This is a genomic window from Streptomyces inusitatus, from assembly GCF_014651115.1.
GTDB classification, from domain to species: Bacteria; Actinomycetota; Actinomycetes; order Streptomycetales; family Streptomycetaceae; genus Streptomyces; species Streptomyces amakusaensis.
This window is the reverse complement of the sequence record NZ_BMWG01000023.1, coordinates 1-56,800: the sequence shown is the minus strand read 5'-3', so window position 1 is coordinate 56,800 and position 56,800 is coordinate 1. Positions and strand designations below refer to the sequence as shown.

Here is a 56,800-nt window from a genome sequence, read left to right as displayed (position 1 = left end):
CCGAAGTAGGTCACCCGGGCCTTGGTGCGCGAGGCCATGGCGCGTACGAGGGGGTCGTCGGCGTTGAGGACCGCGACGCCGTCCTCGGGCAGGGCCTCGACCATCTCGCCCTTGGCCTCGGCGATCCGCTCGCGGCTCCCGAACTCGCCGACGTGGGCGGTGCCGACATTGAGGACCAGGCCGATTCGCGGCGGTACCAGGCCGGTGAGATAGCGGATGTCGCCGACGTAGCGCGCGCCCATCTCCAGCACGAGGTGCTCGGTGCTCTCGTCGGCCCGCAGCGCGGTGAGCGGCAGTCCGATCTCGTTGTTGAGGTTGCCCGCCGGGTAGACGGTGGGGCCCTTGCGCTCCAGGAGCTGTGCGATCAGGTCCTTGGTGCTGGTCTTCCCGGCGGATCCGGTGAGGGCGACGGTGGTCGCACCGAGGCGTTCGACCACTTCGCGGGCGAGCGCCCCGAGGGCGGCGGTGACGTCGTCGACGACGATCGCGGGCACGCCGACGGGGCGGGTGGCCAGCACGGCGACCGCGCCGTCGGCGACCGCGCGCACGGCGAAGTCGTGGCCGTCGGCGCGTTCGCCCGCGAAGGCGGTGAAGAGCGCGCCCGGCCGGATCTCGCGGGAGTCGGTGACCACGGGGCCGGTGACGCGCACCGTGGGATCCGGTATGTCGTGGGGCTGCCCGCCGACGATTTCGGCGATCTCGGCGAGGGAGAGGGCGATCACTGGGTCATCCCTGGGGTTTCGGGTGAAGGGACGCGCGAATGGCTTCGCGCAGTACCTGGCGGTCGTCGAAGGGGCGGACCACCCCGGCGATGTCCTGGCCCTGCTCGTGCCCCTTTCCGGCGATGAGCACGGTGTCGCCGGGCTCGGCGCGGGCGACGGCGGCCCGGACGGCGGCGGCCCTGTCGGCCTCCACCAGTACGTCGCCGCGCTCGTGGACCGGGACCTCGGCGGCGCCCGCGAGCATGGCGGCGAGGATGGCGAGGGGGTCCTCCGAGCGCGGGTTGTCGGAGGTCAGCACGGCGGTGTCGGCGAGGCGGGCGGCCGCAGCGCCCATCGGGCCGCGCTTTGTGGTGTCGCGGTCGCCGCCGCAGCCGAGGACGATGTGCACCCGGCCCTTGGTGACCTTGCGCAGCGAGCGCAGCACCGATTCGACGGCGTCGGTCTTGTGGGCGTAGTCGACCACGGCGAGGTACGGCTGTCCCTCGTCCACCCGCTCCAGCCGGCCCGGGACGCCGGGGACCGCGGCGACGCCGTCGGCGGCGGTCTGCGGGGCGACTCCGGCGACGGCGAGGGTGACGACGGCGGCCAGGGTGTTGGCGACGTTGAAGGGGCCGGGCAGCGGGGCCCGGGCGCTCACCCGCTCGCCGGCGGGGCCGACGACGGTGAAGGCGGAGCCCTGGGAGCCCACTTCCACCTCCTCGGCGCGCCAGTCGGCGTCCGGGTGGCCCTCGGCGGAGAAGGTGACGACCGGTACGGAGGCCTCCGCGGCGAGCCTGCGGCCGTAGGCGTCGTCGAGGTTGACGACGCCGCGACGGCTGCGGGCGGGGGTGAAGAGCTGGGCCTTCGCCTGGAAGTAGTCCTCCATGCCGGAGTGGAACTCCATGTGCTCCGGGCTGAGGTTGTTGAAGACGGCGATGTCGAAGACGCAGCCGTCGACCCGGCCGAGGACCAGGGCGTGGCTGGAGACCTCCATGGCGACGGCCTCGACGCCCCGCTCGTTCATCACGGCGAAGAGGGCCTGGAGGTCGGTGGCCTCGGGGGTGGTGCGCTCCGACTTGAGGCTCTCCTCGCCGATCCGCGTCTCGACCGTGCCGATGAGGCCGGTGGTGCGGCCGGCCGCCCGGAGGCCGCCCTCCATGAGATAGGCGGTGGTGGTCTTGCCGGAGGTGCCGGTGATGCCGATCTGGAGCAGCCGCTCGCCGGGCCGCCCGTAGATCTCGGCGGCGAGTTCGCCCATGCGGCCGCGCGGGTCCTCGGTGACGAGGACCGGCAGCCCGGTCGCGGCGGCGCGCTCGGCGCCCGCGGGGTCGGTGAGGACGGCGGCGGCCCCGAGGCCGGCCGCCTGGGCCACGAAGTCGGCCCCGTGGAGGCGGGCGCCGGGGAGGGCCGCGTAGACGTCGCCCGGGCGTACCGCCCGCGAGTCGTGGGTGATGCCGGTGACCGTCGCCCCGTCCGCGGCGGGGTTCCTCACCCCCAGCCGGGCGGCCAGGTCCCCCAGCGGGGTCGGGTGGGGCCGGTCCGGACGAGGCGCTCCCTGCTGCTTCGCGGGGACGTCCTGCGGGGCGGTTCGGTACTGATCAGCGTGTGGCACGGCGGTGAGCGTACCGGGCGTACCCGGCCCGGAGCCAAAAGAGGGGGTGGTGTCCGGGGCGTGCTCCGCCGGGGCCGAAGGAGCCCTGTGGGAGGGTGCGGGCGGGGTGGGGCGGTGGTTCCCCGAATCGGGGGTGATCGTTGTCACTGGTGGTTCCTCGGGTCGTTCCCGGACGGGTCGTGCTCCGGCCGTCGGCCGCGCGCCCCGCCGGTCGCTCGATGTCGTGCGTGGGTGTGGTGTCGTGCGTTCGGGTCCGGCCCCTCATCCGCCGGGCTTGAACGTGACGGGGAGCCTGGCCGGGGCGTTGCCGGTCGGCGGGACCTGGAGGGACTTCAGCGCGAACCGCATGACCTGCTGGTATACGGGACCGCAGATCTGGCCGCCGAAGTAGCTGCCCTTGGTCGGGTTCTGGATGGCGCAGTAGACGGTGATCCGGGGTTCGTCGGAGGGGGCGAATCCGGCGAAGGAGGCGGTGTAGCCGCGGTAGCGGCCGAGTTCCGGGTCGACGCGGTTGGCGGTGCCGGTCTTGCCCGCGACGCGGTAGCCGGGGATCCGGGCCTTGGTGCCGGTGCCCTCCTCGCTGCCGACGACGGACTCCAGCATGGTGGAGAGCGTCGTGGCGGTCTCCTCGCTGACCACCCGGGTCCGCTGGGGCTCGGGGGCGGGGGTGAACTCCCCGTCGGGGCCCCTGGTGCCGCGGACCAGGGTGGGTTCCACGCGTACGCCGCCGTTGGCGATGGTCTGGTAGACGGAGGCGGCCTGCATGGCGTTGATGGAGAGCCCCTGGCCGAAGGGGATCGTGTACTGCTGCGAGGTGGACCACTTGTCGGGGCGGGCGAGGATGCCGGGGGTCTCTCCCGGGTAGCCGAGCCCGCTGGGGCTGCCGATGCCGAACTTCCGCAGATAGGAGTGGAGCACCTTGTTCGCCTCGGGCTGGGTCTTGCCGAGCTGTCCGGTGGCGAGGATGGTGCCGATGTTGCTGGACTTGGCGAGTACGCCGTTGAGCGTCAGGTACCAGGTGGGGTGGTCGATGTCGTCCTTGAACAGCCGGTCGCCCCGGTGCAGCCGGTTGGGGACGACGACATGGGTGCCGGGGTTGGCGGCCTTCTCCTCCAGGACGGCGGCCATCGACATCACCTTGGCGGTGGAGCCCGGCTCGAAGGCGTCCTGGAGCGCGGCGTTGCCCATGGCGGTCGCGTCGGCGCGGGAGATGTCGTTGGGGTCAAAGCCGGGCGCGTTGGCCATGGCGAGCACCTCGCCGGTGCGGGTGTCCTGGACTATCACATAGCCGCGGTCGGCCTTGGACTTGCCGACCTGCTCGCTGATCGCGCGCTGGGCGGCCCACTGGATGTCGCGGTCGATGGTCAGCTCGACGTCGGAGCCGGGCACGGCCGGGGTCTCGCGGGTGCCGTCGGCGGTGGGGACGCGGCGGCCGCCGGACTGGGCGTAGGTGATCTCGCCGTCCTTGCCCGCGAGCGTCTTGTCGAGCATGGACTCGACGCCGCCGCCGCCCCGGCCCTCGGCGTTGACATAACCCAGTATCCCGGCGGCGAGGTCGGCGTTCGGATAGACGCGCTTGCTGCTGGACTCGTTGAGCACGCCCGCGAGGACGTTCGCGCCGGGGCCGCCCCTGGCCCGGTCGGTCCTGGCCTTCTCGGCGAAGACGCCCTTGAGGTCCTTGATCTGCTTCCAGACCTGGGGGGTCTGGCGGCGGGCGAGCACGGTGTAGCGGGAGTTCGGGGTGGCGAGCTGCTCGGCGATGTCGCCCGCGTCCTTGCCGAGGATGGGCGCGAGGAGGGCGGCGGCCTGTTCGGGGGCGTTCGGGGACTTGCTCTCCTCGGGGGTGAAGAGCTTCGGGTCGGCCGTGATGTCGTACGCGTCGACGCTGGTGGCGAGCGCGGTGCCGGTCCGGTCGGTGATCTCGCCGCGCTCGGCGGCGAGCACCACGCTCATGTAGCGGTGCTTCTGCGCCTTGGCGGCGTAGGCGTCGGCGTCGACGGCCTGCACCTGGAGCAGTCGTACGACGAAGGCCAGCATCACCAGGGTCAGACCGAGGCTGACCAGGCGCAGCCGGGGGCGGGGGCTGCCCAGGCGCAGCGGCGGGGGCTTGGGTCCGCGGGCCCCGGGGCGGGCGGGCGGCCGGCGGGCGGGGCCGGGGACGCGGCCCCGGGGCGGGGCGGGACGTCCCGAGGGCCGCGCGGATCGTTCCTTGGGTGGCACTGGGTCACCTGCCGGTGGGCGTCGAGGACTGGTCGGGCGCGGGGGCGGGGCCCGGGATCCCGGTTCCCGTCGTCGGGGAGCCGGCGGTGCCGCTCGTACCGGAACCGGTGTTTCCGGTACCGGTCGTGCCGGTGCTGAGGGTGCCGGAGCCGGGGCCGGTGCTGAGGGTGCCCGTGCTGAGGGTGCCCGTGCCCGTCGCGGCGGTCGTGGGTTCCGCGGTCGCGGTGGGGGCGGGGGCGCCCGGCGAAGGGGCCGCGGCGGCGGGCGACGGCGAGGCCGTGCCCTCGCCCGGTTCGCCCTGTACGGTGCCGTCCGGATCCAGGAAGACGGGGTTCCCGCCGGGGACCATGCCCAGCTCACGGGCGCGGCGCTCCAGCGCGTCGGGGGCCAGTCCGCTGTCGACGTCGCGCTGGAGCGCCTGCTGTTCGTCGGTGAGTTCGGTGGTCTCGCGCTTCAGCTCGCTCAGTTCGAAGGAGCCCGCGTTGAGCGAGGAGTTCAGCAGCAGCAGTGTGATCAGCCCGCCGCCGAGCAGGACCACGACCAGCAGCACGAAGGGGGTGCGGGCGGCGGAGCTGGGCCCCGCCGGCATCAGCCGGGCGAGCCGGGCGGCCCGCCCCTTGAGCTGCTTGGCCGCGGGGCTCACCGCACGTCCTCCCGGATGCGCTGTGCTCCCCTCAGCCGGGCGGGGGCGGCCCTGCGGTTCTGGGCGACCTCTTCGTCGGTCGGGAGTTCCGCGCCCCTGGTCAGCAGTTTCAGCCGCGGCTGGTACTCCTCCGGCACCACGGGGAGCCCGGGCGGGGCGGTGACGGCCGCGCCCGCCGCGAAGACCTGCTTGACCAGCCGGTCCTCCAGCGACTGATAGGAGAGGACGGCGATCCGGCCGTCGACCGCGAGCGCCCCGACCGCCGCCGGGATCGCCTTCTCCAGCACGCTCAGCTCGCCGTTGACCTCGATGCGCAGCGCCTGGAAGGTGCGCTTGGCGGGGTTGCCGCCGGTGCGCTTGGCGGCCTGCGGCAGCGCGTCGCGGATCAGTTCCACCAGCCGGGCGCTGTTGGTGAAGGGTTCCTTCTCCCGTTCGCGCACGACGGCGGAGACGATCCGCTTGGCCTGCTTCTCCTCGCCGTACATCCGCAGGATCCGTACCAGCTCGCCCGGCGGGTAGGTGTTGAGGACCTCGGCCGCGCCGATGCCGGTGCTCTGGTCCATCCGCATGTCCAGGGGGGCGTCCTGGGCGTAGGCGAAGCCCCGGTCGGCCTCGTCCAGCTGCATCGAGGAGACGCCGAGGTCGAAGAGGACGCCCTGGACCCGGGGGACGCCGAGTCTGGCGAGGACGTCGGGGAGTTCGTCGTAGACCGCGTGGACCAGGGTGGCCCGGTCGCCGAAGGGGGCGAGCCGCTCGCCGGAGAGGCGCAGCGCCTCCTTGTCCCGGTCCAGGGCGATCAGCCGGGTGTCGGGGAACTGGGTGAGCAGCGCCTCGCTGTGTCCGCCGAGCCCGAGGGTGCAGTCGACGACGACCGACCCCGGGCTCCGCAGGGCGGGGGCCAAGAGGTCCAGGCACCGCTGGAGCATCACCGGGACGTGTCGGGTATTGCTCAAAGGGCCCTCTCAGGTCCGGCGCGCGGGCCCGGCCGCGCGGAGGCGGGACGGTGCCGTGCGTACGCCGCACACGCGGTGCGTACCGCCGCACACGCGGGGAAAACTTGGAAACGTGCAGGATGATTCAGTGAACTGCGCGTCACTTTAGTGCACCGGCCTTTCCGGTCAATCAACCGGCCGACGGCGTGGCGGGGCGGGGCGGACGCCGGTTGCTTCACTCGAACGGGCGTCATGACCGCACCCTTGTGGGTTACCTCACAACAAGCCGGGTTGATGTTCTTTGTGCCCTCTCACAGCAGGCCCGCCGGGGTCGGGCACATTAACGTCGTCTCCATGACGACTTCCGCGCATCACTCACCCGACGCCTCGGCGCTCGCGGGTGACACGGTCATCGATCGTCTCGTCGAGGCGAACCGGCGCTACGCGGCCGGGTTCCAGGACCCGGGGATGGACGCGCGTCCTGTTCTGCGGGTGGCCGTGGTCGCCTGCATGGACGCGCGGCTCGACCTCCATGACGCGCTCGGCCTGGAGCTGGGCGACTGTCACACCATCCGCAACGCGGGCGGTGTGGTCACCGACGATGTGATCCGCTCGCTCACCATCAGCCAGCGGGCGCTGGGCACCCGCAGCGTGATCCTCATCCATCACACCGGCTGCGGTCTGGAGTCGCTGACCGAGGACTTCCGGCATGAGCTGGAGGACGAGGTGGGACAGCGTCCGCCGTGGGCGGTGGAGGCTTTCCGGGACGTCGACCAGGACGTACGGCAGTCCATGCAGCGGGTGCGGACCTCGCCGTTCCTGCTCCACACCGACCATGTGCGCGGCTTTGTCTTCGATGTGAAGCAGGGGGCGCTGCGGGAGATCGACCCGACGGGCTGATCGGCGTCTCCGCCGATCGAACACCAGGAGAAATCCCCGCCAACCCGGCAAGTCCCCCTTGGTTATCCACAGGCGAGTGACACGGCACGGAACGCCAACAACAATGCGATGACACGGCACGGCTCCGGAACTGTCCGGGGCCGGTGCGCGTGATTCGGGGTGGGCCGGGCCGTTCGGAGACTCGGCCCGTGTGTGAAAGGGCCGAGGAGGGCCGGGTGACGACCTATGACAATCGAGCGAGCCTCACAGATCTGACCGCCACAGCGGATCGCGTCCGCAGGTCGGTGGAGAGTGTGATCGAGGGCAAGCCTGAGGTCGTACGGCTTTCGCTGACCGTGCTCCTCGCCGAGGGACATCTGCTCATCGAGGATGTCCCCGGCGTGGGGAAGACCATGCTGGCCAAGGCGCTGGCGAGATCCATCGACTGCTCGGTGCGGCGCATCCAGTTCACACCGGATCTGCTGCCGTCCGACATCACCGGTGTGTCGATCTTCGATCAGCAGCGGCGCGAGTTCGAGTTCAAGCCGGGCGCGATCTTCGCCCAGATCGTGATCGGCGACGAGATCAACCGCGCCTCGCCCAAGACCCAGTCGGCGCTGCTGGAGTCGATGGAGGAGCGCCAGGTCACCATGGACGGCACGACGCACGAGCTGCCGAGCCCGTTCATGGTGGTGGCGACGCAGAACCCGGTGGAGATGGAGGGCACCTATCCGCTGCCCGAGGCACAGCGCGACCGCTTCATGGCCCGGGTCTCCATCGGCTACCCGAGCGCGGAGGCCGAGCTTCAGATGCTCGATGTGCACGGCGGCGTCTCGCCGCTCGACGACCTCGAAGCGGTGGCGCACGCGGACGACATAGTGAAGCTGATCGACGCCGTGCGGCACGTCCATGTGTCCGAGCCCGTGCGGCGGTACGCGGTGGAGCTGGTGTCCGCCACCCGAAGCCACCCCGATCTCAGGCTGGGCGCCTCGCCGCGCGCCACCCTGCATCTGCTGCGCGCCGCGAAGGCGACCGCCGCGCTGTCCGGCCGGGACTACGCCCTGCCGGACGATGTCCAGTCGCTGGTGGTGCAGGTGCTGGCGCACCGGCTGCTGCCGACGGCGCAGGCCCAGCTCAACCGGCGGACGGCGGAGCAGATCGTGCAGGAGATCCTCCAGCGGACCCCGGTCCCGACCGCCGAGGGCTCGCAGGCCCCCTACGGGGCGGCCCGCGGAGCCCAGCAGGTCTACGGGCAGCGGCCCGGCGCACGGCGGCTGTGATGTCCGCCGGGGGGCGGCCGGCCGCGGCGGACGGCGAGAAGGGCGGAAAGGACGGGAAGAGCGGGAAGAGCGGCAGGGGCGGGAATCCGGCCGGGCTGCGGGCCGCCCTGGGCGGACTGACCACCCGGGGCCGTTCGTTCCTCGCCGCCGGAGCGGCGGCGGCGGTGTGCGCCTATGTGCTGGGGCAGAGCGATCTGCTGAGGGTGGGGCTGCTGCTGGCGGTGCTGCCGCTGATGAGCGTGATCGTGCTCTACCGCACCCGCTACCGGGTCGCCGGGAGCAGACGGCTCACTCCCGCGCGGGTGCCCGCCGGGTCCGAGGCGCGGGTGCATCTGCGGATGGACAATGTCTCGCGGATGCCCACCGGGCTGCTGATGCTCCAGGACCATGTGCCCTATGTGCTCGGGCCCCGGCCCCGGTTCGTGCTCGACCGGATGGAGGCGGGCGGGCGGCGCGAGGTGTCCTACCGGGTCCGTTCGGATCTGCGCGGGTGCTATCCGCTCGGGCCGCTCCAGCTGAGGCTGAGCGATCCGTTCGGCATGTGCGAGCTGACCCGTTCCTTCAGCGACTTCGACACCCTGACGGTGATACCCCGGACCGAGTCGCTGCCGCCCGTCCGGCTGACGGGCGACGCCTCGGGGTACGGGGACGGCCGCCGCCGCTCGCTGGCGCTGGCCGGGGACGACGACGTGATCCCGCGCGCCTACCGCTACGGCGACGATCTGCGCCGGGTGCACTGGCGCTCCACCGCGCGCCACGGCGAGCTGATGGTGCGGCGCGAGGAGCAGCCGCGCCGGGCCCGGTGCACGGTGCTGCTCGACACCCGGGCCGTCGCCTACCACGGGGTGGGCCCGGACTCGGCCTTCGAGTGGGCCGTCTCGGGTGCGGCGTCCACCCTGGTCCACATCGCCGAGCGGGGCTTCGCGGTCCGGCTGCTGACCGACACCGGAACCTCGGTGCCCGGCACCGGCGGGGAGGATTCCCCGGGCACGCCCCAGGACGCGGCGGACTCCGCCGGGCTGATGATGGACGCCCTCGCGATGGTGGACCACTCCGACGGATACGGCCTCACCCGCGCCCACGAAGTGCTGCGCACGGGTGAGGAGGGGCTGCTGATCGCCTTCTTCGGCGATCTGGACGAGAAGCAGGCGGCGCTGGTGGCGCGGATGCACCGGCGCAGCGGCGCGGCGGTGGCCTTTGTGATGGACAGCGAGACCTGGGCCGGCGGTGGGACCGGTCACGTCGAGGACCGGCTGAGAGTGCTGCGCGAGGCGGGCTGGACGGCGCTGGCCGTCCCCCCGGGGGCCTCGCTGCCCGCGCTGTGGCAGCAGGCCGACAGCCGGCGCGGCGAGCCCTCGGGCGGCGCGGCCGGCGGCGTCGGGAGAGCGGGTACGAACAGTGGGGGTGGATCATGAGTGGCCGGGTGCGGCTGGCCCTGTGCGCCTACGCCGCCACACTGATGGCGGCCTGCGCGATGCTGCCGCTGATCAGCGGCGTCGGCTGGCTGGTGCAGGCGGCGTTCCTGCTGGGGATCCAGAGCGGTGCGGGAGCCCTGGCCCGGCGGACGTCGCTCGCCGGGCCGCTGACGGTGCTGGTGCAGGCCCTTGTCACCCTGGCGCTGCTGACCTGGGTCTTCGCCCGGGAGTACGCGGTGCTCGGGCTGGTGCCGGGGCCCGAGGCGTTCCAGCGGTTCGCCGAGCTGCTGTCCGCGGGCGGCGAGGACATCGGGAAGTACGCCATTCCGGCCCCGCTGTCGGACGGCATCTCGCTGATGGTGGTCGGCGGGGTGCTGCTGATCGGGCTCATGGTGGACGGGATCGCGGTCACCTTCCGCAGTGCCGCGCCGGCGGGTCTGCCGCTGCTCGCGCTGTACTCGGTGGCGGCCGGTCTGGCGGGCGGCGAGGCGGACTGGTTCTGGTTCCTGGTGGCCGCGGGCGGCTATCTGCTGCTTCTGCTGGCGGAGGGCCGGGACCGGCTCTCCCGGTGGGGCAGGGTGTTCGGCTCGCCCTCGGCCCTGCCGCGCCCGGCGAACGCGCCCGGCGCGGGTCCGCGGGCCTCGCTCCGGTCGGGGCGGCGCATCGGGGTGCTGGCGCTGGGTGTGGCGCTCGCGGTGCCCGCCGCGCTGCCCGCGCTGGACGGCGGGCTGCTGAAGGGGGTGGGCGGCGCGTCGGGGGCCGGCTCGGGCGGCGGCGGGGGCACGATCTCCGCGGTGAATCCGCTGGTGTCCCTGCGGGACAGCCTGAATCAGCCCGACAGCCGTGAGGTGCTGCGCTACCGGACCGACGCGAAGGACACCGACGACTTCTATCTCCGGATAGTGGCGCTGGACAGATTCGACGGGACGACCTGGAAGTCGTCGGACCGTGATGTCACGGAGGTGCCGGACCGGCTCCCCCAGCCGGAGGGGCTGAGCACCGCGGTGGCCACCGAGCCGGTCAGGACGACCATCACGGCCGCCGACTACTACCGGCAGAGCTGGCTGCCGCTGCCCTACCCGGCGACCCAGGTGCGGATCGGCGGGCGCTGGCGGTTCGAGCCCGCCGGGCGGACCCTGGTCGGGTATCGGGGCGAGGACTCCCGGGGCGCGAAGTACAGCGTCTCCAGCCTCGCGGTGAAGCCGACGCCCGAGCAGCTGGCGAGCGCGCCGCCCGCGCCCGCCGATGTGCTGCGCGAGTACACCGAGCTGCCGGAGAGTCTTCCCTCCGTGGTCAAGCGGACGGCGGAGCGGGTCACCAAGGGCGCGAAGAACGACCACGAGCGGGCGGTGAGGCTCCAGAAGTGGTTCGCCGAGGACGGCGGCTTCGTCTACGACACCGAGGTCGATTCCGGTACGGGCGTCCACGCCATCTCGCGCTTCCTCCGGCAGAAGCAGGGCTTCTGCATCCACTTCTCCTTCTCGATGGCCGCGATGGCCCGGACACTGGGCATACCGGCGCGGGTCGCGGTGGGCTTCACCCCGGGCACCGCGCGGGGCGACGGCACCATGTCGGTGACCACGAAGGACGCGCACGCCTGGCCGGAGCTGTACTTCGAGGGCGTCGGCTGGACCCGCTTCGAGCCGACGCCGAGCCGGGGCACCCAGCCGGACCACACGCTGGAGGACGTCGTGGCGGGCGGCCCGAGCGACCCGGCGGAGCCCACCGAGACCGCATCCGACCAGCCGTCGGCGGCTCCGACCGCCTCGGACAGCTGCCCGCCCGAGCTGCGGCGGCTCAATGAGTGCGGCCCCGCGGTCCCGACCGAGGAGACCGCGGCCACGGGCTCGGACGGCTCGCTGGGGACAGTGCTGCTGATCGGTCTGGGCGCGGCGGCGGCCGTGCTGCTGTTCCTGCTGCCGCTGCTGTGGCGGCGGCGGGTGACCGCGCGCCGACTGGGCTCGTCGGGGCGTACGCCCGAGGACGTCAGGGCACGGGCGCTGGCGGCCTGGCGGGAGGTGCTGGACACGGCCTGGGACCACGGCATCGTGCCGGACGACTCGCTGACCCCGCGCCGGACCGCCGACCGGATCGTGGAGCTGGGCGAGCTGGACGGCGCGGCGTCCGCCGCCGCGCACCGGGTCGCCGGCGCGGTCGAGCAGGTGCTCTACGCGGCCCGGCCCGGGCCGATCGCCGGGCTCGCCGAGGACGCCAGGACGGTCCGGGGCGGTCTGCGGGCCGGAGCGGGCCGCAGGGCACGGCTGCGGGCACTGCTGCTGCCGCGTTCGGCCGTCCGGGTGATCTGGGCGGGATCCGCTTGGTGGGCGGCGTTCACCGACCGGTGGAGCCGCTGGAGCCGGGAGCGATGGGCGGCGCTGCGGCCCGGCACGGCAGGCCGGCAGGGCTGATCCGACACGAGAGCGGCTGTGGGGCCGACGCTCTGAGCATCGGCCCCACAGCCGTCTCGCGAGCACAGCCCGCCGCGGCATGAAACACGGAGCGCCGAACCCCTGTGGCCGGTGAGGCTCACGGTGTTCGGCGCGAGGGTGTTCCCTTCGGGAACGCCTTGATCGGCGGCAGTCGCAACGGCGTCACGGCATGGCCGCCTCTGGGGCGCTCCGGCGTGCGCTGGGCACGGCCGGAGGTGAGGGCATGACGCGGGCCGGTCGAAGGCGTACTGGAGGGTGTCCGGGATGCCGGGCCGGGCGACCGCGGTGTTTCAGTGGCCCTGTTCGTCGCGGCGGCGCTGCCACCGCTGCTCGATCCGGTTCATCATCGACTTGCGCTGACGGGGCTGTCGACGAGCTGCTGCGCCCGCCGTCTCCCCCAGGGTCTGCTGCTCACCCGGCTTGGGCGCTTTGCGCCATCCGGTGACTGCCAGGACCGCGCAGCCCAGCATGACGAGGAATCCCACCACACTGATCAAGATGATCTGCGCGACCATTCCGGCCATGAGGAGCGCGATACCCACCAGGAAGCCTGCAACCGCCTGGTAGACCCGTCGCCGGGTGTACGTACGCAGCCCGCTTCCCTCAAGCGCTGTAGCGAATTTGGGATCTTCGGCGTACAGCGCTCGCTCCATCTGCTCGAGCATTCGCTGCTCGTGCTCCGAGAGCGGCACGGAGTCCTCCTAGTCGTCGGCCGCGGGGGCGACCGTTTGCGGCCCTTTCAGGATAGGCAGGGAATCGCCCCCGTGAAACCCGCCCTCTAGCCACTTCGACAGTTTGGGCCGCCACGGCGACTTTGGCTGCTGAGGCCTAGATTCCCCAACCTCCGATCCGTCATGCCGGATGGTGTCCCTCGATCATACGGGGCGAAGGACACGATCGGGGGGTCTGTGGCGTACTCCATCTGCGGCTGCGCCGCTGATCAGCCGCGCTTCTCGCCCAGTACGTGCAGCTGGGTGGCGACCGAGTGGAAGGCGGGCAGCTCGGCGGCGGCGGCCTCCAGCTTGAGCAGGGCGTCCAGCGCGCCCGGCTCGGTGTCCACCAGGACGCCGGGAACGAGGTCGGCGAAGACGCGCACTCCGTGCACCGCGCCGACCTCCACTCCGGCCCGCTCGGCCAGTTCGGTGAGCTGTTCGGCGGTGAAGCGCCGGGGGATCGGGTCCGCGTCGCCCCAGCGGCCGGCCGGGTCGGTGAGCGCCTGGCGAGCCTCGGCGAAGTGCCCGGCGAGGGCCCTGGCGATGACCGCGCCGCCGAGCCCGGCGGCGAGCAGGCTGACCGCGCCGCCGGGCCGCAGCGCGGCCACGGCATTGCTGACGCCCTCGGCCGGGTCGTCCACGAACTCCAGGACCCCATGGCAGAGCACCGCGTCGTAGCCGCCGCGCTCCACCACGTCGAAGAGGCCGTGGACATCGCCCTGGACGCCCCGGACGCGGTCGGCGACCGATTCCTCGGCGGCCCTGCGCTCCAGCGCGAAGAGCGCGTTGGGGCTGGGGTCGACCACGGTGACCCGGTGGCCGAGCTGGGCGACGGGCACCGCGAAGGACCCGCTGCCGCCTCCGGTGTCGAGGACGTCCAGGGCGTCCCTCCCGGTGGCCTTGACCCTGCGGTCGAGTGCGTCCTTCAGGACCTCCCAGACCACGGAGGTGCGCAGGGAGGCGCGGGGCGGGCGCGGCGGGTTTGCCCCGCGGGCGGACGGGTCCGGCACGGCAGTTGACTCCTCGGGCGGTGGCGCCCCGGGCCGCTCGGAGGCGGGCGGGGCGGGCGTGGAACCGCGACCGGGGTCCGGGGACCGCAGGTCGGGGGCTTTCGCGGTGGACGGTGGGCTCTCGTCGAGCGCCTCCCGCGAGGGAGGCCCTCATGCGGCTGAGGACATCACCCACCCTATTGCCTCCCTCCGCGAGACCGCCGCCGCGTCCCGCCCCTCGGCCGCCCCGGGCCCTCGCCGGACCGGCGCTCATCCGGTCGCCGGGTCGGCCCGGGGCCGGGGCAGGGCGGGCCCGAGGGACAGCAGGCGCTCGGCCAGCCGGAGGAACATCCCCGCGTCCCTCAGCAGCTCGTCGGCCTCGCCGCCGCTGGCCGCGCCGCGTATGCCGGCCTCGGCGCGCGCCCGGCGCGGGGCGCCCGCCGCGAAGTGGGCGCTCCACTCGGCCAGTTCGGGAGCGGATTCGGGCAGCAGCTCCCAGGCGCTGCGGATGCCCGCCCGGCGGCCCCGGCGGGCGGGGGTGCCGCCGCCCCGGGCGGCGGCGGGCGGGCTGTCGGGATACCCCCGGGCGGCGAGCACGGCGGCGGCGGTGCGCAGGGCGGCCAGATGGGCGGTGGCGTACCGCTCGTTGGGCACGGTCAGGGCGGCGGCCTCGGCGAGACCGGCGCGGGCCTGGGCGAGGAGGTCGAGGGCGGCGGGCGGCGCCGAGGCACGCCGCGCGACGGGGTGCACATCGCTCGCGGGCCCGGTCGGTGAGGGGACAGGGCCGGTGGCACGGCGCCGGTGAGCGGCAGCCAAGTGGTCGCTGGCCATGACGAGCCTCCTGTCGTCGTGTGACGGCACTGTGGCCGTATGTGTCCATCGTGCGGGACCCCACTGACAATCCGCCCTGACCTGCGCTTTTGCTTCAACTGTCGATCCGGCGCTAACTTTTGCACTGACTGGTCAGTATAAAAATGGGGAGGGTACGTGGACAGCCCGCACGGGGCGGCCGTCTTCGCGGAGGGGTTCGGGCTCAAGGGCCCGCGCGGCTGGGCGTTCCGCTCGGTCGGCATCGACGCCGGGCCCGGTTCGCTCATCGCGATCGAAGGCCCCTCCGGCTCCGGCCGGACCTGTCTGCTGCTCGCGCTCACCGGCCGGATGCGTCCCTCCGAGGGCCGTGCCGAGGTCGGCGGGCTGCCGCTGCCGCGCAGGATGGCCGCCATCCGCCGGATCAGCGCGCTCGGCCCCGTCCCGTCGGTGAGCGAACTCGACCCCTCACTGACCGTCGACGAGCATCTGCGGGAGCGCGCCCTGCTCCAGCGCCGGTTCGACGGCTCCCTGCGCGCCCTGCTGCGCCCCCGCTCCGAGCGGGTCGCCGCGGCCCGGGGGCGGATCGAGGAGGCGCTGTCCGGGGCCGGTCTCGACCCGGCCTCCCTGGCCAGGGCGGGGCGTACGCCCGTACGCGAGCTGGAGCGGATGGAGGCGCTGCGGCTGTCGGTCGCGCTCGCGCTCATCGGCCGCCCCCGGCTGCTCGGCGTGGACGACGCCGATCTGAAGCTCTCCGACGCCGACCGGGTGGAGGCGTGGGACCTGCTGCGCTCGGTCGCGGCCTCGGGGACGACCGTGCTGACGGTGTGCAGTCAGGCCCCGGAGGGGGCCGTGGTCGTCCGGGCGGGCAACACCGAACCGGCCGGACCCGCCGAACCCGCCGAACCCGCCGACACCGACACCGCCGAGGTCATCGGCACCGCGACACACGAGGGGGAGGGGACGGCCGATGCGTTCGCCGAGACTGGCCGCGCTTGAGCTGAGGCGATTCGGCAGGGGCAGGCTGCCCCGGGCGGCGGTGGTCGCGATCGTGCTGCTGCCGCTGCTGTACGGCGCGCTGTACCTGTGGTCGTTCTGGGACCCGTACGGCCGGCTGGACCGGATCCCGGTCGCCCTCGTCAACGACGACAAGGGGGCCACCGCCGACGGCAAGAAGGTCACGGCCGGCGACGAGATCGCCGAGAAGCTGCGTGACAGCGATGTCTTCGACTGGCACGAGGTGAGCGCGGCCAGGGCCCGCGAGGGCGTCGAGGACGGCGCGTACTACCTCTCGCTGACCATGCCGAAGGACTTCAGCGAGCGCGTCGCGTCCGGTTCCGGGGACAGCCCGGAGGCCGGCGCCCTCCAGGTCCGCACCAACGACGCGAACAATTACATCGTCGGGCAGGTTTCGCGGACGGTGTTCGCAGAGGTGCGCACCGCCGCGTCCACCAAGGCGTCGCGGTCGTTCCTGGACCGGATCTTCATCTCCTTCTCCGACATCCACGGCGCGACCGAGGACGCGGCGAAGGGCGCCGACGATCTGAAGGGCGGCATCGGGGACGCGAAGGAGAGCTCCAAGAAGCTCGCCGACGGCCTGCGGAACGCCAAGGACAACACCGGCAGACTGACCGGCGGGCTCGCCGAGCTGAACAAGGGCGCGGGCGATCTGGAGGCCGCCGCCCGGCAGCTCGCCGGCGGCACCCGGGCGGCCAACGAGCGGGTCAACGGCATCGCCGACGGTGTCCGCCCCTATCTGAAGAACGACGGCAAGTCGATCGGCGAGGCGGCCCGGCTGGTCACCGAGGCCTCCAAGACCATTCGTTCCGGACTGGGCGAGCTGACGACCGCGGCCCCGGGCGCGGCGGCCCGGGCGCAGAAGGCCTCCGACGAGCTGGCCGCGGTCCACCGGGCGCAGTGCGTCGACCCGGCGAAGGCACCGGCGAAGGCACCGGCGGAGCCTCCGGTGGAGGGCGCGGCGGCTGGCACGGCCGAGGAGACGGCCGCTCCCGCCGCCTGCCCGGCGCTGGAGCGCGCCACGGCCCTGGCCGCCGAGACCGCCACGGCGGCGGCGGGCGTCAGCGCTCTGGTCAAGGACAACCAGGAGGAGCTGCGCGCGCTCGACGCCCGCGTCGCCGACCTGGAGAAGAAGTCGACGGCCCTCGCCGCGCGCTCGCCCGGGCTGGAGAGCGATCTGGCGGGCGCCCTCGACAAGGTGGGCGCGCTCGACTCGGGCGCGCAGAGCATCTCGCGGGGACTGACCGAGCTGCGCACCGGGCTGTCCGGGGCCCAGTCGGGGTCCAGTGAGATCGACAGCGGGGTGGACAAGCTCAAGAAGGGCGCCGGGGCCCTGGACGGCGGCCTGTTCAAGCTCGCCGACGGCTCCGCCGAGCTGGCCGGCGGACTGCACGACGGTGCGGCCAAGATCCCCGACTACGACGAGAAGGACCGTGACCGGCGTACGGAGGTGATGGCCGACCCCATCCAGCTGGCGAACCAGACCCTGAACAAGGCCCCCAACTACGGCACCGGGTTCGCGCCGTACTTCATCCCGCTCTCCCTCTGGGTCGGCGCGATGGTCGCGTACATGATCATCGCTCCGATGAACCGGCGGGCGCTCGCGGCGGGCGGCTCGGCCTGGCGGATCGCGCTGGCGGGCTGGCTGCCGGTGGTGGCCATCGGGCTGGTGCAGGTCGGCGCACTGATGGCGGTGCTGCACTGGTCGCTGGGGCTCCAGATGGCGCACGCGGGCGGCACGGTCGCCTTCCTCGCCCTCGTCATCGGCTGCTTCGCCTCGATCATCCAGTGGCTGAACGCCCGCTTCGGCGCGGCCGGGCGGATCCTCGTCCTGGCGGTGCTGATGCTCCAGCTGACCTCGGCGGGCGGCACCTATCCCGTCCAGACCAGCCCGGCGTTCTTCAACGCGATCCATCCGTTCCTGCCGATGAGCCATGTGGTGGAGGCCCTGCGCAGGCTGATCACGGGCGGCGGGCTCGACCCGGTGTGGCAGGCGAGCGCGGTACTGCTCGCCTTCACCGCGGGCGCGCTGGCGCTCACCGCGCTGTCCGCGCGGCGCAAGCAGGTGTGGACGCTGGACCGGCTCCATCCTGAGCTGAGCCTGTGAGCGGGCCGGCCCGCGACGGGTCCGGCGGCGGGTCTCGCGGCGGAACGGAGCCCGTGAAACCCGCGAGACCTGTGAGAATCGGCGCCATGGACGCGAGCGACAGCAGCAGCACCAGACGCCGGGCGACCCGGGCGAAGCTCTACGAGGCCGCCGTGACGCTCATAGCCGAGCAGGGCTTCTCCGCCACCACGGTGGACGAGATCGCCGAGCGCGCGGGGGTCGCCAAGGGCACGGTCTACTACAACTTCAAGAGCAAGACCGAGCTGTTCGAGGAGTTGCTGCGGTACGGCGTCGGTCTGCTGACGGCGTCCTTGCAGTCGGCGGCGGACGACACGGCGGCGCGCGGCGGCACCAAGGTCGAGGCGCTGGACGAGATGATCAGGGCCGGACTGGCCTTCATCGACCGCTATCCGGCCTTCACCCAGCTCTTCGTCGCCGAGCTGTGGCGCACCAACCGGGCCTGGCAGTCGACGCTGCTGGTGGTGCGTCAGCAGGCGGTGGCGGTGGTCGAGACGGTGCTGCGGGAGGCCGTCGAGAACGGCGAGCTGAGCGAGGAGATCGACATCCCGCTCACCGCGGCGGCGCTGGTGGGGATGGTGCTGGTGGCGGCGCTGGACTGGCAGTCGTTCCAGCGGGAGCGGTCGCTGGACGATGTGCACTCGGCGCTGTCGCGGCTGCTGCACGGGCGGGTCGGCGGGCGCTGACGGGGCCGGGCCCGGGGCCCCAGCAGGAGACGGAAAGCGCCGGTCCGGCGGGACTCCCCCGAGTCTCCGCCGAACCGGCGCTTTCCGTCTCCCCCCGCTTCCCCCGTACTCCTCCCCCGTGATCCCCCCGTGTCCCGGATGTGTTCCCCCGGGTCCCCCCGTGGTGCCGGGGACCTCCCTCGCGGGAGGTGCCCCGTCCTGCTCCCCCGTCACTCCGGGGGAGCCGCGCCGTTCCGCCGCCCCGTGTCGGCGGTGCCGGTGCCGCGTCCCCCTCGGTGTGCTCCACTCTTCCGTCCCCGGCGGGGGCGTCCCATCCGCGCGCGTACTCATTCGCGGGGCTAGGTATAGGTATCCGTACTCAGCCGCGCGCTGCCGCCCGTTCCCCGGTCCCCACTGGTTACGATCGCCCCCGTGTCCGTACTCCCCCTTGTCTTCACGAGCGGCTGGGCCAGCGGGATCAACGCCTACGCGGTGGTTCTGCTGCTGGGCCTGTTCGGGGCCGCCGGGATCACCGACGAGGTGCCCGAGGCGCTCCAGCGGACCGATGTCCTGGTCGTCGCCGGGGTGCTCTTCCTGTGTGAGGCGGTGGCCGACAAGATCCCGTACGTCGACTCCGTGTGGGACACCGTCCACACCGTGATCCGGCCGGTGGCGGGCGCGGTGGTGGCCGCGCTGCTGGCCGGTGAGTCCGGCTCGCTGCCGGAGATCACCGCCGGGGCGGTGGGCGGCACGACCGCGCTGATGAGCCATCTGGTCAAGGCGGGCACCAGGATGGCGGTCAACACCTCGCCGGAGCCGTTCAGCAATGTCGCCCTGAGCACGGCGGAGGACGTGGGGGCGAGCGGCATTCTCGCCTTCGCCCTCTTCAACCCGGTGGCGGCGGCGATCATCGCCGCGACACTGCTGGCGCTGGGGATCGTCGCGCTGTTCTTCCTCGCCTCGCGGATCCGGCGGTTCCGGCGCCGTCGGGCCCAGCGCCGGGAGGAACGGCGGCTGGCGGACTCGGCGGGCGCGTCAGTGGGTACGCCGGGGATCCGGCCTCCGGAGTGAGCGCCGTTCAGTCGCCGGTGGCGGTGGGCCGGTGGTGGACGTACTCGACCTCCGTGCCGTCGGGGTGCCGGACATTGAATCCCATGCCGGTGGGGACCTCCTGGAGCGGGACGGTGATCTCCGCGCCCGCCGCGAGGAGCCGGTCGTGGTACGGCCGCACATCGGCCACCAGCAGGGTTCCGGCCGTCGCGCGGTAGGGCCGCACCTCCTCCTCGCCGCCCTCGATGAGAAGGAACGCGCCGACCGTCGCGAGCCGGAGCGCGCCGAAGGAGAACCTGGCGTCGGCCTCCGTCCCCTGGAGGCGCTCGTAGAAGTCGATGCCCGCGTCCAGGGCTCCGGGCCGGAGGAAGACCCGGACGAGGACACGGGGTTCGGTGAGGCCGGACGAGTCGTTGCGCCGCCGCCACACCGGGGAGGGCCGCTGGTTCGTGTTCGTGCTGTTCGCTGTCATGCCGCCAGGCTCTCCTTGACCGGCCGCCGTAGACAGGCCACCGTTCATGGGGTGAGCGAGACTCATAGGATCATCGGCATGGAGGGGTCCCTGCGCCGCGAGTTGGGCGCTCATCTGCGCGCCTCACGGGAGCGGATCGGCCCGGAGGACGTCGGCCTCTCCGGGGGCGGCCGACGGCGCGCCCCGGGGCTGCGGCGCGAGGAGGTCGCCGCGCTGGCCGGGGTCAGCGTCGCTTGGTACACCTGGTTGGAACAGGGCAGGGTGGCCACGTCGCGGCAGGTCGTCGACGCGGTGTGCCGGGCGCTGCGGATGGAGCCGGACGCGCACCGGCACGCTCTCGCGCTGGCCGGATTCCTGCCCGCCGCGCCACTCGCGGGACCGGGGCCGGACGGCGTCGGGGCGGAGACCCTGCGGCTGATCCACGGCTGGGGGACGGCCCCGGCGCTGGTCCTGGACGAGCGGCTGGACATCCTGGCCGCCAACGCGGCCCACCGCCGGCTGTGGGGCGACCCGGAGGACCTCCCCGAGGAGCGGCGCAACCTCCTGCTCCAGCTGGCCTCCGGCCCCGCGGGCGACTACCGGCTCGTGGACGGCGAACCGCTGCTGCGCGGTCTGTACGAGCAGTTCCGCACCGCCGCCGGGCATGTCCCCGACGATCCGCGCGCCGCGGACATCACCCGGCTGCTGCACCGGGCCCGGCCCGACGCGGCCGACCGGTGGCAGTGCCGGACGGTCGCGAACTTCCCGCCCACCACGGTCGAGGTGCGCGCCGCAAACGGTCTCCGAGGCGGTACGGACGCGCTGCGGCTGACCTTCTCGCTGCTGCGCCCGGTGGCGGAGGCGGGGGTGCTGCTGCTCGTCCAGGCCCCGGCCGACCCGGCGGCGCAGGAGCTGCTGGAGCGTCTGGCGCGCGACCCGGCCCGAGGCCGGCCGGGCCTGGGCTGACCGGGGCTGGGCTGACCGGGGCTGGGCTGACCGGGGCTGACCTGGCCTTTCCCGGGCCCGGGGAGGGATTGTCGGTGGCGGTCGATAGAGTCGTCGGCATGGCACGGATTGCGGTGATCGGCGCGGGGATGGGCTCGATGGCGGCGGCTGCCCGGCTGGCCGTCGCGGGCCACCGGGTGACGGTGTACGAGCGCTCGGCGACGTACGGCGGCGCGGTGGGCTCCTTCGAGCGGGACGGCTTCGTCTTCGACACCGGGCCGGGGCTGCTGCATCTGCCCGCCGTCTGGCGGGATCTGTTTCTGAAGACCGGCCGGGAGCCGCTGGAGCGCTGCGTCTCGCTGGTCCAGGTCGACCCGGCGAGCAGACATCTCTTCGCCGACGGCTCCGAGGCGACGCTGCCCGACGCCTCGCGGGCGGGCATCGTCACCGCGCTGGAGTCGGCGCTCGGCGGGGGCGCGGGCGAGCGCTGGGGCGCTTTCCTGGGCCGGGCCCGGGACGCCTGGGACCGCTCGCGGCGGCCGCTGCTGGAAGAGCCCCTGTGGCCCGACTGGCGGGTGCTGGAGCGCGATCCCTACCCCGCCCCGAAGCGGCGCGGGCTGCTGCGCACCCGGCAGGCGGCCACGGTCGCCGAGGTGGGCGCGTGGGAGCTGGACGATCCCCGGCTGGCGGCGCTCTTCGAGGGATGTGTGCTGGGGTACGGGCTGGATCCCCGCCGCGCGCCCGCGAGCGCCGCGCTGCTGCCGTACATGGAGCAGACGTTCGGCAGCTGGTATGTGGAGGGCGGGCTGCGGGAGCTGGCCCGCGCGGTGTACGAGCGGTGCGCGGCCCGGCGGGTGGAGTTCGTCTTCGGGGCGGAAGTCGTCTCGGTCGTGGAGCGGGACGGCCGCGCGGCGGGCGTCGTGCTGGCGGACGGCTCGGCGGCCGAGGCCGATCATGTGGTGGCGGGCGGCGGGCCTCCTTCGACGGCCCCCGGCCGGGAGCTGTGGGGCGAGGGCGATGTCCGGCCGCCGGAGGAAGCGGGCGGCGGACCGCTGCCCGGCAGGCTCTCGGTGCTGCTGGCGGTCCGGGGGGCCAGACAGGCGTCGGCCGTGCACCGCGGTGTGGTGCACGCGCCGGACACCGGCGTCGAGGCCGCGGCCGTGTTCGGCGGGCGGGTCGCGGAGCTGCCCACCGTCACCGTGCTCCGGCCCGACGATCCGCGGACCCGTCCGGACGGGCGCCATGAGGCGATCACCGTCTCGGCGACGGTCGCCGGCCACGGGGACGGCGGCCGGGCCGGGGTCGACTGGAGCGACAAGGCGCTGCGGGAGCGCTGTGCCGAGACACTGATCGACGCCGCCGCCCGGTCCCTGGGCGAGAGCCCGGCGGCATTGCGCGAGCGGGTGCTGTGGCACGAGATCCTGACCCCCGCCGAGACGGGCGGCATACCCGCGCCCGCGCTGGCCGGGCCCGGCGGGCGGCATCTGCGCCCGGCGAACACCACCCGGCTGCCGGGGCTCTATCTGGCGGGAGGCTGGGCCCATCCCGGCGGCGGACTGGCGCACTCCGGGATGTCCGGCGCGCTGGTGGCCGGTCTGATCGTGGAAGGCGCGGACTTCAAGGGCTCGCGGTAAAGGGGCCTTACAGCGGTCGCCGGGGACCGGACGGGTCCCCGGCGGCGCGGGCTCAGTAGCGGTACTGCCCCTCGTCGTGCTCGGGGCCGTAGCCCTGGGGCGCGGGCTGGTCCTGCTGCTCGGTGTCGCGCTGCTGCGGCACCCAGACCCCGCCGGGAGGGGTGTCCGTGTAGGACTGCTGCGGGTAGTACGCGTCCGAGCCGTACTGCTGCGGGTTGCCGAAGCTGTCGTAGCTCTCGAAGGCGTTGTACTGCTGGCCGCCCACATAGGGGTCGGAGTAGGCCGCGTACTGCTGCTGCCCGGCGGCGAACTCGTCCTGGCCGGGCGGCTGATGCTGCGGCTGGTCGCCGTAGTAGGGGTCGTACGCGCCGTAGCCGTCGCCCTGGCCGCCCTGGTCGGGCGCGGGCGCCGCCTCGGGGTCGGGGCCGGGGCCGGTGTAGACGCCGTACCCGTTGGTGTCGTCGGGCATCGGCTGGGGCTCGTAGACCGGCTCGGGGCCGAAGCTCGCGGAGCCGAAGTCGTCGACGGCGGGCGGGTCGTAGGAGAGGACCCCGGTCTCCTCCAGGCCGGAGACCTGGAGCGCGGGCTCGCGCCCCTCCTCCTCGTCGCCGTCCTTGCGGCGGCGGCTCGCGCCGGGCCGGCCGCCGATCGCCCAGCCGGTGGAGAAGCCCCGGCGGAAGGAGAGCGTCACACAGGTCTGCCCGATGGCGAAGGCGATCGCGCCGAGCCCGATCACCACCACGGAGGGGATCAGAACTCCCAGGACCACGCCCAGGAATCCGCCGAAGGCCAGCAGCCGCCAGCGCAGCCGCGCCTTGTACTGCAGCAGCACCTCACCGAGCAGCCACAGCGCCACCACGCCGAATGCGATGTAGAGGACCGTCCAGCCCATGCCCGCCCCTCTCCCTCGGCCCCCGCCCCGGGGCGGGGCGGCGGAGCCGATCAGGACTGCTGGTGCAGTCCGAGATTCTCGTATATCTCCAGTGTCGCGGTGGAGTTGTTGAGCGTGATGAAGTGCAGCCCGGGAACACCCTCGGAGAGCAGCTCCGCACAGAACTCGGTCGCGAACTCTATTCCCATGGAGCGTACAGCGGCGGGATCGTCCTTGACGCTGAGGATCCGTTCTTTCAGTCCATCCGGGAACGCGGCATTGCTCAACTGGGCAAAGCGTTCGAGCTGTTTGACGCTGGTGACGGGCATGATCTCCGGGATGATCGGAGTCTCGCAGCCCGCCGCCTCCACGCGGTCGCGCAGCCGCAGATAGTCCTCAGGACGGAAGAACATCTGGGTGATGGCGTAGTCGGCCCCGGCCCGGCACTTGTCGACGAAGTGACGGATGTCGCTGTCCCAGTCCTGGGAGCGGGGGTGCATCTCGGGGAAGGCGGCGACGCCCACGCAGAAGTCGCCGGACTCCTTGATGAGCCGGACCAGTTCGGCCGCGTATCCCACGCCCTGGGGGTGCTTGACCCACTCGCCCATGGGGTCGCCGGGCGGGTCTCCCCGGACGGCGAGGATGTTGCGGATCCCCACATCGGCGTACTGGCCGATCATATTGCGGAGTTCGGCGATGGAGTGGTCGACCGCCGTGAGGTGGGCGACGGGGGTCAGGGTGGTGTCGGCGGCGATCTGCTCGGTGGCCCGGACCGTGCCGGCGCGGGTGGAACCGCCCGCGCCGTAGGTCACGGAGACGAAGCTGGGGGCGACCGCCTCGACCCGGCGCAGCGCGTTCCAGAGGTTGCGCTCGCCCTTCTCGGTCTTGGGCGCCCAGAACTCGAAGGAGTAGGAGGTCTTGCCGGTCGCGAGCAGCTCGCGCACGGTCAGTGCGCGGTCCGTCCTGATCGAAGGGGTTCCGAGGGCCATACCCGCAGGTTACCGAGGGTCGGGGGAGCCCCCCAACACAAGTCCACCAATCGGACACACGCAGCCCGCGAATAGGCTTGATCGCCACGCCTTGTAACGGCTGGTATCAGACGGTGTGCGGTGATGGGCGCCGATGTCTCAGCCGAGGTCGCGGGCTCGGATCCGCTTGCTGAGGGCGGCCGTGGCGGCGGCCGGGTCGGCCGCCTCGGTGATCGCCCGGACGACGACGATCCGGCGGGCTCCCGCGTCCAGCACCTGGTCGAGGTTGTCCGCGTCGATGCCGCCGATGGCGAACCAGGGGCGGTCGGTCCCCAGCGCGGCGGTGTACCGGACGAGGTCCAGTCCGGGCGCGTGTCTGCCGGGCTTGGTCGGGGTGGGCCAGCAGGGGCCGGTGCAGAAGTAGTCCACGCCCGGCTCGACGGCGGCGGCGGCCGCCTCGGCGGGGGCGTGGGTGGAGCGGCCGATCAGGGGGGCCGGGCCGAGGATGGCGCGGGCGGCGGGGACGGGCAGATCGCCCTGGCCCAGATGGAGCACATCGGCCCCGGCGGCGTGGGCGACGTCCGCCCGGTCGTTCACCGCGAGCAGTGTGCCGTGCCGGCGGCAGGCGTCGGCGAGGATCCGCAGCCGCTCCAGCTCCTCGGCGGCCTCCAGGCCCTTGTCGCGCAGCTGCACGATGTCGACGCCGGAGGGGAGGACCGCGTCGAGGAACTCGGCGAGGTCTCCCTGGCGCTTGCGGGCGTCCGTGCAGAGGTAGAGCCGGGCGTCGGCGAGCGACGGGCGCTTCGTGGGCATGGTGAGATCCCCCCGGGTGTCGCGGGGTGCGGGCGGGTGCGCGCCGGGGAGGCGCGGGGGTCCCGCCCGCACACCGCTGTGGTGTGTCGGCTGGGTCAGCCGGGTATGGGCGCGGCTCTCAGACGGCGAGGGCCTGGGCCCTGCGCTTCACTTCGGTGCCGCGGTTCTCGGTGAGCGCCTGCGCGGGGGTGCCCGGCAGGCTGGGGTCCGGGGTGAAGAGCCACTCCAGCATCTCGGCGTCGGTGAAGCCGTCGTCCCTCAGGAGGGTCAGGGTGCCGGAGAGGCCCTTGACGACCTTGTCTCCGTCGATGAAGGCGGCGGGCACCTGGAGCGCCCTGTTCTCACCGCGGCGCACGGCGATCAGCTGGCCCTCCTTGACCAGCTGGCGCACGCGCGTCACCTCGATGCCGAGGGACTCGGCGATGTCGGGGAGGGTGAGCCAGGCGGGTACGAGGGCATCGATCTTTGCGTCAATCTCGGTCACGGGACAAGCCTGCCATCTGGGACTGACAGTCGGTAGCCGGGCTCCGCCCCGATCTGTGTCCGGGAATCCGGAATCCTGGAATCGTACCTGGTCAGAGCCGTTTCACCGACTCGCTTCAGCTTCCGGACGACGCGGCCTTCAGAGGTACGGCGGGGTCGGCGGCCCGCCGGGCGTCCAGCCGGGCCCCGGAGAGGATCAGCTTGCGGCCCTGTGCCAGATCGCGGGGGCGGTCCACGGCGAGCAGGGCGACGAGGGCCCCGTCGCGCAGCCACAGCACCGTCCAGGCGGCCTCGCCGGGCCCGCCGCGCCACAGGATGGTGTCGGCGTCGGCGTGGTCCCCCGCGTACTGCGCGAAGCGGCCGAACTGCTCGGACCAGAAGTAGGGCACCGGGTCGTAGCTCACCGGCGGCTCCCCCGCGCCCGCCGCGATCACATTGGCGGCGACGGTCCGGGGCCCCTGGAGGGCGTTGTCCCAGTGGTGCACGAGCAGCCGCCGGCCGTAGCGGGCGGAGGGGAAGGAGGCGCAGTCCCCGACGGCGTGGACGTCGGGGAGGGAGGTACGGAGGGACTCGTCGGCGGTGATCGCGCCGCCCGGGTCGGTGGCGATGCCGGAGCCGGCGAGCCAGCGGGTGGCCGGCCGGGCCCCGATGCCGACGACGACGGCGTCGGCGGGCAGCCGCCGGGGCGCTCCGGTCCCCGCGTCGACCACGACCGTGCCGGGCTCGACGCCGGTGACCCGGGCGCCGGTGATCAGTTCGACGCCGTGCTCCGCGTACCAGCCGGCCATGGGGGCGGTGACCTCGGCGGGCAGCGAGCCGGCCAGGGGGCGGTCGGCCGCCTCCACCACGGTGACCGCGCAGCCGGCGGCGCGCGCGGCCGTGGCGAACTCCGCGCCGATCCAGCCCGCGCCGACGACCACGATGTCGTGGCGGGCGGCGAGCACGGGACGGAGTCTGGCGGCGTCGTCGAGGGTGCGCAGCAGATGGACGCCGGGGACGGCTTCGACGCCGGGGAGGGTGACGGGCTCCGCGCCGGTGGCGATGACGAGGGTGTCGTACGGGACGGGTCCGGCCTCGGTGTCCAGTTCACGGTCGGCGGGCCGGAGGCCGGTCACCGCGCGGCCGAGGATCAGTTCGATGTCGAGCGCCTCGAAGTCCACGTCGAAGGCGGAGCCCTCGGCGGTGCCGAGGAGGACGGCCTTGGAGAGCGGCGGCCGGTCGTAGGGCTGGTGGGGTTCGGCCCCGATCAGGGTGATCCGGCCGGTGAAGCCCTGTTCCCGCAGGGCGACGGCGGTCTGTACGCCCGCCATGCCCGCGCCGACGACGACCACGCGCCGTGCCCGCCCCTGACTCCGCTGCTCAGTCGCATCATTCACGGGTCAACCTTACGCAGCTGACATACCACCAGAAAAAGGCCCTGCCTCGCCGCCGCCGGGCAGCTCCTCGACCACGCTGGTGCCGCTGCCCTCCCGCGACTCCCACTCCCAGGTCTCCGCCAGCCGCACCCGGCCGTCGGGGAGTTCGGCCACGGTGGAGACGCAGTGGCCGCAGGAGGTCGCGCCGTCCGCCGTCAGCTGGACGTAGCGGAAGTCGAGACGGTCGCCCGCGCGGGTGCCCACCAGATGGCCCCGGACCACGTCGCCGCCCGCGTACTCGGCCCAGATCACGCCGTCCCGCTCGTGATAGCGGAAGCGGGTGCCCGTGCCCACCTGGCCCGGCGCCTGGTCCGCGACCGGTGCGAGGACGAGTCCGTCGAGCGACCTTGCCATTGCCGTGCTCCCTCATGCCGAAGTCCGAAGTCCGAAGCCCGAGGCCCGAGGCTCGAAGCCCGTCCCTGTCCCACCGCGCCTTTCTGCGGGTCGGGCCCTGGGGTTAGGGTGGCCACCGTAAAGCACTCGCGGGAGCCCGGACGCACCGGGCTGAGAGGGAGGCTGGACGGCCTCCGACCGTACGAACCTGATCCGGGTCATGCCGGCGAAGGGAGGAGCCGACCACCCATGTCGCGTATCCCGGGCAGTCGTACCGGACCCGAAGAGGGCCGGCCGCCGCGACCGACGGACGTCCTCGTCATCGGGGGCGGGATCATCGGACTGGTCACGGCCTGGCGCGCCGCGCGGAGCGGAATGGACGTCACCGTCCTCGACCCGCGGCCGGGCGGCGGGGCCGCGCGGGTCGCCGCCGGAATGCTGGCCGCCGTCACCGAACTGCACTACGGCGAGGAGACCCTGCTCGCCCTCAACCTCGAATCCGCGCGCCGCTACCCGGCCTTCGTCGCCGAGCTGGAGGAGGCGAGCGGGCAGGAGGTCGGCTACCGCGCCTGCGGGACCCTCTCCGTCGCCCTCGACGCCGACGACCGCGCCCATCTGCGCGAACTGCACGCCCTCCAGCTGCGCTCGGGACTGGAATCGCAGTGGCTGAGCGGCCGTGAGTGCCGCCGTCTGGAGCCGATGCTGGCACCGGGCGTACGCGGCGGGCTCCGGGTCGACGGCGACCACCAGGTCGATCCGCGCCGGCTGACGGCCGCCCTGGTCACCGCCTGCGAACGGGCCGGGGTGGTGTTCCGCCGGGCCTGGGCCGAGCGGCTCTCGGTCGTCGGCGGCCGGGCCGCCGGAGCCGTACTGGACGACGGGAGCGAACTCGCCGCCGGGCAGGTGGTGCTGGCGGGCGGCAGCCTCAGCGGACGTCTCGCGGGCGTCCCGCCCGAGGTGCTGCCCCCGGTCCGGCCGGTCAAGGGCCAGGTGCTGCGGCTGACCGTGCCCGTCGCCTTCGGCCCCTTCCTCTCCCGGACCGTGCGGGCCGTGGTCCGCGGCAGCCATGTCTATCTGGTGCCCCGGACCAATGGCGAACTCGTCGTCGGCGCGACCAGCGAGGAGCTGGGCTGGGACACCACCGTCACCGCGGGCGGGGTGTACGAGCTGCTGCGCGACGCCCATGAGCTGGTGCCGGGCATCACCGAGCTGCCGCTGACCGAGACCCGCGCGGGGCTGCGCCCCTGCTCCCCCGACAACGCGCCGCTGCTCGGCCCGACCGAGCTGCCCGGACTCCACCTGGCCACCGGGCACCACCGCAACGGGGTGCTGCTCGCCCCCGTCACCGGCGATGTACTGGCGGCCGCGCTGGCCGGTGGGGCGCTTCCGGCGGAAGCCGGCCCCTTCACCCCCCGCCGCTTCTCTTCCCTCTCCCAGGAGCAGCCCGTATGAGCACCGTGCCCGTGGCCGTCTCTGTCTCCGTCAACGGCGAACGGCGTGAACTCACCCCCGGAACCACCCTGGACACCCTGATCGCGGAACTGACCACCGCGGGGGCGGGCATCGCCGCCGCCGTCAACGAGTCGGTCGTGCCGCGCGGCCACTGGTCCCGTACCCCGCTCGGCGACGGCGACCGGGTGGAAGTCCTCACCGCCGTGCAGGGGGGCTGACCGCGATGTCCGACGACCGGCTCGTCATCGCCGACACCGCCTTCGACTCCCGGCTGATCATGGGCACCGGTGGCGCCCCCAGCCTCCGGCTGCTGGAACGCTCGCTGATCGCCAGCGGCACCGAGCTGACGACCGTGGCGATGCGCCGTGTCGACCCCACCGTCCAGGGCTCGGTGATCTCCGTGCTCACCCGGCTCGGCATCCGGGTGCTGCCCAACACCGCGGGCTGTTTCACCGCGGGCGAGGCCGTGCTGACCGCGCGGCTGGCGCGCGAGGCGCTGGGCACCGACTGGGTGAAGCTGGAGGTCGTCGCGGACGAACGGACCCTGCTGCCCGATCCGATCGAGCTGCTGGACGCGGCGGAGACGCTGGTGGACGACGGCTTCACCGTACTGCCGTACACCAATGACGATCCGGTGCTCGCCCAGAAGCTGGAGGATGTGGGCTGCGCCGCGATCATGCCGCTGGGCTCCCCGATCGGCTCCGGGCTCGGCATCCGCAATCCGCACAACTTCTCGCTGATCACGGAGCGGGCCGGGGTCCCGGTGATCCTGGACGCGGGCGCGGGCACGGCGTCCGACGCCGCGTTCGCCATGGAGCTGGGGTGCGCGGCCGTGATGCTCGCCTCGGCCGTCACCCGCGCCCAGGAGCCGGTGCTGATGGCGGAGGCGATGCGGCACGCGGTGGAGGCCGGGCGGCTCGCGCACCGCGCGGGCCGCATCCCGCGCCGGCACTTCGCCGAGGCATCGTCGCCGGTCACCGGCCTGGCGGCGCTGGACCCGGAGCGCCCGGCCTTCTGAGCGCCCAGGGCCCCAGAGCCCCGAGCCGCCCGGCGCGACGGGGAGTGTCCGCGGCGGCTCGTAGAATCGCGGGGTGGACATGACCCTCCAGGACCCTCTTGTCGGGCAGGTGCTCGACGGCCGCTACCGCGTCGACGCGCGCGTCGCCGTCGGCGGCATGGCCACGGTCTACCGGGCCGTCGACACCCGTCTCGACCGCGAGCTGGCGCTCAAGGTGATGCATCCGGCGCTCGCCGCCGACGTCTCCTTCGTGGAGCGCTTCATCCGCGAGGCCAAGTCCGTCGCCCGGCTCGCGCACCCCAATGTGGTGGGCGTCTTCGACCAGGGCACGGACGGCCCCTATGTCTATCTGGCGATGGAGTACGTGGCCGGCTGCACCCTGCGGGACGTGCTGCGCGAGCGCGGCGCGCTCCGGCCCAGGGCGGCGCTCGACATCCTGGAGCCGGTGCTGGCCGCGCTGGGCGCGGCGCACCGGGCGGGCTTCGTCCACCGGGATGTGAAACCGGAGAATGTGCTGATCGGGGACGACGGCCGGGTGAAGGTCGCCGACTTCGGTCTCGTCCGGGCCGTCGGCTCGGTCACCAGCACCACCGGGGCCGTGCTGGGCACGGTCTCCTATCTCGCGCCCGAGCAGATCGAGGAGGGCGGCTCCGGCACCCGTACCGATGTGTACGCCTGCGGGATCGTCCTCTACGAGATGCTGACCGGCGTCAAGCCGCACTCCGGCGACACCCCGGCCCGGGTGCTCCACCGCCATCTGAACGAGGATGTGCCGGCCCCCTCGGCGGCCGTCCCGGGGCTCGCGGTCGCGCTGGACGAGCTGGTGGCCTCGGCCACCGCCCGCAATCCGGAGATCCGCCCGCCGGACGCGGTGGAGCTGCTGGCCCGGGCCCACCGGGCGCGCGCGGAGCTGACCGACGAGCAGTTGGACCTGGTGCCGCCGCGCGCCCGGGAGAGGGAGGCCGGGCGGTCCGCCGGGCCGGAGGACGAGCGTACGGACGTCATCGCCCGGCCGCTGCCCGGCGAGGAGCCGGGGGCCGGGCACACCGCGCTGCTCCCCCGGCCCGCCGCCGACCCCGGGCCGCGCCGTTCGGCGCGCCGCCGGACCGCCCTCGGGGGGCTCCCCCGCAGGGGCGTGCCGGCGGTCGTGCTGGCCCTGGTGGCGGTCCTCGTCACCGGCGCGGGCGTCTGGTACATCAACGCGGGGCAGTTCACCCGGGTCCCGGCCGTCATCGGCACGGCGGAGGGCGACGCCCGGCGGAAGCTGGAGGGCGCGGGGCTCGACGTCCGCGAGGTGCGCCGGGAGTTCAGCGAGACCGTCGGGCGGGGTTCGGTCCTCGGCAGCGATCCGGCGACGGGCGAGCGCATCCGGGGCAACGGCTCGGTGACGCTGATCGTCTCGCGCGGCCCGGAGACCGTCCGGGTGCCCTCGCTCAGGGGCGAGCCGCTCGACGCCGCCGAGCGGCGGCTGAAGGATGTCGGCCTCGCGCCGGGAGCGGTCTCCGAGGAGTTCAGCGACACGGTCCCACAGGGCTCCGTGATCCGTACGGAACCGGCGGCCGGGGCCCGGCGCGGGCCGGACTCCGCCGTGGCCGTGGTGGTCAGCCGGGGCGCGCCGATCGCCGTCCCGGACGTCACCGGGGACGGGGTGGACGAGGCGACCGCCGAGCTGGAGGGCGCGGGGTTCGAGGTCGAGGTCGCCCCGGACCGGGTGGACTCGCCGAAGGAGGCGGGGACCGTGGCCCGCCAGTCGGCGGCGGGCGGCGCGCGGCTGGCCGCGGGCGACACCGTGACCCTGACGGTGTCCAAGGGCCCGCGCATGGTCGTCGTGCCCGATGTCACCGGCGAGAGCGAGGACGACGCCAGGAGCGCCCTGGAGTCGGCGGGCTTCACGGTGAAGGCCGAGACGAGCTTCCCCTACCTCGGGGACACCGTGACCGGGCAGTCCCCCGAGGCGGGCGGCCGGGCCGCCGAGGGCAGCACGGTCACCATCAGGATCAAGGGCCTGTGATCCCCCCTCCGGGGACGGCCGGCCACCGCGGACAGCATCGACATCGAAGGACTGCGAAGACAGCCATGCGCAACCCTGTAGGCGGACATGTGCCCGTGGCGGGCGGTCTGGCCACCACCGGCCTGGGCTACGCCCACGACCTCAAGGCGGAGAGCCTCCAGGTCTTCGTGGCCAACCCGCGCGGCTGGGCGACGCCCGCCGGGAACCCGGCGCAGGACGAGGCGTTCCGCGCCGGGTGCGCCGAGGAGGGGCTGTCGGTCTATGTCCACGCCCCCTATCTGATCAACTTCGGCTCGCACAGCGAGGCGACCGCCGAGCGGTCGGTCGAGTCCATGCGCCACTCGCTGCGCCGGGGCCGGGAGATCGGCGCGCGGGGGGTGGTGGTCCACACCGGCTCCGCGACCGGGGGCCGCACCCGTGCGGTCGCGCTCGCCCAGGTGCGGGAGCTGGTGCTGCCGCTGCTGGACGAGCTGACCCATGACGACGATCCGTTTCTGCTGCTGGAGTCGACGGCCGGGCAGGGCGCCTCGCTGTGCTCCCGGGCGGAGGACTTCGGTCCGTACTTCGAGGCGCTCGACTCCCACCCCCGGCTCGGGATCTGTCTGGACACCTGCCACATCCACGCGGCCGGGCATGATCTCTCGGCTCCGCGAGGGGTGAAGGAGACCCTGGATCTGCTGGTGCGGACAGTGGGCGAGGGGCGGCTGAAGCTGATCCACGCCAATGACTCCAAGGAGGCGGCCGGTGAGCGCAAGGACCGGCACGCCAATATCGGGGCGGGTCACATCGGCGCGGAGCCCTTCGGGGAGCTGATGCGGCACCCCGCGACCGAGGGCGTACCGCTGATCATCGAGACGCCCGGCGGCCCGGAGGGGCACGCGGCGGACGTGGCGCGGCTGAAGACACTGCGCGGCTGAGCCCGGGCGGGCCCGGGGGTCTCAGAGCTCCGGGCCGTCGCCCGGCTCCTCCTGGTACGAATACCGCTGCTCCCGCCAGGGGTCGCCGAGGTTGTGATATCCCCGCTCCTCCCAGAAGCCCCGCCGGTCCGCGGTCATGTACTCCACGCCCCGGACCCATTTGGGCCCCTTCCAGGCGTACAGATGCGGCACCACGAGGCGCAGCGGAAATCCATGCTCGGCGGTGAGCAGTTCGCCGTCCTTGTGGGTGGCGAACATGGCGCGCTCGGAGGTGAAATCGGCGAGCCGCATATTCGCGCTGAAGCCGTACTCGGCCCAGACCATGACATGGGTGACATGGGGTGCGGGCGGCGCGAGATCAACGATCGTGGCGGCGGGCACACCGCCCCATTCGGCCCCCAGCATGCTGAACTTCGTGACGCAGTGCAGATCGGCGACGACCGTGGAGAAGGGGAGCTCCGAGAATTCCTCGTGGCTCCAGCAGTGCTTCTCGCCGTCGGCCGTGGCCCCGAAGACCCTGAACTCCCAGCGGTCCGGCTTGAACTTGGGCACGGGCCCGTAATGGGTGACCGGCCAGCCGCGTTGCAGCCGCTGCCCCGGAGGAAGCGCCGACTCCTCTGGTACGCCGTGTTCCCGGCTCTCCGGCTGACCCATGACTCAATGGTGACAGACCGGGAGGGGTGGTCATGACCAGGTCTGGCCCGATTCGGGCAACTCCTACTAAGGAGGCACTTACTGGACGGCCCTCGACGGCAATGCGAGGATGCGCGCATCTGCCCCCGAGGCCATACGCGTGGAAGGAGCACCCGCGATGCAGGGCGACCCCGAGGTCATCGAGTTTCTCAACGAGCAGCTGACCGGCGAGCTGACGGCGATCAACCAGTACTGGCTCCACTATCGCATTCAGGAGAACAAAGGCTGGACCAAGCTCGCCAAATACACGCGCGCCGAATCCATTGACGAGATGAAGCACGCGGACGTACTGACGGAACGCATTCTGTTCCTCGACGGTCTGCCGAATTATCAGCGGCTGTTCCATGTGCGTGTCGGCCAGACGGTCACCGAGATGTTCCAGGCGGACCGACAGGTCGAGGTGGAGGCGATCGACCGGCTCAAGCGCGGAATCGATGTCATGCGCGCCAAGGGCGATGTCACATCGGCGAACATCTTCGAGTCGATCCTTGAGGACGAGGAGCATCACATCGACTATCTCGACACCCAGCTGGAGCTGATCGAGTCACTGGGAGAGCCGCTCTATCTCGCGCAGCAGATCGAGCAGCCGGAGAGCTGAGCCGGGCCGGAGAGCCGAGCCGGACTGGACCGGACTGGACCGGGCCTCAGGCCGCGGCGTCCAGCCGCCCGAGGCCGACGGCGTCCGTGACGTCGGCGAGACCCTCGCCGGCGACGGCGAGCGCGGGCTTGCCCTGATCCAGCAGCTCGCGCCGGGGACAGCCGCCCCGCCCCAGGAGGGACTGGATCGTCCGCACACACGACCCGCAGTCGGTGCCCGCCTTGGAGGCGGAGGCGATCTGGCGGGGGGTGCAGGCTCCGGCCGCCGCGTGTTCCTTGACCTGCTTCTCCGTGATGCCGAAGCATGAGCAGACGTACACGCGGTTCACCTCCCGAGGGGACTGTCGGTCGCAGCCCCTGCCACTTACCTGGTGAGGCTAACCTAACCTTACCCGTCTTGAGGCCGGTGTAAAAGCAGTCAAAAGCAAGGTGGGGCACGGATCACATCGATCCGTGCCCCACCTCACGCGCTCAGAAGATCATCGGGCCCGGCGGTCCGCCGGGCCCGTCAAGATCACTGGTCGCGGTACATCTCGGCGACCAGGAAGGCCAGGTCCAGGGACTGGCTGCGGTTGAGCCGCGGGTCGCAGGCGGTCTCGTAGCGCTGGTGGAGATCGTCGACGAAGATCTCGTCACCGCCGCCTACGCACTCGGTGACATCGTCGCCGGTCAGCTCGACATGGATGCCGCCCGGGTGGGTGCCGAGCGCCTTGTGGACCTCGAAGAAGCCCTTGACCTCGTCGAGCACATCGTCGAAGCGGCGGGTCTTGTGGCCGGAGGCGGCCTCGAAGGTGTTGCCGTGCATCGGGTCGGTGACCCAGGCCACGGTCGCGCCGGAGGCGGTGACCTTCTCGACCAGCTCCGGAAGCTTGTCCCGGACCTTGTCCGCGCCCATGCGGACGACGAAGGTCAGCCGGCCCGGCTCACGGTCGGGGTCCAGCCGGTCGATGTAGGTGAGCGCCTCGTCCACCGTGGTGGTCGGGCCCAGCTTGATCCCGATCGGGTTGCTGATCCTGGACGCGAACTCGATGTGCGCCCCGTCGAGCTGGCGGGTGCGCTCGCCGATCCAGACCATGTGGCCGGAGACGTCGTACAGCTTGCCCGTGCGGGAGTCGGTGCGGGTGAGCGCCGACTCGTAGTCGAGCAGCAGCGCCTCGTGGGAGGCGTAGAACTCGACCGTGCGGAACTCCGCCGGGTCGGTGCCGCAGGCCTCCATGAAGTTCAGCGCGTTGTCGATCTCGCGGGCCAGCTGCTCGTACCGCTGGCCGGAGGGCGAGGACCGCACGAAGTCCTGGTTCCAGGCGTGCACCTGGCGCAGGTCCGCGTAACCGCCGGTGGTGAAGGCGCGCACCAGGTTGAGCGTCGCCGCGGAGGCGTTGTACATCCGCTTCAGCCGCTCGGGGTCCGGGATCCGGGCCGCCTCGGTGAACTCGAAGCCGTTGACGGAGTCGCCCCGGTAGGTCGGGAGCGTCAGGCCGTCGCGGGTCTCGGTCGGCTTGGAGCGCGGCTTGGAGTACTGGCCGGCGATACGGCCGACCTTGACCACCGGCACGGATGCCGCGTAGGTCAGGACCGCGCCCATCTGGAGCAGGGTCTTGAGCTTGGCCCTGATCTGCTCGGCGCCGACGGCGTCGAAGGACTCGGCGCAGTCGCCGCCCTGGAGGAGGAACGCCTCGCCCCTGGCGACGGCTCCCATCCGGGCGCGCAGCTGGTCGCACTCGCCTGCGAAGACGAGCGGCGGATAGCTCTCCAGCTCGGCGATCACATCGCGCAGAGCCTCGGCATCCGGGTACTCGGGCTGCTGCGCCGCGGGCAGGTCTCGCCAGGTGTTGCCACCTGCGGGGGTTGTCTTAGCGTTCACGGTCACACGGACCACAGTACGTGGTCACGCCGCGCATACCCCAAACGGACCAGTAAATGAGACGCACATTCCATCATTCCGGGCGTCGTGTGACGGGTGGGGTAGGGTTCGCCGCATGTTCGCGCACCCCGATCAGATCCAGCTGAACCAGAACTGGTGGTGGACCGCTCATCCGGCGGCCCACTGATCGCGCGTACTCACTGAAGACTTCGCGAAGGCCGCCCGAGGGGCGGCCTTCGGTGTTTCCCAGGGAAACCCGGCCGTTCCTCCCCCACTGGAAGGAACACACCGGATGTCTCTCCCGGCAATCGAGACCGAGGCCGCTGCCGCCGTCGCCCGCCTCCTCTCCGACGACCGCCCCTTCGCCCTGCTGCACCGGCGCACCCCGGGGCACGACCAGGACACCGTCGAGCTGCTGACCGGCCCGGTGCTGACGTACGGGACGCTCGCCGAGATCCCCGTCGGCGAGCGGCCCGCGCTCGCGCTGATCCCGTTCCGGCAGATCCGGGAGCGCGGCTTCGACGTCCGGGACGACGGGACCCCGCTGAGCGTGCTGCTCGCGGCCGAGACCGCCGTACTGCCGCTGGCCGGGGTGGTCGCGGCGCTCCCCGCGCACCCGGTGCGGGTGGAGGGCGGCGCGTTCGACGTCGGGGACGGGGAGTACGAGGAGATCGTGCGCCGGGTCGTCGCGGACGAGATCGGCGGGGGCGAGGGGGCGAACTTCGTCATCCGGCGCACCTTCACCGGACGGATCGACGGCTTCGGGCGGGCCGACGCGCTGGCGCTCTTCCGGCGGCTGCTGGCCGGTGAGCGCGGCGCGTACTGGACCTTCGTCGTGCACACCGGCGAGCGCACCCTCGTCGGCGCGAGCCCGGAGGTCCATGTGCGGATGAGCGGCGGGGGCGGCGTGTCCGGGGAGGGCGGGACGGTGGTGATGAACCCGATCAGCGGCACCTTCCGGCACCCGGCCGGCGGCCCCACCCCCGAGGCGCTGCTGCGCTTCCTCGACGACCCCAAGGAGCGGGACGAGCTGTCCATGGTGGTGGACGAGGAGCTGAAGATGATGTGCACGGTCGGCGACATGGGCGGGGTGGTCGTCGGGCCCCGGCTCAAGGAGATGGCCCATCTCACCCACACCGAGTACGAGCTGCGCGGCCGGTCCTCGCTCGATGTGCGGGAGGTGCTCAGACAGACCATGTTCGCGGCGACCGTCACCGGATCGCCGGTGCAGAACGCCTGCCGGGTGATCGAGCGGCACGAGAGCGGCGGGCGCGGCTACTACGCGGGGGCGCTGGCGCTGATCGGCCGGGACGCGAACGGCGGGCAGAGCCTGGACTCGCCGATCCTGATCCGTACCGCCGACATCGACGCCCGGGGAGGTCTGCGGGTGGCGGTCGGCGCGACGCTGGTACGCCACTCGGACCCGGCCTCCGAGGTCGCCGAGACCCATGCCAAGGCGGCCGGGGTGCTGGCCGCGCTGGGCGTGGCGCCCGGGGGCGCGGTCCGGGGCGCGGAGCCGGCGGGGCTCGCGGACGACCCCCGGGTGCGGGCCGCCCTCGACGGGCGGCGGGCCTCGCTCGCGCCGTTCTGGCTCCGGATGGGGGAACGCGGCGACGAGGTGCGGGGGCACGCCCTGGTGATCGACGCGGAGGACACCTTCACCGCGATGCTGGCGCATCTGCTGCGCTCGACGGGGCTTGAGGTCACGGTGCGGCGGTACGACGAGCCGGGGCTGCGCCGGGCCGCGCTCGGCCATCCCGGGCCGGTGGTGCTGGGGCCGGGTCCCGGCGATCCGATGGACGCGGACGATCCGAAGATGCGCTTTCTGCGCGGTCTCGCGGCCGAGCTGCTCCGGGGGCACGGGCACGGGCTGCTGGGGGTGTGTCTGGGCCATGAGCTGATCGCGGCGGAGCTGGGGCTCGGGATCGTACGGAAGGAGGCCCCGTACCAGGGGGCGCAGGAGCGCATCGGGTTCTTCGGGCGGGACGAGACGGTGGGCTTCTACAACAGTTTCACGGCGCGCTGCGGGGAGTCGGAGGCGGCGGCGCTGGCGGCGCGCGGGGTGGAGGTGGCGTGCGATCCGGTGACCCGTGAGGTGCACGCGCTGCGGGCGGCCGGGTTCGCCTCGGTGCAGTTCCACCCGGAGTCGGTGCTGACGCTGGACGGGCCCCGGGTGGTGTCGGAGCTGCTGGCGAGGGCGGCGCTGCCCCTCTCCTGAGGGCGGACCGGTCATGACGCCGGGCCGGCCGTGAGGAGGGACCGGTCATGACGCAGGGTCGGCCGCCGGCACCAGGAAGTTCTCGGTGCGGCGGCCGGCCGCGTAGTCGGTGATGTTGCGGACGGTCGCCTCGACGATCTGGCCGACCGCGTCCTCGGTGTAGTACGCCTGGTGGGAGGTGACCAGCACATGGGGGAAGGTCATCAGCCGGGCCAGGGTGTCGTCCTGGATCGCCTCCAGGGACTTGTCGAGGAAGAAGAGCCCGGCCTCCGCCTCGTACACATCGAGCCCCACCCCGGTGAAACGGCCCCGGCGCAGCTCGCCGACGAGCGCGTCGGTGTCGATGAGGCCGCCCCTGCTGGAGTTGACGAGGATGGCGTCGTCCTTCATCGCGCGCAGCGCCTCGCGGTCGATGAGGTGGTGGGTGGCGGGCAGCAGCGGGACATGGAGGCTGATCAGGTCGGCGGTGGCGAGGAGTTCGTCCTTGTCGGTGTAGGTCATGCCGAGGGCGGTGCAGGCGGGGTTCTCGGTCAGGTCCCAGCCGAGCAGCCGCATGCCGAAGCCGTGGGCGATCCGGGCGAACGCCTCGCCGATCTTGCCGGTGCCGAGGACTCCGGCCGTGCGGCCGTGCAGATCCCGGCCGAGGAGTCCGTCGAGGCGGAAGTCGAAGTCGCGGGTGCGGGCGGAGGCGCGGACGATCCGGCGGTTGACGGCCATGGCCAGGGTCCAGGCGAATTCGGCGACCGAGTAGGGCGAGTAGTACGAGACCCGGGCGACGGAGATGCCGAGGCGTTCGGCGACGGCGAGGTCGATGTTGTTGAAGCCGGTGGAGCGCTGGGCGATCATCGAGGTGCCGCCGACGGCGAGGGTCTGGAGGACGGCCGCGCCGAGGTCGGCGTTGACGCTGGTGGAGATGGCCTCGTGGCCGGCCGCGATGGGGGCGGTGTCCTCGGTGAGGAAGACCTCGACGCAGCGGATGTCGTGGAGAGGGGCGAAGGCCTTCTCGATCAGCGGCCGCTCGTCGGCCTGTACCCCGAAGGCGAGGATGTCCACAATGTCTCCCGTGTTCCCGGTTCCCGGAGGGGGATTCTGTGCTGTGGGCCGCGCATCTGCGATACCGGACATTCGCGAATATACGGCCCACAGCTCGGGAGTGCCTCGGGGAGAGCCGGTGCGTCAGCCGAAGAAGATCCCGGCCTCGGCGTAGAGCGCGGGGTCGACCGTCTTGAGCCGGGCGGTGGCGTCGGCGATGGGCACCCGGACGATGTCGGTGCCCCGGAGGGCGACCATCTTGCCGAAGTCCCCCTCGCGCACCGCGTCGATGGCGTGCAGTCCGAAGCGGGTGGCGAGCCAGCGGTCGTAGGCGCTGGGTGTGCCGCCGCGCTGGACATGGCCGAGGACGGTGGTGCGGGCCTCCTTGCCGGTCCGCCTCTCGATCTCCTTGGCGAGCCATTCGCCGACGCCGGAGAGGCGTACATGCCCGAAGGAGTCGAGGGTGCCGTCCTTGAGGACCACATCGCCGTCCTGGGGCATCGCTCCCTCGGCGACGACGACGATCGGGGCGTACGTGGCCTTGAAGCGCGAGGTCACCCAGTCGCAGACCTGGGCGACGTCGAAGCGCTGTTCCGGGATGAGGATGGCGTTGGCCCCGCCGGCGAGCCCGGAGTGCAGGGCGATCCAGCCGGCGTGCCGTCCCATCACCTCCACCACCAGGACCCGCATGTGCGACTCGGCGGTGGTGTGGAGCCGGTCGATCGCCTCGGTGGCGATGGAGACGGCGGTGTCGAAGCCGAAGGTGTAGTCGGTGCCGGACAGATCGTTGTCGATGGTCTTGGGGACGCCGACGCAGGGGACGCCGTACTCGTCGTGGAGCCGGGCGGCGACGCCGAGGGTGTCCTCGCCGCCGATCGCGATCAGCGCGTCGACGTCGTCCTTGGCGAGATTGTCCTTGATGCGGCGGATCCCGTTCTCCGCCTTGAGCGGGTTGGTGCGGGAGGAGCCGAGGATGGTGCCGCCGCGGGGCAGGATGCCGCGTACGGCCGGGATGTCGAGCGGGACCGAGTCGGCTTCGAGAGGCCCCCGCCAACCGTCGCGGTAGCCGACGAACTCGTACGCGTACTCCTGGACGCCCTTGCGGACGACGCCGCGGATCACGGCGTTGAGACCGGGGCAGTCGCCGCCCCCGGTCAGCACTCCGACGCGCATTGGATACTCCCTTCGCCTGATGGGCCTGTGACGGTCACGCTAATGGTGATCCAGGTCACTCCGGCATGGCGCGGGAGGTCATTTTCTTTCCCGAATGGGTGGTTTGCGGGGGCGGATCCGCCCCGGACCAGTCCCGTAGCGACTTCGGGCACCGTCAGCAATTCAGCCGAACGGAGGATGGCATTCGGCATGGCGTACAGCCGAAGGAGTGGTCAGACGTCGACGTCGTCCAGTCCGCGCTCTATCGCATAGCGCACCAGTTCCACGCGGTTGTGCAACTGGAGTTTCCCGAGGGTGTTCTGCACATGGTTCTGCACGGTGCGGTGGGAGATCACCAGCCGCTCGGCGATCTGCTTGTACGAGAGCCCCTTGGCGACCAGCCGGAGCACCTCGGTCTCCCGGTCGGTCAGCCGGGGGGCCTTGGGCTCGTCGGCGGAGTGGGCGGGCTCGGAGGCGAGCCTGCGGTACTCGCCGAGCACCAGGCCCGCCAGGCCGGGGGTGAAGACCGCCTCGCCGACGGCGGTCCGCCGCACGGCGTCGACCAGTTCGTCCGTACTCGCCGACTTCAGCAGATAGCCGGTCGCGCCGGACTTCACCGCCTCCAGCACATCCGCGTGCTCGCCGCTGGCGGAGAGCACCAGGACCCGCAGCCCGGGCAGCTCACCGACCAGCTCCTTGCAGACCCGCACCCCGGGCAGCTCCGGGAGGTTCAGATCGAGCACCAGGACCTCCGGCACGGCTGCCCTGGCCCTGCGGACCGCCTGCCGGCCGTCGCCCGCCGTCGCCACCACGTCAAAACCGGCCGCGGTCAGATCGCGGGCGACCGCGTCCCGCCACATCGGGTGGTCGTCCACGACCATCACCCTGACCGGGTGTCCGTCCGTCTGGTCCGTCATCTCTCGTCCGCCTTCCCCCGGGACTGCTCTGTCTTCGTGTTCTTCCCGGCCGCCCCGGCGGGTCTCGGGACCCTCAGTTCGACCTCCGTGCCCTGGCCCGGGATCGAGAACAGCTCGGCCGAACCGCCCAGCTCCCGCAGCCGCCCCCGGATCGAGAGGGCGACCCCGAGCCGCCCCTCCCCCTCCGCCTGGGCGAGCCGGCCCTCGGCGATGCCCGGACCGTCGTCACGGACCGTGACGATCACCTCGTCCGGGTAGTCCTCGACCAGGATCCAGGTCCGGGCCGTCTCCCCCGCGTGCCGCTCCACGTTGTCCAGCGCGGCCCCCACGGCGGCGACCAGCTCCCGCGCGGCGGCGGCCGGCAGCGACACGGGCGCACCCGGCTCGGAGAGGGTCACCCGGGGGCCCGCGCAGCGCGCGAGCAGCGGCAGCAGATCGTGGACGGCGTCGTCGCCCCGCACCGGCTCCTCGTCGACGAGAACCGTGCGGGCGCCGTCCGTCTCGCCGTCGGCGGGGGCCCGGACCGGGGCGCTCTGTCCGCCGGCGACCAGGGCGCGCAGCGCGATCTCCTGCTCCCCCGCCATCCGCCCCAGCTCGGCCGCCTCGCCGCCGAGGGCCGTGCCGCGCCGCTGCACCATGGCGAGCACCTGGAGCACATTGTCGTGGATGTCCCGGGCGAGCCGCTCCCGCTCCCGGGTGGCGGCCTCGATCTCCAGGGCGCGGGCGAGGGTGCGCTCGGAGGCGCGGGCGACCTCGACCACATAGCCGATGGCGATGGAGGCGACCCAGACCAGCAGCACATTGTGGATGGTGTCCCGGCTGGGCTCACCGCGCTGGATCAGATTGGCCACGGCGACGAAGGAGGAGGCGAAGCCCGCCCACCGCCAGCCGCCCTTGATCGCGAACGCCAGCACCGAACCGGCCGTCCAGATCGACGGCAGCGTCGGGCCGTCGAACTGCTGGGCCTGGGCGTCGGCGACCGGGGTGAGCAGGATGCCGGTGAGCGCGATGGTGAGATCGATGCCGAGGAACCGCTTGGTGCAGCGGTCCGCGCCGGACACCCTGCGGAGGGTGGCCAGCGTCCACAGGACCAGCACCGCGAGGAAACCGGCCGCGACCCAGGGGCGCTCGAAGCGCTCCGGGTCGAAGGCGAAGAGCAGGACCGCGTAGCTCATGGTCAGTACGCGATAGGCGGTGAGCGCACGCCACAGCGGCTGCTCCACCGACATCCGCACGACGCGCTCGCGCTTGGCCGAATTCCCCATGCGTCCCCCCGGACGGTGTGTGCTGGCGTGCCGCTAGGTCGTGTCTTCAAAGTCTCGTCTGCCTGCCGTGCCCTGGCACGCACGCTCGCCGCGTTGTCGTCGGTCGCCGACGGCCCCCTGGGCTTCGCCCGGGAGGTACCCCCACCGCGTCGACTCCCTCCTCCGCCTTGCGATCGCACGCACCAGACCCCGCCAGACCCGCCCTACGGGCGGACGACGCCACTTTGAAGACACTCCCTAGGCGGCGGGGCGGTCCCTGTCGCCGTCACTGCTGCTGCTGCCGCCGTGCTGGTGCGCCTTGTCCGCCTTGTCCGCCTTGGCGGCGGCCTTCGCGGCCTTCTCGGCCTCGGCCGCCTGGCGCTTGGCGACCGTGGCGTAGATGTCGACGTACTCCTGGCCGGAGAGCTTCATGATCTCGTACATGACCTCGTCGGTCACCGAGCGCAGGATGTAACGGTCCTCCTCCATGCCGTGGTACCGGCTGAAGTCGAGGGGCTTGCCGATGCGGATGCCCGGGCGGATCAGCTTGGGAACCACCTTGCCGGGCGGCTGCACCTTCTCGGTGTCGATCATGGCGATCGGGATGACCGGGGCCCCGGTGGCCAGCGCCACCCGGCCCAGACCGCCCGGCTTACCCCGGTAGAGCCGGCCGTCCGGGGAGCGGGTGCCCTCCGGGTAGATGCCGAAGAGCCCGCCGCGCTCGACGACCTCGATGCCCGCCTTGATCGCCGCCTCGGCGGCACCGCGCGCGCCCGAGCGGTCCACCGGGAGCTGTCCCACGCCCTTGAAGAAGGCGGCGGTGAGCCGGCCCTTCACCCCGGGCGAGGTGAAGTACTCCGCCTTGGCCACAAAAGTGACCTTGCGGTCGAGGACCGCCGGCAGGAAGAAGGAGTCCGAGAACGAGAGATGGTTGCTCGCGAGGATCGCCGGGCCGTCGACGGGAATGTTCTCCAGCCCTTCCACCCAGGGCCTGAAGGCAAGCTTGAGCGAGCCCCCAAGAGAGAACTTGATTGCACCGTAGATCAACTCGAATGCCTCCTATTGCTGTCGAACAGACCTTAACCCGAGGTGAACGGGTATCCCCGCGCCGGAGGCCCTCGGGACCTGGTCGGTGTCAGTGCGGTCGCGTACGGTGAGATACACCCTGGAGCTTTCCGTCCCCACTTCACGCCCCACGTCACGCCACAGAACAGGAGACCCCGGTGCCGGTCCTTCCCGGAGCCGAGCCGTACCGCCATGAGGGCGGAGAGGTCGGCGTCCTTCTCTGTCACGGATTCACCGGTTCACCGCAGTCGCTGCGCCCCTGGGCCGAGTATCTGGCGGAGCGCGGACTGACCGTGTCCCTGCCGCTGCTCCCCGGGCACGGCACCCGCTGGCAGGACATGCAGCTCACCGGCTGGCAGGACTGGTACGCGGAGGTCGACCGGGCATTGCGCGAGCTGCTCGCGCGCTGCTCCCAGGTCTTCGTCTTCGGGCTCTCCATGGGCGGCGCGCTGACACTGCGGCTGGCCGCGAAGCACGGGGACGCGGTGCGCGGCATCGTGGTGGTCAATCCGGCCAACAAGGTGCACGGCGTGGCCTCCGTGGCGCTGCCCGTGCTCCGGCACTTCGTGCGTACGGCCCCGGGGCTGGCCCACGACATCGCCAAGCCGGGGACGACCGAGGTCGGCTATGAGCGGGTGCCGGTGCGGGCCGCCCACTCCCTGCGGAATTTCCTGCGACTGGTCGACTCCGAGCTGCCCCAGGTGACCCAGCCGATGGTGCTGCTGCACAGCCCCGAGGACCATGTGGTGCCGCCCGCCGACTCCGCCCGGATCCTCGGCCGGGTCTCCTCGACGGATGTCAAGGAGGTTCTGCTGGAACAGAGTTACCACGTCGCGACGTTGGACCACGATGCGGAGCGGATTTTCGAGGAGAGTTACGCGTTCGTCGGCCGGTTCGCTCCAAGTGTCGGGACGAAGGGAAGCAGCGCCGGTGGCTGAGCAGCATGACGCGGACCGTGAGCCGCAGCCCATTGACGAGGAGGCGGCCTGGGCCGCCATCGTCGCGGGTTACGGCGAGGAGCCGGTGGACCCGCCGGGCGCGAAGCCGTTCAAGTCGGTGGAGGATCTCGCCCTGCTGGAGGGCGAGGTGAACAAGACACCGAAGAACCGGCCCGAGCCCGACCCCGAGCCGGATCCCGGTGCGGACGGGCCCGCGCTCGGCAGCTCGGTGATCTTCGCCCCCGGCGTGGGCGGCGGCGGCCCCAGGGACTTCCAGCTCTCCCCTCCCAAGGACGACGATCTCGACGCGAGCGACGAGGGGCACTTCGTCCCCCCGGAGCCCCCGCCGCTGCCCGAGGCGGACGCCACGGCCAAGTTCGCCTGGCTCGCGGTGATCGGCGGGCCGGTGCTGATGCTGTTCGCGGTGCTGTTCCGCTGGGACATGACCTGGTGGCTGACCTCGCTGTGCGTCGGAGGCTTCCTGGGCGGCTTCGTGACCCTGGTGGCCCGGATGTCCAGCGGCGACGACGAGGACCACGAGGACCCGGGCCGGGGCGCGGTGGTCTGAGAACGACAGGCCCCAGCGGCCCGGCTCGCGGGTGACCGGCGGGCCGGGCCGGGTCAGAGCACGGCGGGCACCTTCAGCGCGGCCAGCACCGGAAGATGGTCGGTGGCCGCGCCGAGGTCGGTCCGGCTGACGCCGGGAAGGTCCAGCGGCACCCCGCAGCCCAGCACCTCGATGCCCCCGCTCGCGAAGACCGCGTCGATGCGCCGGCTCGGGTCCCCGGACGGGAAGGTGTGCTCGCCTCCCCAGGGGGCGAGCGCCCAGCAGTCCTGAAGCTCCGCGGCGATCCGCCGGAAGGCACGGCCGCCCGGGGTCTCGTTCAGATCCCCGGCGGCGACCGTGTGCGGTACCCCCATCGCCGCCAGCCGCTCCAGCAGCAGCCCCGCCTGAGCGAGGCGCTCCTCGGCCCGCAAACTCAGATGACAGCCGAGCACCCCGATCCGGGCTCCCCCGACCCGTACGACAGCCGTGGCGAACCCCCGCCGGTGCAGCCCCGGGGTGAGCGGCAGCAGCACATCCTCCGTCCGCTCCACCGCCACCCTCGGCGAACAGAGCAACAACGGCCCCGCCGCCGGCGCCCCGCCCCCCAGCACCAGCAGCCCGCTCCGGGCCGCCAGCCTCGCCGCGTGCCTCCGCCACCGGAAGAACCTCGGCGCCTCCTGCACCAGCACCAGATCCGGCCCACAGGCCCGGATCACCCGCCCCAGCGCCTCCTCGTCGTCCCGGAGCGACCGCACGTTGTAACTGAGCACCCGGATCACGGCGGAACCGTCCACCGCGACACCGGACTCAGGCAGAACGGTCACCATGGCCCGCACCTCGCCGGCAGGCCGAGCGAACCCTCACCCCTGACGGGCCAGGTCCGCCGCGCCGACCATCCCCGCCCTGTTCCCCAGCCGCGCCGCCAGCACCTGTGCGTGCGGACGCCACTGCGACCCGATCAGCCGACGGCGGAAGGACTTGCGGATGGGGTCCAGCACGAGTTCGCCCTCGTCGGAGACTCCCCCGCCGACGATGAAGGCGGAGGGGTCGAAGAGGGAGGCGAGGTCAGCGAGTCCCGCTCCGGCCCAGCGGGCGAGTTCGCGGAAGGAGTCGATCGCGACCGGGTCGCCCTGCCGGGCCGCCGCGCTGATGTGCTTGCCCTCGATGCCGTCGGAGGTGCCGTCGCCGAGGCCGAGGAGGATCCGCGCGTTCTCCGGGGTGGCGCCCGCCCGCTGCCTGGCGTACCGGACGAGGGCGCGGCCCGAGGCGTACTGCTCCCAGCAGCCCTGGCTGCCGCAGCCGCAGAGCAGCCCGTCCGGGACGACACGGATGTGGCCGAACTCGGCGGCGACGCCGAAGCGTCCGCGCCGGAGCTTGTTGCCGATGATGATCCCGCCGCCCAGGCCGGTGCCGAGCGTGATGCAGATGACGTCCTCGTGGCCCTGGCCCGCTCCGAAGCGGTACTCGCCCCACGCGGCGGCGTTGGCGTCGTTCTCCACGACGACCGGCAGCCCGGTCCGCTGCTCGACCTTGTCCTTGAGGGGCTCGTGCCGCCAGTCGATATTGGGCGCGAAGATGACGGTGGCGCGCTTGTCGTCCACATAGCCCGCCGCGCCGATGCCGACGGCCTCGATGTCATGGCCCTCGCCGGCTCCGGCGACGGCCGCGCGGATCGCGTCGACGATGCCGCTCGGGGTGGCCGGTGTGGGCACCGTGTGCGTTTCGAGGATGGCGCCCTCTTCGTCGACCACGCCCGCCGCGATCTTCGTGCCGCCGATGTCGACGCCGATGGTGAGTCCCATGTGTCCCTCAGTTCCCGGTCGAGCCCCGCTGCGGCCAACCGTACCCGAGGGCGGCACCCCTCTTGATCAAGAGAGGAAAGCCCGTACCGGTCAGTCGAGATCGATCTTCTCGCCGGGGCCCGGGTCCTCGTCGCGCGGAGTGCGGGGGCCCGGGGCTGCGGGTCCCTCGGAGCCGCTGTCCGCACCGGCGGCGGCAGCGGTACCGGTGCCGGTGCCGGTGCCACTGCCGGTGCCGCCGCTGCTCTGCGTCCAGCGGCGCTCATGGCCCTCGACGGCGGAGCGGTAGGCGGCGAGCAGCTCGCCCCCGGCGGCGGCGAGGTGGTCGAAGACCTGCGGATTGCGCTCGATGACCGGCTCGACGGCGGACTTGGCCTGGCTGACGAACTGCCGCACGGCGGTCTGCGCCGCCATCCCCGGCAGCGAGGTCTGGAACTCGGAGACCTTGTCGGCGACCGTGCCGAGCAGCTTGCGCAGCTCCTCGGCGGCGGAGCCGGGCACTTCGCCGTGCTCGGCGCGGCGGCGCGCCCTCTCGGCGGCGAGGTCTTCCGCGCACGCCTCGGCCCAGGCGTCGGCGTCGACGTCGGGGCGCTCGGTGGCATCGCTCATGGCGTACTCCTGCACAGGTGGTCGGCTGTGGTCTCTCGTACGCTCGACGGTACCCGAACGGGCGCGGACCGTTCAGCGCCCCGGGGCGCGCGGTGTCACGGGGTGCGGGGCCACTGTCCGGGGTCGGGGGTGAAGCGGACCCTGAGCGTTCCGTCCGAGAGCGCTGCGCCGGAGACGGCGCAGCGGCGCAGTGCGGAGGGCAGCGGAACGATCCTGCGGAAGGGGCCGACGCGCAGCATCAGCTCGTCGCCGCGCCGGACCAGGCCGAGGTCCTTCTTCTCCGCGCCGGGCAGCGGGAGCGACCAGACGAGGGTGCCGTCCTCGGCCCGCCGGTCCTCGATGCCGAGGTCGTCGGCCGAACCGGAGCCGGAGTCGGGGCCGGAGTCGGCCGCCGGGTCGCCGGGGAGCGGCGGGAGGCCGGCGGCGGGGGCCGTGAGGTCGTCCGGGCCGTGCGGCTCGCGTCCCAGATGCGGAAGCTCGCGCACCGGGCACTGCCCGGCCCACTCCGCGCCCCACTCCTGGAGGGTCTTCTCCTGCTGGGCGGCGAGCGCGGCGAGCCAGGTGTCCTCCGAGTGCCGGGGCAGCACCCGGTTGGCCACCAGGGCGTCCACCCGCACTCCGTGCAGGGCGAGCCCGGTGCGGGCGGTGCGCAGGGCGGCGGCGGCAGCCGGTCCGGGCTCGGCGACCAGGCGCAGCGTGGTCCCGGGGGATTCGATCAGCGCCTGGGCGGCGGCCAGCTCGTCGTCCCAGCGGCCGGTCGTCTCGTACAGCCAGCTCGCGGGCATCGGGACCCCGGTGAGCTGGGCGAGGACCGGGCGCAGCGCGCGGGCGGCCTGGCGTTCGGGGGGCAGCAGCCGGCGGAGGTAGCGGCGGAGCTGGGCGGGGAGCGCGAGCAGGGCGATGGTCTCGCGGACCGGCGGCAGATCGAGTACGGCCAGGTCCCAGCCGCCGGTCTCGGCGGCGGTGAGCGCGCGCAGCAGGGCGAACTGGTCGCTGCCGGGGAGTTCGGTGAGCTCTTCCTCGGCGAGTCTGGTGATGCCGAGGAGGTCGAGTCCGGCGGAGAGGCGCTTCTGGAGGGAGAGGAATTCGGTGCGGAAGTCCGCTCCGGGGTCGACGCGGGCGGCCCAGAGCCCTTCGGCGACCCGGGTCAGTGTGCCTTCGGCGGGGGTGCCGAGTGCGGCGGGCGGGTCGGTGGAGAGGAGCAGGACGCGTCTGCCCGGTCCGGCGGCGGCGAGCGCGGTCGCCGCGGCGACGGTGGTGCGGCCCGCGCCGCCGAGGCCGGTGACGAGGACCTTGCGCATCAGGCGGCGGGTCCGCTCTCGACGCGCTTTTTCAGGCCGTCCAGGGCCCGGTCGATGATGACCTTCTCGGCCTTGCGCTTGATCATGCCGAGCATGGGGATCTTGACGTCGACGGTGAGCCGGTAGGTGACCTCGGTGCGGTCGCCGCCGACGGGGGTGAGGGTGTACGAGCCGTCGATGGCGCGCAGCATCTGGGACTTGACCAGGGTCCAGCTGACCTCGTTGGCGCCGTTCCAGGTGTACGCGAGGGTGTGGTCGTCCTTGATGGCTCCGGCGTCCAGGACAAGCCTGACCTGCTCGGCGCGGCCCTGGCCGTCCCGGGAGATGACCTCGGCCTGCTTCACTTCGCCGGTCCAGTCGGGGTAGCGGTCGAAGTCGGAGATCACTCCCATGACGTCGGCCGGCGCCGCTTCGATGGTGATGCTTGAGCTGGTGTGTTCCGCCATCGCTGCGGCTCCTCAACAGTGCGGTACTGCCCTGGGGATGAATGGTGTGGTGTGCAGGCTATCGCGCCCCGCCCGGCGGCCGGGCCGCAGCCCTGGGGCCCGGCCCGGGGCCGGACCCGGGGCCGGGCGAGGTCACCAGGCCAGGGTCCAGGGCCGGCCGGTGGAGGCGAAGTGGCCGACGTTCACGCACTCCGTCGCGCCGACGCGCATACGGGCGGCGAGCGGCTGGTGGACATGGCCGAAGAGGGCGTAGCGGGGGCGGGTGCGGTGGATGGCGTCCAGGAGGGCGGGGCTGCCGCGTTCGAAGCGGCGGGCGACGGTGTCGTAGGTCAGCTCGGGGACCTCGGGCGGGATGTGCGAACAGAGGACGTCGACCTCGCCGAGGGCCTCGACCTTGGCGGCGTACTCCTCGTCGGAGATCTCGTAGGGCGTGCGCATGGGGGTGCTCAGCCCGCCGCCGACGAAACCGAAGACCAGACCGCCGATCTCCGCGCGCTCGCCGTCGAGGACGGTGGTGCCGGGGCGGACGTACTCCGGCCAGAGAGCGGGGATGTCGACGTTGCCGTAGGTGGCGTAGGTGGGGGTGGGGAAGGCGGCGAAGAGTTCGGCGTACTGGACGCGGACGGCGGACTCGATGGCGGTGTCGCGGTCCACGTCGAGCTCGGCCCAGAGGCGGCGGCCCAGCTCGCGGGCCTCCTCGAAGCGGCGGGCGGTGCGCAGGGAGACGATGAGGTCGGCGTTCTCGACGCCGAAGAGATCGGGGAAGATCCCGCGCGAGTGGTCGGCGTAGTCGAGGAAGAGGATCAGATCGCCGAGACAGATCAGCGCGTCCGCGCCTTCGCCCGCGCGGGCGAGATCCTGGACATTGCCGTGCACATCACTGACCACATTCACTCGGGTGCCTCGCATGCCGATCACCCTAGGTCGTGTCTTCGAAGTCTCGCCTGCCTGTCGTGCCCTGGCACGCACGCTCGCCGCGTTGTCGTCGGTCGCCGACGCTCCGCGTCGACTCCCTCCTCCGCCTTGCGATCGCACGCACCAGACCCCGCCAGACCCTCCCTACGGGAGGACGACGCCACTCCGAAGACACTCCCTGTCGCCCGTCACACCGCTGGACAGAGGGTGCGGGCCGGTCGTTCTTCCTGCGGAGCGGGGGTGTGGACTACCCTGCGCGAAGTACTGTCATACACGTGTGACGCAGAGAACATCTGGCCGGAGCCCCCTATCCGTAAGCGGTACTGGTGGGTAACGTCCGGGCAGTTCCGCCGTGCTCGCCTCTGGACGAGCATCTGCCCGATCTTGGACCGCAAACCGGTGCATCACACACAGAGCCGTGGCGCCGGCGCCCGATGAGGAGCAGCAGTCTTGCGCGAGTTCAGCCTTCCGGCCCTGTACGAGGTCCCTTCGGACGGCAATCTGACGGATCTGATCCGCCGCAATGCCGCCCAGCACCCCGATGTGGCGGTGGTGGGACGGAAGGTCGGCGGCGTCTGGACCGATGTCACCTCCGTCGAGTTCCTCGCCGAGGTGCGCGCGGCGGCCAAGGGCATCATCGCGGCGGGGGTGCGGCCCGGGGACCGGGTGGCCCTGATGTCCCGTACGCGGTACGAGTGGGTGCTGCTGGACTTCGCGATCTGGAGCGCCGGTGCGGTGACCGTGCCGGTGTACGAGACCAGCTCGGCGGAGCAGGTCTCGTGGATCCTCTCGGACTCGGGCGCGGTCGCGGCGATCGTGGAGAGCGACGCGCACGCCGCCGCCGTGGAGTCGGTGCGCGGGGGGCTGCCGGAGCTGCGCGAGGTCTGGCAGATCGAGTCGGGCGCGGTGGATCATCTGGTCGCCACGGGCGCGGAGGTCCCGGACGCGACCGTGGACGAGCGGAGCGCGGTCGCCAAGGCGGACGATCCGGCGACGATCGTCTACACCTCGGGCACCACGGGCCGGCCCAAGGGCTGTGTGCTGACCCATCGGAGCTTCTTCGCCGAGTGCGGCAACGCGGTGGAGCGGCTCAAGCCGCTCTTCCGCACCGGTGAGTGCTCGGTGCTGCTGTTCCTGCCCGCCGCCCATGTCTTCGGCCGGCTGGTCGAGGTGGCCGCGATCATGGCCCCGATCAGGCTGGGCTGTGTCGCGGACATCCGGAATCTCACCGACGATCTGGCGACCTTCCAGCCGACGCTGATCCTGGGCGTGCCGAGGGTCTTCGAGAAGGTCTACAACGGGGCGCGCTCCAAGGCGCAGGCCGACGGCAAGGGCAAGATCTTCGACAAGGCCGCGCAGACGGCGATCGACTACAGCCGGGCGATGGACGGCGCGCGGGGGCCCTCGCTGGGGCTGCGGATCAAGCACCGGATCTTCGACAAGCTGGTCTACAGCAAGATGCGGGCGGTCCTCGGCGGGCGGATCGAGCACGCGATCTCGGGCGGCGCTCCGCTGGGCGAGCGGCTGGGGCACTTCTTCCGGGGCGTCGGTTTCACGGTGCTGGAGGGGTACGGGCTGACCGAGTCCTGCGCGGCGACCGCGTTCAATCCGCCGGACCGGCAGAAGATCGGCACGGTCGGCCAGCCGCTGCCCGGCTCGGTGGTGCGGATCGCGGACGACGGTGAGGTGCTGCTGCACGGCGAGCATCTGTTCAAGGAGTACTGGAAGAACCCGGAGGCGACCGCCGAGGCGCTGGCCGACGGGTGGTTCCACACCGGGGACATCGGCACCCTGGACGAGGACGGCTATCTCGCGATCACCGGCCGGAAGAAGGAGATCCTGGTCACGGCGGGCGGCAAGAACGTCGCTCCGGCGGTGATCGAGGACCGTATCCGGGCGCACGCGCTGGTGGCGGAGTGCATGGTGGTGGGCGACGGGCGGCCGTTCGTGGGAGCGCTGATCACCCTGGACGAGGAGTTCCTCGGCCGGTGGGCCGCCGGGCGCGGCAAGCCGGCGGGGTCGACGGCGGCCACGCTGCGCGACGATCCGGAGCTGCTGGCCGAGGTGCAGCGGGCGGTGGACGACGGGAACGCGGCCGTCTCCAAGGCGGAGTCGGTGCGCAAGTTCCGGGTGCTCTCCTCGTCCTTCACCGAGGAGGCCGGTCACATCACGCCGTCGCTGAAGCTGAAGCGGAATGTGGTGGCGAAGGACTTCGCGGACGAGATCGAGGCGATCTACCGGACGGACTCGTCCGGCGGGCGCGGCTGACCGTACACATACGGGAGGAAGGGTCCGGGGCCGCCGCCCCGGACCCTTCCTCTCTTCTCACGCCGCCGCGATGTCCTGCTGGATGATCCGTTCCATGTTCCGCTCGGCGAGGGCGGTGATGGTGACGAAGGGGTTGACCCCGATGGAGCCGGGCACCAGCGAGCCGTCCACGACATACAGCCCCGGGTGTCCCTTGGCCCGGCCGTAGCCGTCGGTGGCCCGGCCGAGCACACAGCCGCCGAGCGGGTGGTAGGTGAAGTCGTCGGCGAAGGCCCGGTTGCCGCCGAAGAGGTCGTGGCGGTAGACGGTGCCGTTGACCCGGTTGATCCGGTCGAAGAGGGACTTGGCGGCCCTGACCGATGGCTCGCTCTGCGAGCGGTGCCAGTTGAGCCTGGCGGAGTCGGTCGCCGGGTCGTAGGTGAAGTGGCCGCGCTCCGGGTTCTTGGTGATCGCCAGATAGAGGCTGATCCAGTGTTCGAGGCCCATCGGCAGCGGGGCTATCTCGGCGAAGACGGGGTTGGCCGGGTTGTTCCAGTCGTTGATGCCCATCACCGGCATGGTGGACTGATGGGCTCCGACGGTGTCCCAGAGGTGGTTGGCGCGGGCGGTCATCACATTGCCGTTGTTCCCCCAGCCCCGGCCGACCTCGGCGTCCAGCTCGGGGAGCGCGCCGGTCTCCCGGGCGCGCAGCAGGAGTTCGGTGGTGCCGAGGCTGCCCGCGCCGAGGAAGAGCCGGGTGCAGGCGATCTCCTTGGTCTCGATCACCTTTCCGTCGAGGTCGGAGCGGTCGACGGTGAGGACGTATCCCTCGCGGCCCCGGTGGATGGCACGGGCCCGGCTCATCGTCTCGATGGTGACATTGCCGGTGGCGACGGCGGCGGCGAGATAGGTCTTGTCGACGGAGCGCTTGCCGTGGTTGTTGCCGTAGAGGACCTCGCCGGCCAGCGCCGACTTGGGGGCCTGGCCCGAGGCCTCGCGCCGCATGTGGTCGAAGTCGTAGACGTTGGGGACGAAGACGGTGTCCAGTCCGGCCCGGTGGGCGTGGGCGCGTGAGACCCGGGAGTAGCGGTACCACTCGGTGGACTCGAACCAGGCGGGGTCGATGTCGTTGACGCCGAGCATGCGGCGGGCGCGCGGGAAGAAGGTGCCGTACATCCCCTCCGCGTCGACCTGCGGCAGGACTTCGGAGAAGTAGTCGCGGGGCGGGGTGACGGCCATGCCCCCGTTGACCAGGGAGCCGCCGCCGACGCCCCGGCCGACGTAGACGGACATGTCGCCGTGGTCGACGCGGTCCAGCACCCCCGGGTAGGGGTCGATCCTCCGGTTGACCACATCGAGCCAGAGGAAGGAGGCGAGGGGGGCCTCGGTGCGGGTGCGGAACCACATCGAGCGCCGGTCGGGCCTGATGGTGGGACAGAAGAGTTTTCCGTCGGGGCCGGGGGTGTCCCAGAGCCGGCCCATCTCCAGGACGACGGTACGGATTCCGGCCTGGCCGAGGCGGAGCGCGGCGACGGCCGCACCGTACCCGGAGCCGATGACGACGGCGGGGGCGCGCTCGGTGGCCGGAGGCTCCACGGCGGAGGCGGAGGAGAGGCCGACCCGGGTGAAGCCGAGGACGGCGGCGGTCTGGACGGCGGCGGCGCCCAGAAGATGACGGCGCGTCAGATATGAGGTCATGAAGAGATCATGGGCGAAAACCGGCCTGCTGCCCATCCCTGGGGGCGAGGAGGCTGAATTCTCGTCAGAAAATGGCTTTACGCAGCTCAGCGCCGTGTCATGTACAGATGCCCGACCGGTTTCAGAGGAGCGTACGCAACTTCTCGGCCAGCAGGTCCCAGCGCCATCTCTCCTCGACCCAGCTACGGCCCCGCTCGCCCATCCGGCGGCGCAGCTCCGGGTCCTGGAGCAGTGCGACGATCCGCTCGGCGCTCTCCCCGGCCGAACCGCCGCGTACCACCCAGCCGGTCTCGCCCTCCAGCACCGCGTCCGGGGCCCCGCCCGAGTCCCCGGCGACGACCGGCAGACCGGTGGCCGAGGCCTCCAGATAGACGATGCCCAGACCCTCCACGTCCAGACCGCCCCGGCGGGTGCGGCAGGGCATCGCGAAGACGTCGCCGGCTCCGTAGTGGGCGGGCAGCTCGGCCCAGGGCACCGCTCCGGTGAAGCGCACGGAGGCGTCGACCCCGGTCTCCCGGGCGAGCTTGCGCAGATCGTCCTCGTACGGTCCGCCGCCCACGATCAGCAGCACCGTCTCCGGGACCTTCGACAGGATCTCGGGCATCGCCAGGATCAGGGTGTCCTGGCCCTTGCGCGGCACCAGCCGGGAGACGCAGACCACCACGGGACGGTCGCTGAGGCCGAGCCGCTCGCGCACCTCGTCGCCGCCCGAGTGCGGGTGGAAGGTCTTCTCGTCGACGCCCGGCGGGAGCTGGACCATGCGGGAGGCTGCCTCCGGGGTCAGCGCGGCGGCGATCCGGGAGCGGGTGTACTCCCCCAGATAGGTGATCGTGTCCGTGCCCTCGCCGATCCGGCGCAGCAGCCGCCGGGAGGCGGGGAGCTGGGCCCAGCCCGCCTCGTGGCCGTGCGAGGTGGCGACCAGCCGGCGCGCGCCCGCCCGGCGCAGCGCCGGGCCCATCAGCCCGAGCGGGGCCGCCGCGCCGAACCACACCGACTCGCAGCCGTGCTCGCGGAGCAGCCCGGCGGCCGTGCGGGTGACGCGCGGGGTGGGGAGCAGCATCGTCGTACGGTCGCGCACCACGGTGAAGGGCTGCTCGGCGTCGAAGGCCGCGGTCGCGTCCACGCCCTCACGGCCGCGCTTCCAGGTGGAGGCGTAGACGACCAGCTCCTCCGGGTCCAGCCGGAGGGCCATATTGTGCAGAAACGCCTGGATTCCACCGGGGCGGGGCGGGAAGTCGTTGGTCACGATCAAGGTCTTGTGCATGGTCCGCCGACAGTACCGAAGTCGGGGCGGGGCTCCGAACGGCCCTGTCCGATCGCGGCGGCCCGGAGCCGCGCCGCATCATGAGCACCTCGCGATTCCCCCAGCCATCTCGCGATCCACAAGCACCTCGTGATCCACAAGAATGGATGAGCCGCTCATGACGGACGCCTCCGGCCGTGCCCGGCTCGCGGTGTGGGTCCTCACCCGGACGGCACTGCTGCTGTGCGTCTTCAAGGCGGTCCCCTACCCCGGGCCCGATGTCACCGCCGACGTCTCGGTGATCTACCAGGGCTGGTACGAGATCCTGCGCACCGGCGTCTTCCCCCGCTCCGACGTGACCTGGCAGTACCCGCCCGGCGCGGCCCTCGTGATCCTGGCCCCGGGCGCGGTGCCGCTGCCCTTCCTCGGCTACGCCGGGACCTTCTATCTGCTGACGCTGGCCTGCGACGCGCTGGTGTACGGGCTGCTGCGGTACGCGGGCGGCCGGGCCGGGCGGCACCGGCGCGGGGTGTGGGTGTGGACGGCCGGGGTGCCGCTCCTCGGGCCCACCGTGTACGCCCGCTACGACCTGATGGTGACCGCCGTCGCGGTGGCCGCACTGCTGGCCGGGGTCCGCAGGCCCCGGGTGCTGGGGGCGCTGGCGGGGTTCGGGGTACTGCTCAAGATCTGGCCGGTGCTGCTGCTGACGGGGCTGGAGCGCGGGGCGGTCACCCGGCGGGCGGTGGGGGCGGCGGCGGCCGTGGCGGGCGGGCTGGCCCTGGTGTTCCTGGTGTCGATGCCCGGCTCGCTCGGCTTTCTGACCGCGCAGCGGGACCGGGGCACGGAGGTCGAGTCGCTGGGGGCGCTGGTCTTCCACGCGGGCCGGTGGCTGGGGTGGGAGGGACGGGCGATGCTCCACTACGGCTCGGTGGAGTTCCTCGGCCCGTACGTCCCGCTGGTGTCGGCGCTGGCCCTGGCGCTCGCGGCGGGGGCGCTCGGCTGGCTGCTGCTCTGGCGGTGGCGGGCGCGGGTCTTCGGTCCCGCGACGGCGGCGGACGCGGCCTTCACCGGGGTGCTGCTGTTCACCACGACGAGCCGGGTGATCAGCCCGCAGTACATGGTGTGGCTGGTGGGGCTGGGGGCGGTGTGCATGACGTTCCGGGCGAGCAGGATGGCGCTGCCGGTGGGGATGGTGGTGGGGGCCACGGGGGTGACGGGGCTGGAGTTTCCGATCTGGTTCTCGCATGTGGTGGAGGGGGATGTGCTGGGGGTGGGGGTGGTGGGGGTGCGGAATGGGGTGTTGGTGGGGGCGGGGGTGGTGGCGTGTTTGCGGCTGTGGGAAGGGGGGTGTGCTGGTGGGGGTGGGGTGCTGCGGGTGCGCACGAGGGTGCGGGCCGTTGTCCGGGGGGGGGCGCCCCCCCCCCCCCCCCCCCCCCCCCCGCCCGCGCCCGTGTCGGGGAGCCACCCGCCGGGCGGCCCCCCCGGGGCGT

General features: G+C 72.6%; 53 protein-coding genes and 1 riboswitch (1 of these 54 cut by a window edge). Of the genes, 22 read left to right on the top strand and 31 right to left on the bottom strand.

What is annotated here, in order from left to right:
* From IE247_RS27395 to rsmH, 5 genes are all read right to left on the bottom strand, one after another.
* A protein-coding gene (locus IE247_RS27395) for a UDP-N-acetylmuramoyl-tripeptide--D-alanyl-D-alanine ligase (RefSeq protein ID WP_190125981.1) crosses the window boundary here: on the bottom strand, positions 1–722 show its 5' portion. It extends 709 nt beyond the left edge of the window; 722 of the gene's 1,431 nt are visible here — the first part of the coding sequence; the start codon lies at positions 720–722; the stop codon falls past the left edge of the window.
* A 4-nt stretch (positions 723–726) separates the two neighbouring features.
* Complete coding sequence (locus IE247_RS27390) at positions 727–2,313, bottom strand: UDP-N-acetylmuramoyl-L-alanyl-D-glutamate--2,6-diaminopimelate ligase (protein ID WP_229869379.1); 1,587 nt, start codon at positions 2,311–2,313, stop codon at positions 727–729.
* Positions 2,314–2,574: 261 nt separating this feature from the next.
* On the bottom strand, positions 2,575–4,533 hold the full coding sequence (locus tag IE247_RS27385; protein WP_190125979.1) for a peptidoglycan D,D-transpeptidase FtsI family protein: 1,959 nt from the start codon (positions 4,531–4,533) through the stop codon (positions 2,575–2,577).
* Positions 4,534–4,537: 4 nt separating this feature from the next.
* A complete protein-coding gene (gene ftsL / locus IE247_RS27380) occupies positions 4,538–5,176 on the bottom strand; it encodes a cell division protein FtsL (RefSeq protein WP_229869378.1) in 639 nt (212 codons plus the stop codon).
* Entirely contained in the window at positions 5,173–6,129 is a 957-nt protein-coding gene (gene rsmH, locus IE247_RS27375) for a 16S rRNA (cytosine(1402)-N(4))-methyltransferase RsmH (RefSeq protein ID WP_190125978.1), read from the bottom strand. The genes ftsL and rsmH overlap by 4 nt, the downstream gene beginning before the upstream one ends.
* 333 nt (positions 6,130–6,462) lie before the next feature.
* Here rsmH and IE247_RS27370 point away from each other — a divergent pair, with 333 nt between their 5' ends.
* From IE247_RS27370 to IE247_RS27355, 4 genes are all read left to right on the top strand, one after another.
* Positions 6,463–7,008, top strand: coding sequence for a beta-class carbonic anhydrase (locus IE247_RS27370; RefSeq protein WP_229869377.1), 546 nt, complete (start codon positions 6,463–6,465; stop codon positions 7,006–7,008).
* Positions 7,009–7,223: 215 nt separating this feature from the next.
* Positions 7,224–8,267 carry an AAA family ATPase gene (locus IE247_RS27365; protein WP_190125977.1) on the top strand — a complete coding sequence of 348 codons (1,044 nt, stop codon included), beginning with the start codon at positions 7,224–7,226 and terminating at the stop codon, positions 8,265–8,267.
* Positions 8,267–9,682: a DUF58 domain-containing protein gene (locus tag IE247_RS27360; RefSeq protein WP_190125976.1), complete on the top strand. Its 1,416-nt coding sequence runs from the start codon at positions 8,267–8,269 to the stop codon at positions 9,680–9,682. The genes IE247_RS27365 and IE247_RS27360 overlap by 1 nt, the downstream gene beginning before the upstream one ends.
* A complete protein-coding gene (locus IE247_RS27355) occupies positions 9,679–12,090 on the top strand; it encodes a transglutaminase TgpA family protein (protein ID WP_190125975.1) in 2,412 nt (803 codons plus the stop codon). Before IE247_RS27360 ends, IE247_RS27355 begins: the two co-directional genes overlap by 4 nt.
* Positions 12,091–12,401: 311 nt before the next feature.
* On the opposite strand, the gene IE247_RS27350 is transcribed toward IE247_RS27355, so the two are convergent.
* From IE247_RS27350 to IE247_RS27340, 3 genes are all read right to left on the bottom strand, one after another.
* Positions 12,402–12,803, bottom strand: a complete 402-nt coding sequence (locus IE247_RS27350; protein ID WP_190125974.1) for an SCO2097 family morphological protein — start codon at positions 12,801–12,803, stop codon at positions 12,402–12,404.
* A 248-nt stretch (positions 12,804–13,051) separates the two neighbouring features.
* Complete coding sequence (locus tag IE247_RS27345; RefSeq protein ID WP_190125973.1) at positions 13,052–13,834, bottom strand: class I SAM-dependent methyltransferase; 783 nt, start codon at positions 13,832–13,834, stop codon at positions 13,052–13,054.
* A gap of 249 nt (positions 13,835–14,083) precedes the next feature.
* On the bottom strand, positions 14,084–14,644 hold the full coding sequence (locus IE247_RS27340; protein ID WP_190125972.1) for an SAV_6107 family HEPN domain-containing protein: 561 nt from the start codon (positions 14,642–14,644) through the stop codon (positions 14,084–14,086).
* 156 nt (positions 14,645–14,800) lie between these two features.
* Here IE247_RS27340 and IE247_RS27335 point away from each other — a divergent pair, with 156 nt between their 5' ends.
* The 4 genes from IE247_RS27335 (at position 14,801) to IE247_RS27320 (ending at position 19,498) form a co-directional block, all read left to right on the top strand.
* Positions 14,801–15,619, top strand: a complete 819-nt coding sequence (locus IE247_RS27335; RefSeq protein WP_190125971.1) for an ATP-binding cassette domain-containing protein — start codon at positions 14,801–14,803, stop codon at positions 15,617–15,619.
* Positions 15,591–17,744, top strand: a complete 2,154-nt coding sequence (locus IE247_RS27330; protein ID WP_190125970.1) for a YhgE/Pip family protein — start codon at positions 15,591–15,593, stop codon at positions 17,742–17,744. Before IE247_RS27335 ends, IE247_RS27330 begins: the two co-directional genes overlap by 29 nt.
* Positions 17,745–17,830: 86 nt before the next feature.
* Positions 17,831–18,448, top strand: coding sequence for a TetR/AcrR family transcriptional regulator (locus IE247_RS27325; protein WP_190125969.1), 618 nt, complete (start codon positions 17,831–17,833; stop codon positions 18,446–18,448).
* A 411-nt stretch (positions 18,449–18,859) separates the two neighbouring features.
* Complete coding sequence (locus IE247_RS27320; RefSeq protein ID WP_190125968.1) at positions 18,860–19,498, top strand: DUF4126 domain-containing protein; 639 nt, start codon at positions 18,860–18,862, stop codon at positions 19,496–19,498.
* Positions 19,499–19,505: 7 nt separating this feature from the next.
* On the opposite strand, the gene IE247_RS27315 is transcribed toward IE247_RS27320, so the two are convergent.
* On the bottom strand, positions 19,506–19,949 hold the full coding sequence (locus IE247_RS27315) for a VOC family protein (protein WP_190125967.1): 444 nt from the start codon (positions 19,947–19,949) through the stop codon (positions 19,506–19,508).
* A gap of 51 nt (positions 19,950–20,000) precedes the next feature.
* Here IE247_RS27315 and IE247_RS27310 point away from each other — a divergent pair, with 51 nt between their 5' ends.
* Entirely contained in the window at positions 20,001–20,894 is an 894-nt protein-coding gene (locus tag IE247_RS27310) for a helix-turn-helix domain-containing protein (RefSeq protein ID WP_229869376.1), read from the top strand.
* Positions 20,895–21,007: 113 nt separating this feature from the next.
* Complete coding sequence (locus IE247_RS27305) at positions 21,008–22,507, top strand: phytoene desaturase family protein (protein WP_190126056.1); 1,500 nt, start codon at positions 21,008–21,010, stop codon at positions 22,505–22,507.
* A gap of 52 nt (positions 22,508–22,559) precedes the next feature.
* Here the strand turns inward: IE247_RS27305 and IE247_RS27300 are convergent, their stop codons facing one another.
* The 6 genes from IE247_RS27300 to IE247_RS27275 all read right to left on the bottom strand — a co-directional run bounded on the left by IE247_RS27300 (position 22,560) and on the right by IE247_RS27275 (position 27,411).
* Positions 22,560–23,399 (bottom strand): hypothetical protein, encoded by an 840-nt coding sequence (locus IE247_RS27300; RefSeq protein ID WP_190125966.1) that lies wholly within the window; start codon positions 23,397–23,399, stop codon positions 22,560–22,562.
* Positions 23,400–23,449: 50 nt separating this feature from the next.
* The gene (gene metF / locus IE247_RS27295; RefSeq protein ID WP_190125965.1) at positions 23,450–24,367 is read right to left on the bottom strand and encodes a methylenetetrahydrofolate reductase [NAD(P)H]; all 918 of its coding nucleotides are present in this window, start codon (positions 24,365–24,367) and stop codon (positions 23,450–23,452) included.
* A 138-nt stretch (positions 24,368–24,505) separates the two neighbouring features.
* Positions 24,506–25,159 (bottom strand): thiamine phosphate synthase, encoded by a 654-nt coding sequence (thiE, locus tag IE247_RS27290; protein ID WP_190125964.1) that lies wholly within the window; start codon positions 25,157–25,159, stop codon positions 24,506–24,508.
* Between the two features lie 118 nt (positions 25,160–25,277).
* A complete protein-coding gene (locus tag IE247_RS27285; RefSeq protein WP_190125963.1) occupies positions 25,278–25,643 on the bottom strand; it encodes an Rv2175c family DNA-binding protein in 366 nt (121 codons plus the stop codon).
* 115 nt (positions 25,644–25,758) lie between these two features.
* A complete protein-coding gene (locus IE247_RS27280; RefSeq protein WP_373305618.1) occupies positions 25,759–26,952 on the bottom strand; it encodes an NAD(P)/FAD-dependent oxidoreductase in 1,194 nt (397 codons plus the stop codon).
* Between the two features lie 75 nt (positions 26,953–27,027).
* Complete coding sequence (locus IE247_RS27275; RefSeq protein WP_190125961.1) at positions 27,028–27,411, bottom strand: avidin-fold protein; 384 nt, start codon at positions 27,409–27,411, stop codon at positions 27,028–27,030.
* A 118-nt stretch (positions 27,412–27,529) separates the two neighbouring features.
* A riboswitch (TPP riboswitch) is annotated at positions 27,530–27,643 on the top strand.
* On the opposite strand from IE247_RS27275, the gene thiO reads away from it, so the two are divergent.
* The 5 genes from thiO (at position 27,640) to IE247_RS27250 (ending at position 32,788) form a co-directional block, all read left to right on the top strand.
* Positions 27,640–28,842, top strand: coding sequence for a glycine oxidase ThiO (thiO, locus tag IE247_RS27270; protein WP_190125960.1), 1,203 nt, complete (start codon positions 27,640–27,642; stop codon positions 28,840–28,842). Its footprint overlaps the riboswitch before it by 4 nt.
* Positions 28,839–29,060: a sulfur carrier protein ThiS gene (thiS, locus tag IE247_RS27265; RefSeq protein WP_190125959.1), complete on the top strand. Its 222-nt coding sequence runs from the start codon at positions 28,839–28,841 to the stop codon at positions 29,058–29,060. The genes thiO and thiS overlap by 4 nt, the downstream gene beginning before the upstream one ends.
* A gap of 5 nt (positions 29,061–29,065) precedes the next feature.
* Positions 29,066–29,860, top strand: coding sequence for a thiazole synthase (locus IE247_RS27260; RefSeq protein WP_190125958.1), 795 nt, complete (start codon positions 29,066–29,068; stop codon positions 29,858–29,860).
* Positions 29,861–29,933: 73 nt separating this feature from the next.
* Positions 29,934–31,871 carry a Stk1 family PASTA domain-containing Ser/Thr kinase gene (gene pknB, locus IE247_RS27255; RefSeq protein WP_190125957.1) on the top strand — a complete coding sequence of 646 codons (1,938 nt, stop codon included), beginning with the start codon at positions 29,934–29,936 and terminating at the stop codon, positions 31,869–31,871.
* 65 nt (positions 31,872–31,936) lie between these two features.
* On the top strand, positions 31,937–32,788 hold the full coding sequence (locus IE247_RS27250) for a deoxyribonuclease IV (RefSeq protein ID WP_190125956.1): 852 nt from the start codon (positions 31,937–31,939) through the stop codon (positions 32,786–32,788).
* 21 nt (positions 32,789–32,809) lie between these two features.
* Here IE247_RS27250 and IE247_RS27245 read toward each other — a convergent pair whose 3' ends face one another.
* On the bottom strand, positions 32,810–33,442 hold the full coding sequence (locus IE247_RS27245) for a sulfite oxidase-like oxidoreductase (protein WP_190125955.1): 633 nt from the start codon (positions 33,440–33,442) through the stop codon (positions 32,810–32,812).
* Between the two features lie 157 nt (positions 33,443–33,599).
* On the opposite strand from IE247_RS27245, the gene bfr reads away from it, so the two are divergent.
* Positions 33,600–34,079, top strand: coding sequence for a bacterioferritin (gene bfr / locus IE247_RS27240; RefSeq protein ID WP_190125954.1), 480 nt, complete (start codon positions 33,600–33,602; stop codon positions 34,077–34,079).
* Between the two features lie 46 nt (positions 34,080–34,125).
* Here the strand turns inward: bfr and IE247_RS27235 are convergent, their stop codons facing one another.
* Both IE247_RS27235 and IE247_RS27230 read right to left on the bottom strand, forming a co-directional pair.
* The gene (locus tag IE247_RS27235; RefSeq protein ID WP_190125953.1) at positions 34,126–34,407 is read right to left on the bottom strand and encodes a (2Fe-2S)-binding protein; all 282 of its coding nucleotides are present in this window, start codon (positions 34,405–34,407) and stop codon (positions 34,126–34,128) included.
* 185 nt (positions 34,408–34,592) lie between these two features.
* Entirely contained in the window at positions 34,593–35,945 is a 1,353-nt protein-coding gene (locus IE247_RS27230; RefSeq protein ID WP_190125952.1) for a class II 3-deoxy-7-phosphoheptulonate synthase, read from the bottom strand.
* 109 nt (positions 35,946–36,054) lie between these two features.
* On the opposite strand from IE247_RS27230, the gene IE247_RS35080 reads away from it, so the two are divergent.
* Both IE247_RS35080 and IE247_RS27220 read left to right on the top strand, forming a co-directional pair.
* Entirely contained in the window at positions 36,055–36,126 is a 72-nt protein-coding gene (locus IE247_RS35080) for a trp operon leader peptide (protein WP_373305617.1), read from the top strand.
* A gap of 105 nt (positions 36,127–36,231) precedes the next feature.
* Positions 36,232–38,157 (top strand): anthranilate synthase family protein, encoded by a 1,926-nt coding sequence (locus IE247_RS27220; protein WP_190125950.1) that lies wholly within the window; start codon positions 36,232–36,234, stop codon positions 38,155–38,157.
* Between the two features lie 45 nt (positions 38,158–38,202).
* Here the strand turns inward: IE247_RS27220 and IE247_RS27215 are convergent, their stop codons facing one another.
* From IE247_RS27215 to IE247_RS27195, 5 genes are all read right to left on the bottom strand, one after another.
* Positions 38,203–39,210 carry a 2-hydroxyacid dehydrogenase gene (locus tag IE247_RS27215; protein ID WP_190125949.1) on the bottom strand — a complete coding sequence of 336 codons (1,008 nt, stop codon included), beginning with the start codon at positions 39,208–39,210 and terminating at the stop codon, positions 38,203–38,205.
* Positions 39,211–39,333: 123 nt separating this feature from the next.
* Positions 39,334–40,362 (bottom strand): 6-phosphofructokinase, encoded by a 1,029-nt coding sequence (locus IE247_RS27210; RefSeq protein WP_190125948.1) that lies wholly within the window; start codon positions 40,360–40,362, stop codon positions 39,334–39,336.
* A 212-nt stretch (positions 40,363–40,574) separates the two neighbouring features.
* A complete protein-coding gene (locus IE247_RS27205; protein WP_190125947.1) occupies positions 40,575–41,258 on the bottom strand; it encodes a response regulator in 684 nt (227 codons plus the stop codon).
* A complete protein-coding gene (macS, locus tag IE247_RS27200) occupies positions 41,255–42,523 on the bottom strand; it encodes a MacS family sensor histidine kinase (RefSeq protein WP_190125946.1) in 1,269 nt (422 codons plus the stop codon). Before macS ends, IE247_RS27205 begins: the two co-directional genes overlap by 4 nt.
* Positions 42,524–42,760: 237 nt before the next feature.
* Positions 42,761–43,534, bottom strand: coding sequence for a lysophospholipid acyltransferase family protein (locus IE247_RS27195; RefSeq protein WP_190126055.1), 774 nt, complete (start codon positions 43,532–43,534; stop codon positions 42,761–42,763).
* A gap of 191 nt (positions 43,535–43,725) precedes the next feature.
* Between IE247_RS27195 and IE247_RS27190 the strand changes: the two genes are divergently transcribed.
* On the top strand, positions 43,726–44,505 hold the full coding sequence (locus tag IE247_RS27190) for an alpha/beta hydrolase (RefSeq protein WP_190125945.1): 780 nt from the start codon (positions 43,726–43,728) through the stop codon (positions 44,503–44,505).
* Positions 44,498–45,073 carry a hypothetical protein gene (locus IE247_RS27185; RefSeq protein WP_190125944.1) on the top strand — a complete coding sequence of 192 codons (576 nt, stop codon included), beginning with the start codon at positions 44,498–44,500 and terminating at the stop codon, positions 45,071–45,073. The genes IE247_RS27190 and IE247_RS27185 overlap by 8 nt, the downstream gene beginning before the upstream one ends.
* A 53-nt stretch (positions 45,074–45,126) precedes the next feature.
* On the opposite strand, the gene IE247_RS27180 is transcribed toward IE247_RS27185, so the two are convergent.
* The 6 genes from IE247_RS27180 to IE247_RS27155 all read right to left on the bottom strand — a co-directional run bounded on the left by IE247_RS27180 (position 45,127) and on the right by IE247_RS27155 (position 50,116).
* Positions 45,127–45,879, bottom strand: a complete 753-nt coding sequence (locus IE247_RS27180; protein ID WP_190125943.1) for an endonuclease/exonuclease/phosphatase family protein — start codon at positions 45,877–45,879, stop codon at positions 45,127–45,129.
* Positions 45,880–45,912: 33 nt separating this feature from the next.
* Positions 45,913–46,854, bottom strand: a complete 942-nt coding sequence (locus IE247_RS27175) for an ROK family glucokinase (protein ID WP_190125942.1) — start codon at positions 46,852–46,854, stop codon at positions 45,913–45,915.
* A 90-nt stretch (positions 46,855–46,944) separates the two neighbouring features.
* Positions 46,945–47,460 carry a DUF5304 domain-containing protein gene (locus IE247_RS27170; protein WP_190125941.1) on the bottom strand — a complete coding sequence of 172 codons (516 nt, stop codon included), beginning with the start codon at positions 47,458–47,460 and terminating at the stop codon, positions 46,945–46,947.
* Between the two features lie 95 nt (positions 47,461–47,555).
* Positions 47,556–48,761 (bottom strand): ArsA family ATPase, encoded by a 1,206-nt coding sequence (locus IE247_RS27165; RefSeq protein ID WP_190125940.1) that lies wholly within the window; start codon positions 48,759–48,761, stop codon positions 47,556–47,558.
* A complete protein-coding gene (locus tag IE247_RS27160; protein WP_190125939.1) occupies positions 48,761–49,207 on the bottom strand; it encodes an SRPBCC family protein in 447 nt (148 codons plus the stop codon). Before IE247_RS27160 ends, IE247_RS27165 begins: the two co-directional genes overlap by 1 nt.
* Before the next feature lie 132 nt (positions 49,208–49,339).
* Complete coding sequence (locus IE247_RS27155) at positions 49,340–50,116, bottom strand: metallophosphoesterase family protein (RefSeq protein WP_190125938.1); 777 nt, start codon at positions 50,114–50,116, stop codon at positions 49,340–49,342.
* A gap of 456 nt (positions 50,117–50,572) precedes the next feature.
* Between IE247_RS27155 and IE247_RS27150 the strand changes: the two genes are divergently transcribed.
* On the top strand, positions 50,573–52,390 hold the full coding sequence (locus tag IE247_RS27150) for an AMP-dependent synthetase/ligase (RefSeq protein WP_190125937.1): 1,818 nt from the start codon (positions 50,573–50,575) through the stop codon (positions 52,388–52,390).
* Between the two features lie 57 nt (positions 52,391–52,447).
* On the opposite strand, the gene IE247_RS27145 is transcribed toward IE247_RS27150, so the two are convergent.
* Both IE247_RS27145 and IE247_RS27140 read right to left on the bottom strand, forming a co-directional pair.
* Complete coding sequence (locus IE247_RS27145) at positions 52,448–54,067, bottom strand: GMC oxidoreductase (protein WP_190125936.1); 1,620 nt, start codon at positions 54,065–54,067, stop codon at positions 52,448–52,450.
* Between the two features lie 121 nt (positions 54,068–54,188).
* Positions 54,189–55,331 (bottom strand): glycosyltransferase family 4 protein, encoded by a 1,143-nt coding sequence (locus tag IE247_RS27140; protein WP_190125935.1) that lies wholly within the window; start codon positions 55,329–55,331, stop codon positions 54,189–54,191.
* A gap of 157 nt (positions 55,332–55,488) precedes the next feature.
* Between IE247_RS27140 and IE247_RS27135 the strand changes: the two genes are divergently transcribed.
* Positions 55,489–56,800: glycosyltransferase 87 family protein (locus IE247_RS27135; RefSeq protein ID WP_190125934.1), on the top strand; the 1,312-nt coding region annotated here is incomplete at its 3' end.

Bases quoted from the DNA above. Each gene is read 5' to 3' on its own strand.
- IE247_RS27370 (WP_229869377.1), top strand. From the start codon at position 6,463: ATGACGACTTCCGCGCATCACTCACCCGACGCCTCGGCGCTCGCGGGT.
- IE247_RS27360 (WP_190125976.1), top strand. From the start codon at position 8,267: ATGTCCGCCGGGGGGCGGCCGGCCGCGGCGGACGGCGAGAAGGGCGGA.
- IE247_RS27355 (WP_190125975.1), top strand. From the start codon at position 9,679: ATGAGTGGCCGGGTGCGGCTGGCCCTGTGCGCCTACGCCGCCACACTG.
- IE247_RS27340 (WP_190125972.1), bottom strand. From the start codon at position 14,644: ATGGCCAGCGACCACTTGGCTGCCGCTCACCGGCGCCGTGCCACCGGC.
- IE247_RS27330 (WP_190125970.1), top strand. From the start codon at position 15,591: ATGCGTTCGCCGAGACTGGCCGCGCTTGAGCTGAGGCGATTCGGCAGG.
- IE247_RS27325 (WP_190125969.1), top strand. From the start codon at position 17,831: ATGGACGCGAGCGACAGCAGCAGCACCAGACGCCGGGCGACCCGGGCG.
- IE247_RS27315 (WP_190125967.1), bottom strand. From the start codon at position 19,949: ATGACAGCGAACAGCACGAACACGAACCAGCGGCCCTCCCCGGTGTGG.
- IE247_RS27300 (WP_190125966.1), bottom strand. From the start codon at position 23,399: ATGGGCTGGACGGTCCTCTACATCGCATTCGGCGTGGTGGCGCTGTGG.
- metF (WP_190125965.1), bottom strand. From the start codon at position 24,367: ATGGCCCTCGGAACCCCTTCGATCAGGACGGACCGCGCACTGACCGTG.
- thiE (WP_190125964.1), bottom strand. From the start codon at position 25,159: ATGCCCACGAAGCGCCCGTCGCTCGCCGACGCCCGGCTCTACCTCTGC.
- IE247_RS27280 (WP_373305618.1), bottom strand. From the start codon at position 26,952: ATGGCGGGCGTACAGACCGCCGTCGCCCTGCGGGAACAGGGCTTCACC.
- IE247_RS27275 (WP_190125961.1), bottom strand. From the start codon at position 27,411: ATGGCAAGGTCGCTCGACGGACTCGTCCTCGCACCGGTCGCGGACCAG.
- thiO (WP_190125960.1), top strand. From the start codon at position 27,640: ATGTCGCGTATCCCGGGCAGTCGTACCGGACCCGAAGAGGGCCGGCCG.
- thiS (WP_190125959.1), top strand. From the start codon at position 28,839: ATGAGCACCGTGCCCGTGGCCGTCTCTGTCTCCGTCAACGGCGAACGG.
- IE247_RS27260 (WP_190125958.1), top strand. From the start codon at position 29,066: ATGTCCGACGACCGGCTCGTCATCGCCGACACCGCCTTCGACTCCCGG.
- IE247_RS27250 (WP_190125956.1), top strand. From the start codon at position 31,937: ATGCGCAACCCTGTAGGCGGACATGTGCCCGTGGCGGGCGGTCTGGCC.
- IE247_RS27245 (WP_190125955.1), bottom strand. From the start codon at position 33,442: ATGGGTCAGCCGGAGAGCCGGGAACACGGCGTACCAGAGGAGTCGGCG.
- bfr (WP_190125954.1), top strand. From the start codon at position 33,600: ATGCAGGGCGACCCCGAGGTCATCGAGTTTCTCAACGAGCAGCTGACC.
- IE247_RS27220 (WP_190125950.1), top strand. From the start codon at position 36,232: ATGTCTCTCCCGGCAATCGAGACCGAGGCCGCTGCCGCCGTCGCCCGC.
- IE247_RS27210 (WP_190125948.1), bottom strand. From the start codon at position 40,362: ATGCGCGTCGGAGTGCTGACCGGGGGCGGCGACTGCCCCGGTCTCAAC.
- IE247_RS27205 (WP_190125947.1), bottom strand. From the start codon at position 41,258: ATGACGGACCAGACGGACGGACACCCGGTCAGGGTGATGGTCGTGGAC.
- macS (WP_190125946.1), bottom strand. From the start codon at position 42,523: ATGGGGAATTCGGCCAAGCGCGAGCGCGTCGTGCGGATGTCGGTGGAG.
- IE247_RS27180 (WP_190125943.1), bottom strand. From the start codon at position 45,879: ATGGTGACCGTTCTGCCTGAGTCCGGTGTCGCGGTGGACGGTTCCGCC.
- IE247_RS27175 (WP_190125942.1), bottom strand. From the start codon at position 46,854: ATGGGACTCACCATCGGCGTCGACATCGGCGGCACGAAGATCGCGGCG.
- IE247_RS27170 (WP_190125941.1), bottom strand. From the start codon at position 47,460: ATGAGCGATGCCACCGAGCGCCCCGACGTCGACGCCGACGCCTGGGCC.
- IE247_RS27165 (WP_190125940.1), bottom strand. From the start codon at position 48,761: ATGCGCAAGGTCCTCGTCACCGGCCTCGGCGGCGCGGGCCGCACCACC.
- IE247_RS27160 (WP_190125939.1), bottom strand. From the start codon at position 49,207: ATGGCGGAACACACCAGCTCAAGCATCACCATCGAAGCGGCGCCGGCC.
- IE247_RS27155 (WP_190125938.1), bottom strand. From the start codon at position 50,116: ATGCGAGGCACCCGAGTGAATGTGGTCAGTGATGTGCACGGCAATGTC.
- IE247_RS27145 (WP_190125936.1), bottom strand. From the start codon at position 54,067: ATGACCTCATATCTGACGCGCCGTCATCTTCTGGGCGCCGCCGCCGTC.
- IE247_RS27140 (WP_190125935.1), bottom strand. From the start codon at position 55,331: ATGCACAAGACCTTGATCGTGACCAACGACTTCCCGCCCCGCCCCGGT.